The sequence below is a fragment of the Allgaiera indica genome (genome assembly GCF_900106675.1).
GTDB classification, from domain to species: Bacteria; Pseudomonadota; Alphaproteobacteria; order Rhodobacterales; family Rhodobacteraceae; genus Acidimangrovimonas; species Acidimangrovimonas indica.
This window is the reverse complement of record NZ_FNOB01000003.1, coordinates 57,312-114,982: the sequence shown is the minus strand read 5'-3', so window position 1 is coordinate 114,982 and position 57,671 is coordinate 57,312. Positions and strand designations below refer to the sequence as shown.

Annotated in this window: 49 protein-coding genes and 1 riboswitch (2 of these 50 cut by a window edge); of the genes, 24 read left to right on the top strand and 25 right to left on the bottom strand. The window is 67.2% G+C overall.

Annotated features, from left to right (window positions below; genetic code table 11):
- The 4 genes from BLV97_RS03760 to BLV97_RS03745 all read left to right on the top strand — a co-directional run.
- On the top strand, positions 1-184 hold the 3' portion of the coding sequence (locus tag BLV97_RS03760) for a DUF3572 domain-containing protein (RefSeq protein WP_035842089.1). 98 nt of this gene lie to the left of the window's left edge; only the last 184 of its 282 coding nucleotides appear in the window; its start codon lies beyond the left edge, outside the window; it ends in the stop codon at positions 182-184.
- A 90-nt stretch (positions 185-274) separates the two neighbouring features.
- Positions 275-1,276 carry a deoxyribose-phosphate aldolase gene (deoC, locus tag BLV97_RS03755; RefSeq protein ID WP_035842086.1) on the top strand — a complete coding sequence of 334 codons (1,002 nt, stop codon included), beginning with the start codon at positions 275-277 and terminating at the stop codon, positions 1,274-1,276.
- A complete protein-coding gene (locus BLV97_RS03750) occupies positions 1,277-1,510 on the top strand; it encodes a hypothetical protein (protein WP_244520960.1) in 234 nt (77 codons plus the stop codon).
- Positions 1,507-3,849 (top strand): aldehyde dehydrogenase family protein, encoded by a 2,343-nt coding sequence (locus BLV97_RS03745; RefSeq protein WP_035842083.1) that lies wholly within the window; start codon positions 1,507-1,509, stop codon positions 3,847-3,849. The genes BLV97_RS03750 and BLV97_RS03745 overlap by 4 nt, the downstream gene beginning before the upstream one ends.
- Before the next feature lie 171 nt (positions 3,850-4,020).
- On the opposite strand, the gene folE2 is transcribed toward BLV97_RS03745, so the two are convergent.
- The 4 genes from folE2 to BLV97_RS03725 form a co-directional block, all read right to left on the bottom strand.
- Positions 4,021-5,079 (bottom strand): GTP cyclohydrolase FolE2, encoded by a 1,059-nt coding sequence (gene folE2 / locus BLV97_RS03740; protein ID WP_035842081.1) that lies wholly within the window; start codon positions 5,077-5,079, stop codon positions 4,021-4,023.
- A 116-nt stretch (positions 5,080-5,195) separates the two neighbouring features.
- Positions 5,196-6,377 (bottom strand): O-succinylhomoserine sulfhydrylase, encoded by a 1,182-nt coding sequence (metZ, locus tag BLV97_RS03735; RefSeq protein ID WP_092163957.1) that lies wholly within the window; start codon positions 6,375-6,377, stop codon positions 5,196-5,198.
- A 53-nt stretch (positions 6,378-6,430) separates the two neighbouring features.
- A riboswitch (SAM riboswitch) is annotated at positions 6,431-6,509 on the bottom strand.
- 180 nt (positions 6,510-6,689) lie between these two features.
- A complete protein-coding gene (locus BLV97_RS03730; protein ID WP_035842063.1) occupies positions 6,690-7,112 on the bottom strand; it encodes a GlcG/HbpS family heme-binding protein in 423 nt (140 codons plus the stop codon).
- A gap of 13 nt (positions 7,113-7,125) precedes the next feature.
- Complete coding sequence (locus tag BLV97_RS03725; RefSeq protein ID WP_035842060.1) at positions 7,126-9,291, bottom strand: malate synthase G; 2,166 nt, start codon at positions 9,289-9,291, stop codon at positions 7,126-7,128.
- Positions 9,292-9,515: 224 nt separating this feature from the next.
- Here BLV97_RS03725 and pepN point away from each other — a divergent pair, with 224 nt between their 5' ends.
- The 3 genes from pepN (at position 9,516) to gatB (ending at position 14,499) form a co-directional block, all read left to right on the top strand.
- The gene (gene pepN, locus BLV97_RS03720) at positions 9,516-12,101 is read left to right on the top strand and encodes an aminopeptidase N (protein WP_035842057.1); all 2,586 of its coding nucleotides are present in this window, start codon (positions 9,516-9,518) and stop codon (positions 12,099-12,101) included.
- Positions 12,094-12,840, top strand: a complete 747-nt coding sequence (locus BLV97_RS03715; protein WP_035842053.1) for an SDR family oxidoreductase — start codon at positions 12,094-12,096, stop codon at positions 12,838-12,840. The genes pepN and BLV97_RS03715 overlap by 8 nt, the downstream gene beginning before the upstream one ends.
- A 147-nt stretch (positions 12,841-12,987) precedes the next feature.
- Complete coding sequence (gatB, locus tag BLV97_RS03710) at positions 12,988-14,499, top strand: Asp-tRNA(Asn)/Glu-tRNA(Gln) amidotransferase subunit GatB (protein ID WP_092163956.1); 1,512 nt, start codon at positions 12,988-12,990, stop codon at positions 14,497-14,499.
- Between the two features lie 24 nt (positions 14,500-14,523).
- Here gatB and BLV97_RS03705 read toward each other — a convergent pair whose 3' ends face one another.
- Positions 14,524-14,904, bottom strand: a complete 381-nt coding sequence (locus BLV97_RS03705) for a cupin domain-containing protein (protein ID WP_035842048.1) — start codon at positions 14,902-14,904, stop codon at positions 14,524-14,526.
- A gap of 197 nt (positions 14,905-15,101) precedes the next feature.
- Between BLV97_RS03705 and BLV97_RS03700 the strand changes: the two genes are divergently transcribed.
- Complete coding sequence (locus tag BLV97_RS03700) at positions 15,102-15,668, top strand: DUF302 domain-containing protein (RefSeq protein WP_035842045.1); 567 nt, start codon at positions 15,102-15,104, stop codon at positions 15,666-15,668.
- 119 nt (positions 15,669-15,787) lie between these two features.
- On the top strand, positions 15,788-16,210 hold the full coding sequence (locus BLV97_RS03695) for a DUF4177 domain-containing protein (RefSeq protein ID WP_035842069.1): 423 nt from the start codon (positions 15,788-15,790) through the stop codon (positions 16,208-16,210).
- Between the two features lie 415 nt (positions 16,211-16,625).
- On the opposite strand, the gene BLV97_RS03690 is transcribed toward BLV97_RS03695, so the two are convergent.
- Complete coding sequence (locus BLV97_RS03690) at positions 16,626-16,883, bottom strand: BolA family protein (protein ID WP_092163955.1); 258 nt, start codon at positions 16,881-16,883, stop codon at positions 16,626-16,628.
- A 74-nt stretch (positions 16,884-16,957) separates the two neighbouring features.
- Between BLV97_RS03690 and BLV97_RS03685 the strand changes: the two genes are divergently transcribed.
- From BLV97_RS03685 to BLV97_RS03675, 3 genes are all read left to right on the top strand, one after another.
- Positions 16,958-17,596: a J domain-containing protein gene (locus BLV97_RS03685; protein WP_035842028.1), complete on the top strand. Its 639-nt coding sequence runs from the start codon at positions 16,958-16,960 to the stop codon at positions 17,594-17,596.
- A 322-nt stretch (positions 17,597-17,918) separates the two neighbouring features.
- Positions 17,919-18,905: a cobaltochelatase subunit CobS gene (gene cobS / locus BLV97_RS03680; protein ID WP_035842025.1), complete on the top strand. Its 987-nt coding sequence runs from the start codon at positions 17,919-17,921 to the stop codon at positions 18,903-18,905.
- Positions 18,905-19,630 carry an aspartate/glutamate racemase family protein gene (locus BLV97_RS03675; protein WP_035842022.1) on the top strand — a complete coding sequence of 242 codons (726 nt, stop codon included), beginning with the start codon at positions 18,905-18,907 and terminating at the stop codon, positions 19,628-19,630. The genes cobS and BLV97_RS03675 overlap by 1 nt, the downstream gene beginning before the upstream one ends.
- A gap of 5 nt (positions 19,631-19,635) precedes the next feature.
- Here BLV97_RS03675 and BLV97_RS03670 read toward each other — a convergent pair whose 3' ends face one another.
- Positions 19,636-20,235, bottom strand: coding sequence for an NADPH-dependent FMN reductase (locus tag BLV97_RS03670; protein ID WP_035842019.1), 600 nt, complete (start codon positions 20,233-20,235; stop codon positions 19,636-19,638).
- 155 nt (positions 20,236-20,390) lie between these two features.
- Here BLV97_RS03670 and cobT point away from each other — a divergent pair, with 155 nt between their 5' ends.
- From cobT to BLV97_RS03655, 3 genes are all read left to right on the top strand, one after another.
- Positions 20,391-22,262, top strand: coding sequence for a cobaltochelatase subunit CobT (gene cobT, locus BLV97_RS03665; protein WP_035842016.1), 1,872 nt, complete (start codon positions 20,391-20,393; stop codon positions 22,260-22,262).
- On the top strand, positions 22,262-24,064 hold the full coding sequence (locus BLV97_RS03660; RefSeq protein WP_035842014.1) for an aminopeptidase P family protein: 1,803 nt from the start codon (positions 22,262-22,264) through the stop codon (positions 24,062-24,064). The genes cobT and BLV97_RS03660 overlap by 1 nt, the downstream gene beginning before the upstream one ends.
- Before the next feature lie 82 nt (positions 24,065-24,146).
- Positions 24,147-24,488 carry a DUF427 domain-containing protein gene (locus tag BLV97_RS03655; RefSeq protein WP_035842011.1) on the top strand — a complete coding sequence of 114 codons (342 nt, stop codon included), beginning with the start codon at positions 24,147-24,149 and terminating at the stop codon, positions 24,486-24,488.
- Positions 24,489-24,546: 58 nt separating this feature from the next.
- On the opposite strand, the gene BLV97_RS03650 is transcribed toward BLV97_RS03655, so the two are convergent.
- Positions 24,547-26,343: a chloride channel protein gene (locus BLV97_RS03650; protein WP_051646044.1), complete on the bottom strand. Its 1,797-nt coding sequence runs from the start codon at positions 26,341-26,343 to the stop codon at positions 24,547-24,549.
- A gap of 177 nt (positions 26,344-26,520) precedes the next feature.
- On the opposite strand from BLV97_RS03650, the gene BLV97_RS03645 reads away from it, so the two are divergent.
- From BLV97_RS03645 to BLV97_RS03635, 3 genes are read left to right on the top strand one after another with little or no spacing between them, the layout of a single operon-like run.
- Entirely contained in the window at positions 26,521-27,087 is a 567-nt protein-coding gene (locus tag BLV97_RS03645; RefSeq protein WP_035842008.1) for a hypothetical protein, read from the top strand.
- A 3-nt stretch (positions 27,088-27,090) separates the two neighbouring features.
- The gene (locus tag BLV97_RS03640) at positions 27,091-28,476 is read left to right on the top strand and encodes an FAD-binding oxidoreductase (protein ID WP_051646043.1); all 1,386 of its coding nucleotides are present in this window, start codon (positions 27,091-27,093) and stop codon (positions 28,474-28,476) included.
- Complete coding sequence (locus BLV97_RS03635) at positions 28,466-28,858, top strand: YybH family protein (RefSeq protein ID WP_035842006.1); 393 nt, start codon at positions 28,466-28,468, stop codon at positions 28,856-28,858. The genes BLV97_RS03640 and BLV97_RS03635 overlap by 11 nt, the downstream gene beginning before the upstream one ends.
- Positions 28,859-28,954: 96 nt before the next feature.
- Here BLV97_RS03635 and recN read toward each other — a convergent pair whose 3' ends face one another.
- The 10 genes from recN to BLV97_RS03585 form a co-directional block, all read right to left on the bottom strand.
- Complete coding sequence (gene recN, locus BLV97_RS03630; protein WP_035842003.1) at positions 28,955-30,604, bottom strand: DNA repair protein RecN; 1,650 nt, start codon at positions 30,602-30,604, stop codon at positions 28,955-28,957.
- A gap of 12 nt (positions 30,605-30,616) precedes the next feature.
- Positions 30,617-31,459: an outer membrane protein assembly factor BamD gene (locus tag BLV97_RS03625; RefSeq protein ID WP_035842000.1), complete on the bottom strand. Its 843-nt coding sequence runs from the start codon at positions 31,457-31,459 to the stop codon at positions 30,617-30,619.
- 119 nt (positions 31,460-31,578) lie between these two features.
- On the bottom strand, positions 31,579-32,499 hold the full coding sequence (gene lpxC, locus BLV97_RS03620; RefSeq protein ID WP_035842032.1) for a UDP-3-O-acyl-N-acetylglucosamine deacetylase: 921 nt from the start codon (positions 32,497-32,499) through the stop codon (positions 31,579-31,581).
- 449 nt (positions 32,500-32,948) lie between these two features.
- Positions 32,949-34,601 (bottom strand): cell division protein FtsZ, encoded by a 1,653-nt coding sequence (gene ftsZ / locus BLV97_RS03615; protein ID WP_092163954.1) that lies wholly within the window; start codon positions 34,599-34,601, stop codon positions 32,949-32,951.
- Between the two features lie 387 nt (positions 34,602-34,988).
- On the bottom strand, positions 34,989-36,323 hold the full coding sequence (gene ftsA, locus BLV97_RS03610) for a cell division protein FtsA (RefSeq protein WP_035841980.1): 1,335 nt from the start codon (positions 36,321-36,323) through the stop codon (positions 34,989-34,991).
- Positions 36,320-37,285 carry a cell division protein FtsQ/DivIB gene (locus tag BLV97_RS03605; protein ID WP_244520959.1) on the bottom strand — a complete coding sequence of 322 codons (966 nt, stop codon included), beginning with the start codon at positions 37,283-37,285 and terminating at the stop codon, positions 36,320-36,322. The genes ftsA and BLV97_RS03605 overlap by 4 nt, the downstream gene beginning before the upstream one ends.
- Positions 37,273-38,178 carry a D-alanine--D-alanine ligase gene (locus BLV97_RS03600; RefSeq protein WP_081825048.1) on the bottom strand — a complete coding sequence of 302 codons (906 nt, stop codon included), beginning with the start codon at positions 38,176-38,178 and terminating at the stop codon, positions 37,273-37,275. Before BLV97_RS03600 ends, BLV97_RS03605 begins: the two co-directional genes overlap by 13 nt.
- 153 nt (positions 38,179-38,331) lie before the next feature.
- Positions 38,332-39,267: a UDP-N-acetylmuramate dehydrogenase gene (gene murB, locus BLV97_RS03595; protein WP_035841976.1), complete on the bottom strand. Its 936-nt coding sequence runs from the start codon at positions 39,265-39,267 to the stop codon at positions 38,332-38,334.
- 132 nt (positions 39,268-39,399) lie between these two features.
- Positions 39,400-40,293 (bottom strand): RNA polymerase sigma factor RpoH, encoded by an 894-nt coding sequence (rpoH, locus tag BLV97_RS03590; protein WP_035841974.1) that lies wholly within the window; start codon positions 40,291-40,293, stop codon positions 39,400-39,402.
- Between the two features lie 163 nt (positions 40,294-40,456).
- Complete coding sequence (locus BLV97_RS03585) at positions 40,457-41,506, bottom strand: RluA family pseudouridine synthase (protein ID WP_092163953.1); 1,050 nt, start codon at positions 41,504-41,506, stop codon at positions 40,457-40,459.
- Here BLV97_RS03585 and BLV97_RS03580 point away from each other — a divergent pair.
- A complete protein-coding gene (locus BLV97_RS03580; protein ID WP_035841967.1) occupies positions 41,505-41,810 on the top strand; it encodes a DUF6476 family protein in 306 nt (101 codons plus the stop codon). The two genes, BLV97_RS03585 and BLV97_RS03580, sit on opposite strands and share 2 nt — an antisense overlap.
- A gap of 179 nt (positions 41,811-41,989) precedes the next feature.
- Here BLV97_RS03580 and BLV97_RS03575 read toward each other — a convergent pair whose 3' ends face one another.
- From BLV97_RS03575 to BLV97_RS03550, 6 genes are all read right to left on the bottom strand, one after another.
- Complete coding sequence (locus BLV97_RS03575; protein ID WP_035841936.1) at positions 41,990-42,319, bottom strand: Hpt domain-containing protein; 330 nt, start codon at positions 42,317-42,319, stop codon at positions 41,990-41,992.
- 12 nt (positions 42,320-42,331) lie between these two features.
- On the bottom strand, positions 42,332-43,324 hold the full coding sequence (locus BLV97_RS03570) for a response regulator (RefSeq protein ID WP_051646039.1): 993 nt from the start codon (positions 43,322-43,324) through the stop codon (positions 42,332-42,334).
- 247 nt (positions 43,325-43,571) lie between these two features.
- Positions 43,572-43,952, bottom strand: a complete 381-nt coding sequence (locus tag BLV97_RS03565) for a response regulator (RefSeq protein WP_035841934.1) — start codon at positions 43,950-43,952, stop codon at positions 43,572-43,574.
- 58 nt (positions 43,953-44,010) lie between these two features.
- Positions 44,011-45,585 (bottom strand): PAS domain-containing sensor histidine kinase, encoded by a 1,575-nt coding sequence (locus tag BLV97_RS03560; protein ID WP_035841932.1) that lies wholly within the window; start codon positions 45,583-45,585, stop codon positions 44,011-44,013.
- A gap of 142 nt (positions 45,586-45,727) precedes the next feature.
- Positions 45,728-49,288: an ATP-binding protein gene (locus BLV97_RS03555; protein ID WP_160169178.1), complete on the bottom strand. Its 3,561-nt coding sequence runs from the start codon at positions 49,286-49,288 to the stop codon at positions 45,728-45,730.
- A gap of 41 nt (positions 49,289-49,329) precedes the next feature.
- Positions 49,330-51,369 carry an ATP-binding protein gene (locus BLV97_RS03550; protein WP_160169177.1) on the bottom strand — a complete coding sequence of 680 codons (2,040 nt, stop codon included), beginning with the start codon at positions 51,367-51,369 and terminating at the stop codon, positions 49,330-49,332.
- Positions 51,370-51,851: 482 nt separating this feature from the next.
- On the opposite strand from BLV97_RS03550, the gene BLV97_RS03545 reads away from it, so the two are divergent.
- The 5 genes from BLV97_RS03545 (at position 51,852) to BLV97_RS03525 (ending at position 57,270) form a co-directional block, all read left to right on the top strand.
- Entirely contained in the window at positions 51,852-52,133 is a 282-nt protein-coding gene (locus tag BLV97_RS03545) for a FeoA family protein (RefSeq protein ID WP_051646037.1), read from the top strand.
- A 7-nt stretch (positions 52,134-52,140) separates the two neighbouring features.
- The gene (gene feoB / locus BLV97_RS03540; RefSeq protein WP_035841929.1) at positions 52,141-54,018 is read left to right on the top strand and encodes a ferrous iron transporter B; all 1,878 of its coding nucleotides are present in this window, start codon (positions 52,141-52,143) and stop codon (positions 54,016-54,018) included.
- Between the two features lie 64 nt (positions 54,019-54,082).
- Positions 54,083-54,511 (top strand): phosphate-starvation-inducible PsiE family protein, encoded by a 429-nt coding sequence (locus BLV97_RS03535; RefSeq protein WP_051646036.1) that lies wholly within the window; start codon positions 54,083-54,085, stop codon positions 54,509-54,511.
- A gap of 213 nt (positions 54,512-54,724) precedes the next feature.
- Entirely contained in the window at positions 54,725-55,828 is a 1,104-nt protein-coding gene (locus BLV97_RS03530) for a glycosyltransferase (RefSeq protein WP_244520958.1), read from the top strand.
- Positions 55,825-57,270: a glycosyltransferase family 39 protein gene (locus BLV97_RS03525; protein ID WP_160169176.1), complete on the top strand. Its 1,446-nt coding sequence runs from the start codon at positions 55,825-55,827 to the stop codon at positions 57,268-57,270. The genes BLV97_RS03530 and BLV97_RS03525 overlap by 4 nt, the downstream gene beginning before the upstream one ends.
- Positions 57,271-57,328: 58 nt before the next feature.
- Here BLV97_RS03525 and BLV97_RS03520 read toward each other — a convergent pair whose 3' ends face one another.
- Positions 57,329-57,671, bottom strand: the 3' portion of a protein-coding gene (locus BLV97_RS03520) for a DUF5333 domain-containing protein (protein WP_143037488.1). It continues 92 nt past the right edge of the window; only the last 343 of its 435 coding nucleotides appear in the window; its start codon lies off the right edge, out of view; its stop codon occupies positions 57,329-57,331.

Genomic DNA, 57,671 nt, shown 5'->3' with positions numbered 1-57,671 from the left:
AGCCGATGTGTCAGAGATCAGGGAATGCGCGGGGGATCCCTCATTTCTTGGCGCGGTGCTGGATTTCCTGCTGATGGACGATGCCTGGATCATGGCCTTTTGCGATGCCGAGGGGCTGGCCTACGACACCCCCCTCGCGGCCCGCCAGATCCTTCCGGGAGGGGCGCAGACCCATTGGACATAGGGGATGGCGGCGCCGGAACAGCACATGGCGCACCCAGCTTGCCAAGCCCGAGGGCGCATGTCAGTTTCGCCCCAGCCCGAGGGAGGAAATATGTCCATCAGCCCCGCGACCGCCCCGGCCACATGTGCCGCGCAGCTCCCGCAAGTCACCCATGCCCGCAATCCCGGCCACGCGCTCGATCTCGACTGGGTTTCCGCCGTCCAGGCCAATACCTCGGCGATCGAGCGCCGGGCCGCGACATTGCCGGGGCGCCGCTCTGTCAAGAAAGATTACCAGGCGGCGTGGCTGTGCAAGGCCGTCAGCCTGATCGACCTGACCACCCTGGCCGGTGACGACACCGAGGGCCGGGTACGCCGGCTCTGCGCGAAGGCGCGTCAGCCGGTGCGCCCCGACCTGCTGGCAGCGCTGGGGATGGAGGGCCTGACCACCGGCGCCGTCTGCGTCTATCACGAGATGGTGGAAACCGCGGTGCGGGCGCTGGAGGGCACGAACATCCCCGTCGCCGCGGTCTCCACCGGTTTTCCCGCCGGACTTTCGCCCTATCGGCTGCGCATCGCCGAGATCGGCGAAAGCGTGCGCGCCGGGGCGGCCGAAATCGACATCGTGATTTCGCGCCGCCATGTGCTGACGGGCAATTGGCAGGCGCTTTACGACGAGATGCGCGAGATGCGCGAGGCCGCCGGCGCGGCCCATGTGAAGGCGATTCTGGCGACCGGAGAGCTGGGCACGCTGCGCAATGTCGCCCGCGCGTCGCTGGTGTGCATGATGGGGGGCGCCGATTTCATCAAGACCTCGACCGGCAAGGAAGGCGTGAACGCCACCCTGCCCGTCAGCCTGACGATGATCCGCGCGATCCGCGACTATCAGGCCGCGACCGGCCACAAGGTGGGCTACAAGCCCGCCGGCGGGATTTCCAAGGCCAAGGACGCGCTGGTCTATCTGTCGCTGATGAAGGAGGAACTGGGCCATCCCTGGCTGCAGCCCGATCTTTTCCGCTTTGGGGCTTCCTCGCTTCTGGGCGACATCGAGCGCCAGCTGGAACACCATGTCACCGGCCGCTATTCGGCCGCCAACCGCCATGCGATGGGGTAAATGATGCCAAGCAAATCAGATCTGGAAGGCTGGGTGTTGGACGCGGTTCGCGAAAACGGTGGCGAAGCCTCGGTGCTTCAAGTTGCTCAGTCCATCTGGCGAACTCATGAACAGGATCTGAAGATGTCTGGCGACCTTTTCTATACGTGGCAGTATGACATGCGTTGGGCGGCCCAGAACCTGCGCGGTGCCGGAAAGTTGGTCCTCTCAGGACGGAACTGGGCGCTCAAATGACCGTCCGCGATATCTTCGACACCATGTCCTACGGCCCCGCCCCCGAAAGCGCCGCCGAGGCGCAGGCCTGGCTTGACCGCCACGACCGCCGCTTTGGCCATTTCATCGGCGGCGCCTTTTCCAAACCGGGCGAAACCTTTGCCACGAAGAACCCCGCCACCGGCGCGGCGCTGGCCGAGGTGACGCAAGGCAGCCGCGACGATATCGCGCGCGCCGTCGCCGCCGCCCGCAAGGCGCAGCCGAAATGGGCCGCACTTCCGGGCCATAGGCGCGCGCGGGTGCTTTATGCGCTTGCCCGGCTGGTGCAGAAGCACGCACGCCTCTTCGCGGTGCTCGAGACGCTCGACAACGGCAAGCCGATCCGCGAAAGCCGCGATATCGACATCCCCCTTGTCGCGCGGCATTTCTACTATCACGCGGGTCTGGCCCAGCTGATGGAAAGCGAGCGTCCGGGGATGGGACCGCTTGGCGTCTGCGGCCAGATCATCCCGTGGAACTTCCCGCTTCTGATGCTGGCCTGGAAGGTGGCACCTGCGCTGGCCGCGGGCAACACGGTGGTGCTGAAACCGGCCGAATACACGCCCCTCACCGCGCTTCTGTTCGCCGAGATCAGCCACGAGGCCGGGCTGCCGCCGGGGGTTCTGAACATCGTCACCGGCGACGGTGCGACCGGCGCGGCGCTGGTCGACGCCGAGGTGGACAAGATCGCCTTCACCGGCTCGACCGAGGTCGGTCGCCGCATCCGCGAGGCCACAGCCGGACGCGGCGTCGCGCTGACGCTGGAGCTGGGGGGCAAGTCGCCCTACATCGTCTTCGATGACGCCGATCTCGACAGCGCGGTCGAGGGGCTGGTGGATGCGATCTGGTTCAACGGCGGCCAGGTCTGTTGCGCGGGCTCTCGCCTGCTGGTGCAGGAGGGCGTGGCCGGGCGCTTCCACGAAAAGCTGCGCGCCCGGATGGACAAGCTGCGCCTCGGCGACCCATTGGACAAGTGCATCGACATGGGCGCGGTGGTCGATCCGGTGCAATTGCGCACGATCACCGAGATGGTCGCGGCCAATACCGAGGGCGAGACCTATCGCGCCGCCTGCGCGGTGCCCGAGGGCTGCTTCTACCCGCCGACGCTGATCAGCGGCCTTTCGCCCTCGGCCCGGCTGATGCAGGAAGAGATCTTCGGCCCGGTGCTTGTTTCCACCACCTTCCGCACGCCGGCCGAGGCGGTGGAATTGGCCAACAACAGCCGCTACGGGCTGGCCGCGTCGGTCTGGACCGAGAATGTGAACCTTGCCCTCGACATCGCGCCGAAGCTGGCGGCGGGGGTGGTCTGGGTGAATGGCACCAACATGTTCGACGCGGCGGCGGGCTTTGGCGGGCTGCGCGAAAGCGGTTTCGGACGCGAGGGCGGCTGGGAAGGGCTGATGGCCTATCTGCGCCCCGCGGGCAAGGCGCGGGCGCTGAAACCGACGATGCCGAACCCCGCCCCCGCCGAGCCGAAGATCGAGGGGATCGACCGCACGCCGAAATTCTACATCGGCGGCAAGCAGGCGCGCCCCGACAGCGGCTATTCCACCCCGGTCTGGGGCGCGAAGGGGCAGCTTCTGGGCGATGTGGGCCAGGGCAACCGCAAGGACATCCGCAACGCGGTGGAAGCCGCGCGCGCCGCGAAGGGCTGGGCGCGGGCCACGGCGCACAACCGCGCCCAGGTGCTTTACTACGTCGCCGAGAACCTCTCGGCCCGCGCGGGCGACATTGCCGCGCGTCTGAAGGCGATGACCGGCGCCCCGGCCGAGGCCGAGGTGGAGGCCGCGGCGGCGCGGCTGTTCAGCTATGGCGCCTGGGCGGACAAATACGAGGGCGCGGCAAAGCCGGTGCCGCTGCGCGGCGTGGCGCTGGCGATGCCTGCGCCGGTCGGCGTGATCGGCGCGCTTTGCCCTGACGAGGCGCCGCTGCTGGGGCTGGTGTCGGTGATGGCCCCGGCGATCGCGATGGGCAATGCCTGCGTGCTGGTGCCCTCGGCCGCGCATCCGCTGGCGGCGGCGGACCTCTACCAGGTTCTCGACACCTCTGACGTGCCGGGCGGGGTGGTGAACATCGTGCCGGGCGATCCCGTGGAGCTGGCGCGCACGCTGGCCGGCCACATGGATGTGGACGCGGTCTGGAGCTTCTCGTCCGCCGATGTCTCGGGGCTGATCGAGCGTGAATCGGCGTCCAATCTGAAGCGGACCTGGGTGAACCACGGCCGCGCGCGCGATTGGTCGGGCGCCGCGGGCGAGGGCCGCGAATACCTGGCCCAGGCGACCGAGGTGAAAACGATCTGGGTGCCCTACGGCGAGGGTTGACGCGGCCGATCGTCAGGCGCCGGGGGTTTCACACCCCCGGACCCCCGTGGAGTATTTGGACCAAGATGAAGGCCAGGACCGCGTTTCGCTTTCATCTTGGCGCTGATGGCGCGCGATTGTCGTGGCGGCGCATCCGTGCAGGCGGCGATGACACCGGGCGGAGTCCCGCCCCTAGAGCGCCGCGAAAAGCCGCGGGTCCAGCGTGTCGGCGGCGAAGGTCTTGCCTTCGCACAGCACGCTCACCGCGTCGTGGGAATGCAGGCTTTCCTTGTGGCTGGCCACCACCCGGAAATCGCCCACCCGCGGATCGGCCTGCAATTTCTCGGCGAAAAGCCGTACCGCATCCTCGACGAAGATCGGGTTGGCGGCGTTCAATTCGGCAAAGGCCTGCTCGTCCTCGCGCTTGACCATCACCTGGGTCTCGGTCGGCACTGCCGCGCGGCACAGGTCCACCAGATCCTCGACCGTCAGCGGCGCCTCGGTCAGCGCCACCGAGATCCGCGCGACCGAGCGCTGCGAATGCGGCGTGGCCAGGCGACCGCGGCTGGCACGGGCATGTTCGGACAATTCCAGCGAACAGGGGCAGGTGGAGCTGTAGACGTAGTCGAGATGCAGCACCGCGCTGCGCGCGCCGGCGGCCTCGGCCAGTTCCAGCGTGACGTCGTAGTACTGATAGCCCGACAGGCCCGAGCGCAGCGATTCCACCTGCATCGGGAAGGCGAAGCGAAGCGCGATGCGGGCGTCGAAACTGCCCAGGTCGCGCTTGTAGTCGTCCAGTGCCGCCGCGACCACGCCAAGGCCCATCTCCTTTTCGGCATGGGCGTAGAAGCTGCGCAGGATGCGGCTCATGTTGATGCCCTTCTGCTCGGCCTCCAGGCTGACGGTGCCGGTGACCGAGGTTTCCAGCAGCTGCGGCGCGCCGGCGCGCGTGGGGTGGCGCAGCGGCAGGCGGAAGTTCGAGATGCCGACATGCTGGATCGGGCGGTTCTGGCCACGGATCAGGCTGGCGGGGCCGTTCTGCAGATCGGGCAGTGACTCCCGATAGGCCGCGTCGACGGCGAATTCGCTGTCATAGTCGCGCGACAGCTCCGATCCGGTGAGGGCTGCGAGTTCGGCGGCGCGCGCGGCGCGCTCTGCCTCGGGGGCCGTTTCCAACCAGGTCTTTAGCGTTTTCAGGGCGGCGGCGGCATTCTTCGCCTCGTCCTGCGGCTCGTCTATCCGCATGTTCATAGCACGTCCTTCTGGTGCCCCCCGCTTATCGGGGTGAATAATGACAAATGGGGTGAGGCGGGGCTTTTTCCAGTCCCGCCGCCTTGGCGAAGGGATGCACTATCCCGTTCACCGCATCAGATCCGGGCCAGCGCCTGACGCAGATCGGCGATCAGGTCATCGGTATCCTCCAGCCCGATCGACAGCCGGATCAACCCCGGCGTGATGCCCTGTTCGACCTTCTGCGCATCGGGCAGGCGCTGGTGGGTCGTCGTCGCCGGATGGGTCGCGATCGAGCGCACATCGCCGAGGTTGTTGGAAATCGTGAAGATGGACAGTGCGTCGAGAAAGTGGAAGGCGGCATCCTTGCCGCCGGCGATGTCGATCGTCACCATGGTCCCGCCCGAGCCCATCTGCGCCATCGCCAGCGCGTGCTGCGGGTGACTGTCCAGCCCGGGATAGAGCACACGGCCCAGCGCGTCATGGCCCTCAAGCGCCCGCGCCACCGCTTCGGCCGAGGCCGCCATCGCGCGGCAACGCAGGTCGAGCGTCTGCATTCCGTTCAGCATCACCCAGGCGGTGAACGGGCTCATCGCGCCGCCGGAATGCTTCATGTAGGGCTCGACGGTCTTGCGGATCATCTCTTCGGTGCCGCAGATCACACCGCCCAGCGCGCGCCCCTGGCCATCGATATGCTTTGTCGTGGAATAGATGACGACATCGGCCCCCAGTTCCACGGCACGGCTGAAGATCGGCGTGGCAAAGACGTTGTCGACAACGACGGTGGCGCCGACCGCATGGGCAAGCTCGGCCACCGATTTCAGGTCGATCACCTCCAGCGTCGGGTTCGACACGCTTTCCAGGAACACCACCTTCGTGTCGGGCCGGATCGCATCGCGCCACTGGTCAAGGTCGGTGCCGTCGACGAAGGTGGTCTCGACCCCGAAGCGGCCCAGGACTTCCTGGAGGATATAGGTGTTGGAGCCGAACAATGCCCGGGACGAGACGACGTGATCGCCGGCGCGCAGCATTGCGGTCAGCGCGCCCGAGACGGCGGCCATCCCCGACGCGGTGGCGAAGGCGGCCTCGGTGGCCTCGACGGCGGCGATGCGGTCCTCGAACATGCGCACGGTGGGGTTGCCGTAGCGGGCGTAGATGAACTCGTCGGGGCCGGCGTTGACGAACCGTGCCTCGGCCTGTTCGGCGCTGGGATAGGCGAAGCCCTGGGTCAGGAAGATCGCCTCGGCCATCTCGCCCCAGCCGCTGCGCTTCGTGCCGCCATGGACCAGTTTCGTGCGTCGTTTCCAGTCGTCCTTCATCGCGCGCCTCCTTTGCGCATCAAAAAACCCCCACCGCGAAAGGCGTGGGGGTGTCGGTACGCTCCCTGCCCTCTTTAGCGGCTTGTTTAACGTGGCCCGCAATCCGGTGTACAAATCGCCACATCCCCGCGATACGCCCCGCGGCACGGCACGTCAAGGCAAGCTGGGCCGCGGTGGCCGCGTGGCAGGCGCATTTCGGGATGAGCGGGGAAAAGACGGGGGCGCGGGCGCGCAACCATGCTGCCCGGCGCGCCCCCGGGGGGGAACGCCGGGCGGCCGGGGGCGCAATCTCCTGCCTCAGGGCGGCGCCGATCAGGCCTCGGCGGTGAAGCCCGCGGCCTCGATCCCGGCGACGGCGGCGACCGCGTCGTTGTCCGAGGTGTCGCCGGTCACCCCGACCGCGCCCAGCACCCGGCCGCGGCCGTCGCGCACCAGCACGCCGCCGCGCACCGGCACGAAGCGGCCGCCGTAAAGGCCGTTCATCGCATCGGTGAAGGTCGGCTGCGCCTCGGCCCGCTTCTGGATCGCGTCGCCGCCAAGGCCCAGCATCAGGCAGCCATAGGCCTTGCCGCGGGCGATATCGAACCGCCCCGGGCTGGCGCCGTCGGACCGCTCGAAGGCGATCAGGTGGCCGCCGGCATCCAGCACCGCGACCGAGAGCGGGTTGAGCCCGGCTTCAGCGCCCTTGGACAGCGCCGCCTTGATGATCGAACGCGCCTTCTTAAGGGTGATCATTGTCGCGTCCTTCCTATTGCCCGGCCCGCGCGGCCTTCAGTTCCAGCCGCCGCGCGTGCAGCACCGGTTCGGTGTAGCCCGAGGGCTGGATGCGGCCCTTGAAGACCAGATCGCAGGCCGCCTGGAAAGCGATCCCGTCAAAGCCCGGCGCCATCGGCATATAGGCCGGATCGCCCGCGTTCTGGCGGTCGACCACGGCGGCCATCTTCTGCATCGCCGCCATCACCTGATCCTGGCTGACGACGCCGTGGTGCAGCCAGTTGGCCAGCGCCTGGGAAGAAATGCGGCAGGTCGCGCGGTCCTCCATCAGCGCCACGTCGTGGATATCGGGCACCTTGGAGCAGCCCACCCCCTGATCGACCCAGCGCACGACATAGCCCAGGATGCCCTGGGCGTTGTTCTCGATCTCCGATTGCACCTCATCGGCGTTCCAATTGGCGCCCTCGGCCAGCGGGATGGTCAGCAGATCTTCCAGCGTGCCGCGCGGGCCGTCCTTGGCGATCTGATCCTGCCGGGCCAACACATCGACCTTGTGGTAATGCGTGGCGTGCAGGGTGGCGGCAGTGGGCGACGGCACCCAGGCGCAGTTGGCGCCGGCCTTGGGGTGGCCGATCTTCTCGACCAGCATGGCTGACATCAGATCGGGCGCGGCCCACATGCCCTTGCCGATCTGGGCGCGGCCCGCCAGCCCGCAGGCCAGCCCGATATCGACGTTGCGGTCCTCGTAGGACTTGATCCAGGCGGAATTCTTCATCTCGCCCTTGCGGACCATCGGCCCGGCTTCCATCGAGGTGTGGATCTCATCCCCCGTGCGGTCCAGGAAGCCGGTGTTGATGAAGGCCACCCTGTGCCTGGCCGCGCGGATACATTCCTTGAGGTTGGCCGAGGTGCGGCGTTCCTCGTCCATGATGCCCAGCTTCACCGTATATTGCGGCAGCCCCAGCGCGGCCTCGACGGCCGAGAACAGCCGATCGGCAAAGGCCACCTCTTCGGGGCCGTGCATCTTGGGCTTGACCACATAGACCGAGCCGGTCGCGGAATTGCGCATCCCGCCCGACTTCTTCAGGTCGTGCATCGCGCAAAGCGTGGTGCAGAAGGCATCCAGAATACCCTCGAACACCTCGGCCCCGTCACGGTCCAGCACCGCGGGCGTGGTCATCAGATGGCCGACGTTGCGCACCAGCATCAGCGCCCGGGCCTTCAGTACCAGCGTGTCACCCTCGGGCGTGGTGAAGGTCAGATCGGGGTTCAACTCGCGCAGGATCTGGCGGCCATTCTTGACCAGGCTTTCGCGCAACTCGCCGGTCATCAGGCCCAGCCAGTTGGAATAGGCCAGCACCTTGTCCTCGCCATCTACGGCGGCGACCGAATCCTCGCAATCCATGATCGAGGACATCGCCGATTCCAGCCGGATGTCAGAGACATGGGCGCGGTCTCCCTGCCCGATCGCATGGGTCGCGTCGCGGTCGATGATGATGTGCAGCCCGTGGTTTCGCAACACGATCGACCGCGGATCACCAGCCGCGCCCGCATAGCCCGCGAATTGCGCGGGGTCCGAAAGGCCGGTTTCCTCGGAGGTCTGCACCAGCAGCGCGCCGTCCTCGATCTTCAGCGCCGTCACGTCGGCCCAGGACCCCGCGACCAGCGGCGCCACGTCATCCAGGAACTGCCGCCCCCAGGCGATCACCCGCGCGCCGCGCTCGGGGTCGTAGCCGCCGGCCTTGGGCAGATCGCCCAGCGCATCGGTGCCGTAGAGCGCGTCATAGAGCGACCCCCAGCGCGCATTCGCCGCGTTCAGCGCATAGCGCGCGTTCATCACCGGCACCACCAGCTGCGGGCCGGGAACATGGGCGATCTCGGGATCGGTCGCCGCGGTCTCGATGCTGAAATCCGGGCCTTCGGGCGCCAGATAGCCGATCTCCTTCAGGAAGGCGGTATAGGCGGCCGCGTCATGGGGCTGGCCGCGCCGCGCCACATGCCAGGCGTCGATCTTTTGCTGCATTTCTTCGCGCCGCTCCAGCAGGGCGCGGTTCTCGGCGCCCATCTCATGCACCGCCGTTGACAGCGCCGACCAGAAGGCGCCCGCCTCTACCCCGGTGCCCGGCAACGCCTGCGCTTCGATGAAAGCAGCAAGACCGCTATCAACCCGCAACCCCTCGCGTTCCACCCGTTCCGCCATCGTCAGCCTCCATGCGCGCAGCAATTTGGACCGTACCGATAGACGATCACCGCCGAAACGCAAGGATTGGTCTGTCAAAATTACCAATTTTAGTAGATTTTTCTGAGCCGACTCTAAAAAATTCTTCCAGACCGGTGCCCCTGCAGCCGCGTTTCGCGTGCCGGGCGACCTTGCGCCCGCGCGCCATTGCCCTACAGATGAACGCAAAACGCAAGGAGAGAGCGATGAAGGAAGCCGCCCCCCGGACCATACGCCTGGCCGAGTACACCCCGCCGAGCCATCTGGTCGAAGGGGTGGAACTGCAGTTCACACTGGCCCCGCGCACCACGCGGGTACGCTCGGCCATCCGCTTCCGGCCCAATCCCGCGCGCCCCGACGCCGTGGCGGGAACGGCCGATTTGCGGCTTGACGGCGAAGCGCTGACGCTGATCCGCGCCGCGATCGACGGCACCGTGCTGGCGGCCGCGCCGGATGCAACCGGTCTGACCATCCCCGCAGCCGCCCTGCCCGCCGGCCCGTTCCTGTTCGAGGCCGAGGTCGAGATCGCGCCCGAGACCAACACCGCGCTGGAGGGCCTGTACATGTCGAAGGGCATGTACTGCACCCAGTGCGAGGCCGAGGGTTTCCGCAAGATCACCTTCTACCCCGACCGGCCCGACGTGATGGCGCCGTTCAAGGTGCGCATCGAAAGCGATCTGCCGGTGCTATTGTCGAACGGCGACGCGGTGGGCCAGGGCCCCGGCTGGGCGGAATGGCACGACCCCTGGCCCAAGCCCGCCTATCTGTTCGCGCTGGTGGCGGGCGATCTGGTCGCCCATTCCGACCGTTTCACCACCCGCTCGGGCCGCGAGGTGGCGCTGAACATCTGGGTGCGCCGCGGCGACGAGGACCGTTGCGCCTATGCGATGGATGCGCTCAAGCGGTCGATGAAATGGGATGAGGACACCTACGGGCGCGAATATGACCTGGACGTCTTCAACATCGTCGCCGTCGACGATTTCAACATGGGCGCGATGGAGAACAAGGGGCTGAACATCTTCAACTCCAAATACGTCCTGGCCTCGCCCGAGACCGCGACCGATGACGATTTCGCGCGCATCGAGGCGATCATCGCGCATGAATATTTCCACAACTGGACGGGCAACCGCATCACCTGCCGGGACTGGTTCCAGCTGTGCCTGAAAGAAGGGCTGACGGTGTTCCGGGATCAAAGCTTCTCGGGCGACATGCGCAGCCACGCGGTTAAGCGCATCGAGGACGTGCTGACCCTGCGCGCCCGCCAGTTCCGCGAGGATGCGGGGCCGCTGGCGCATCCGGTACGGCCCGCCTCCTACCAAGAGATCAACAACTTCTACACCGCGACCGTCTACGAGAAGGGCGCCGAGGTGATCGGCATGCTCAAGCGCCTGGTGGGCGACGAGGCCTATCGCCGCGCGCTCGATCTGTATTTCGAACGCCACGACGGCGAGGCCGCGACGATCGAGGACTGGCTGAAGGTGTTCGAGGACGCGACCGGCCGCGACCTGACCCAGTTCAAGCGCTGGTACACCGATGCCGGCACCCCCCACCTGCGGGTAACCGACGACTACCGCGACGGCACCTATGTGCTGCATCTGGAACAGCAGACCCTGCCCACACCGGGCCAGCCGGAAAAACCGCCGCGGGTGATACCGGTGGCTGTGGGCCTCTTGAACCCCAACGGCGACGAGGTGCTGCCGACCCGGGTGCTGGAGATGACCGAGGCGCGGCAAAGCTTTTCCTTCGAGGGCCTCTCGGCGCGGCCCGTGCCCTCGATCCTGCGCGGCTTCTCGGCGCCGGTGATCGTCGAGCGCGAGACCAGCGCCGAGGAACGCGCCTTCCTGCTGGCCCATGACACCGACCCGTTCAGCCGGTGGGAGGCCGGGCGCGGCCTGGCCAAGGAGGTGCTGGTTCGGATGGTGACCGAGGGCGCCGATCCCGCGCCGGGCTTTCTGGAGGGCCTGGGCGCGATCTTGCGAGACGACAGCCTAGATCCGGCGTTCCGCGCGCTGACCCTGCGCCTTCCGTCCGAGGACGACATGGCCCAGACCCTGCACGCCGCGGGCCATGTGCCCGACCCCACGCGCATCCATGTCCGGCGCGAGGCGCTGATCGAGGCGATCGCGCGGCATCTGGCCGGGGCGCTGGGGGCCACCTATTCCGCGATGTCGGTGCCCGGCCCCTACACGCCGGATGCCGGCGCGGCGGGCAAACGCGCCCTGCGCGGCGCGGCGCTGGCGTATCTGACGCGGATCGACGGCGGCGCGGCGGCCAAGGTGCAATACGGCGTGGCCGACAACATGACCGAGGCGCTGCAGGCGCTGTCGGCGCTTCTGGACATCGGCCAGGGCGCGGCGGAACTTGCGTCGTTCGAGGCGCGCTGGCGCGACGATGCGCTGGTGATGGACAAGTGGTTCACCCTGCAAGTGCTGCACGCCGCGCCCGATGACTGCGCCGCCAACGCCCGCGCCCTGACCGAACGGTCCGATTTCGACTGGAAGAACCCCAACCGGTTTCGTTCCGTCATCGGCGCAATCGCGGCCAATGCGGCGGGATTCCATCACCCGTCGGGCGACAGCTACCGGTTCCTGGCGGATTGGCTGATCCGCCTCGACCCGCTGAACCCGCAGACGGCGGCGCGGCTTTCGGCCGCCTTCGACAGCTGGGCGCGCTACGATGCCGACCGCCAGGGGCTGATCCGCGACCAGCTGGCCCGGATCGCCGCCACGCCGGGGCTGAGCCGCGATCTTTCGGAAATGATCAGCCGCATGAGAGGAGAGGAAGATGCGTAAGGTCGTACTCGTCACCGGGGCCAGTGCGGGCATCGGCACCGCCTGCGCGGTCGGTGCCGCAAAAGCGGGCTATGACGTGGCCGTGGCCTACGGCCGCGACAGCGACGGCGCCGAGGCGACGGCGCGGGCCGTGCGCGAAGCCGGCGGCAGGGCCGAGATCGTGCAGGCCGACATGGCCACGCCCGAGGGGCCGGATGTGCTGTTCCAGGGGTTCGATGCTGCCTTCGACCGGCTCGATGCGCTGATCAACAACGCCGGAATCGTCGATGTCGCCGCCCGGGTCGAGGACATGAGCCAGGAACGCCTGAGCCGGATGTTCCAGATCAACGTGGTGGCGCCGATGCGGGTGGCGGGGCTTGCGGTCAAGCGCATGTCCACCAAACACGGCGGCGCGGGCGGGGTGATCGTCAACCTGTCCTCGGTCGCCGCGCGCCTGGGCTCGGCCAACCAGTTCGTCGACTATGCCGCCTCGAAGGGCGCGATCGACAGCTTCAACAAGGGTCTGGCCGACGAGGTCGCGGGCGAAGGCATTCGCGTCGCCGCCGTCCGCCCCGGCCTGATCGACACCGCGATCCATGCCAAGGGCGGCGATCCGGACCGCGCCCAGCGGCTGGCGCACATGATCCCGATGGGCCGCACCGGCAGCGCCGCGGAAGTGGCCGCCACGGTCCTGTGGCTGATGTCGGACGCGGCCTCGTACGTTACCGGCACGACGCTTGACGTCTCCGGCGGGCGCTAGGCCCCGCCGCCCTTTCCGCCTCTGCTTTCCGGCGGAAATATCCCGAGGGGGCGAGCCGCGGGGCAACGGCGGCGGCGCCCCCTCCCTCGGCTTGCCCCGCCCGCGGCTTCGGCCTAGAAGACCCCGAAGACGCAAAGGATCCCGCTCATGCTCGACCTCACATTCGACGCCCCCAAGCCCAAACGCATCACCGGCGCCAAGCACGATTGGGAACTGGTGATCGGGATGGAGATCCACGCGCAGGTCTCTTCCAACGCCAAGCTGTTTTCCGGCGCCTCGACCCGCTTCGGGGCGGAACCCAATTCGAACGTGTCCTTCGTCGACGCGGCGATGCCCGGCATGCTGCCGGTGATCAACGAATTCTGCATCGAACAGGCGGTGCGCACGGGCCTTGGCCTGAAGGCGCAGATCAACCTGTTCTCGGCCTTCGACCGCAAGAACTACTTCTACCCCGACAACCCGCAGGGCTATCAGATCAGCCAACTCTACCACCCGATCGTGGGCGAAGGCGAAGTGATCGTCGAGATGGGTCCCGGGGTGGCGCGGGTGGTCCGGATCGAGCGCATCCATCTGGAGCAGGACGCGGGCAAGTCGATCCACGACATGGATCCGAACATGTCCTTCATGGATTTCAACCGCACTGGCGTCCCGCTGATGGAGATCGTCAGCCGCCCCGACATCCGCGGCCCCGAGGAAGCCGCCGCCTATGTCGGCAAGCTGCGCCAGATCCTGCGCTATCTGGGCACCTGCGACGGCAACATGCAAAACGGCAACCTGCGCGCCGACGTGAACGTCTCGGTCTGTCTGCCCGGCGCCTACGAGCGCTACCAGGAGACCCAGGATTTCGGCCATCTGGGCACCCGGTGCGAGATCAAGAACATGAACTCGATGCGCTTCATCCAGCAGGCGATCGACTACGAGGCAAGGCGCCAGATCGCGATCCTGGAAGACGGCGGACGCGTCGATCAGGAAACCCGCCTGTATGATCCCGACCGGGGCGAGACGCGCAGCATGCGCTCAAAAGAAGAGGCGCATGATTACCGCTACTTCCCCTGCCCCGACCTGCTGCCGCTGGAGATCGAGCAGGCGTGGGTCGACGACATCGCCACGAAGATGCCGGAACTGCCGGACGCCAAGAAGGCCCGCTTCATGGCCGATTTCGGCCTGACCGATTACGACGCCTCGGTGCTGACGGCGGAACTCGATTCGGCGCGCTTCTTCGAGGGTGTGGCCGAGGGCCGCGACGGCAAGCTGGCCGCGAACTGGGTGATCAACGAATTGTTCGGCCGGCTGAAGAAGGAAGGCCACGAGATTTCTGACAGCCCGGTCTCGGCCGAGCAACTGGGCGCGATCGTCGACCTGATCGCCAAGGGCGACATCTCGGGCAAGATCGCCAAGGACCTGTTCGAGATCGTCTATACCGAGGGCGGCGATCCGGCCCGGATCGTGGAACAGCGCGGCATGAAGCAGGTCTCCGACACGGGCGCGATCGAGGCGGCGGTGGACGAGGTGATCGCCGCCAACCCCGCGCAGGTGGAAAAGGCCAAGCAGACCCCCAAACTTGCCGGCTGGTTCACGGGCCAGGTGCTGAAGGCCACCGGCGGCAAGGCCAACCCCAAGGTGGTGACCGAACTGGTGACCAAGAAGCTGGGGCTCTGACTCCGGCCGCCCGGCCGGCCGCGGCTACAGGTCGGTCTGGATCCAGCGCGGGGAATGATGGATGTCGACCGTCTGCAGCCGCCCGGGGCCCAGGTTCTCGAACCTGTGCGGCACGCCCTTGGGGCCCATGACCACCTCTCCCGCGCCGGCGTCGATCACCGCGCGGCCCACGAAGAACCGCGCGCGCCCCTCGATCACCACGAAGGTCTCGTCATAGGGATGGACATGCAGGGGGGGCCCCTCTCCCGGGGTTTCGTTGCCATAGGTCAGTATCGTCACGGGCCCGCCCAGGCTTTCCCCGTTCACGAAGCCGCGCCAGGGCGCCGCGCCTTCGAACAGCCGCTCCTTCGCGGGCGGGCGGCCATCGGGCGGTGCCGTGGCCGGATCGAAATCATGTCGCGCCATTCTTTCTGCTCCTCGCGCGGGGCTCTGCCGTCACCTTGCGGCGCGACAGGGCCGCGCGCAAGAACGTGCCATTTCATGGCTGCGTTGCAAAGTCGCATAGTAGATAGACGCATTCTGATGTGATGGGTTGACAACTCCCCCCCTGACAGGGCCCTGTGGTGCGCACGCAAAGAAACGTGAAAGCGGGGAGGGTTTTCATGACGTTGTTGCGAAATCTGCTGGCATTGGTCGGGCTGGTCGCCGTCATCGCGCTGCTGTGGGTCCTGTGGACCTTTCGCGGCTTCGATCCTCAGGCGCCGCGGGTCTATTGGAACATGGCGCGGGATCTGGCCGCCACCGGCGATGCCGCCGCGGCCACGGTGTGGAAGGCCAAGGTGGCGCCGGGGCTGACCTTTGCGGATGTGGATCAGTCGATCCAATCCACCGCCCAGGCCGACAACATCAAGGACGTGGGCCAGCTGCCGTTGGGCGATCAGGTCGCGGCGATGATGGGCAAGCCCTGGCGCAAGCTGAAGATCTACCTCTATTGCAACCCGCTGACCGCGGCGAAGATGGTGGATTATTCGGATGCCTACAGCGCCTATCTGCCTTGCCGCCTCGCGCTGTTGCAGGACAAGTCTGGCCAGCTTTGGCTTTATTCGCTGAACATGGACATGATGATCCATGGGGGCAAGCCGCTGCCCCCCGATCTGCGCAAGGAGGCCGTGCATGTGCGCAAGGTCATCCTAGACATCATGCACAAGAGCGCGAGCGGGGATTTCTGATCGGAACCTTTGGGGCCTGCCGGCGGTTTCCAGCCTTGTGACCATCGGCTGCCCCGATCCAGCTTGGCCTTGCCGATGCAGTCGGTTAACCTTTTGAGCACCGCCACCGGAGAGCCATGATGTCCGCACCCAGCCGCTTTGAATACAAGGTCGTCCCCGCGCCCAAACGCGCCGAGAAGGTCCGCGGCGCCAAGTATACCGAGGACCGCTTTGCCCATGCGCTTGCGGGGCTGATCAACAAGTTAAGCCGCGAAGGCTGGGAATATGTGCGCGCCGAGACCCTGCCTTGCGAAGAGCGTTCCGGCCTGCGCGGCCGCACGACCACCTTTCAAAACATGCTGATCTTTCGCCGCCAGACCGAAGCCGAAACCGAAGCCGAGATCCCGGCTGTCGCCGCCGCGGCGCCGGCCGAACCGGCGCTGCACCGCGATCCGGTTCGCGCCCAGCGCAATGAAGGTCCGCGTCTGGTCACGTTGCGCGGCGACGAGGGCGGCATGGCCCCGGCCGTCGGCTCGGCCAAGGGCGAACAGCCGGCGAAGTGACGGCCCGCGCCCCCCGGCGCAGGAGGGGCGCGATGGCTGATCCGGCCTTCCAAGCGGTATCGGCGGAAACACGCAATGGTCTGGCCTCATGCCGGGAGATGGCGGTCAGCGGTAGGGCGACGCGGCCTTTGCCTGGCGCCGGCGTGGCGAGGCTCTGGCCGGGCCGCCGCGCGGGGCCGTCCTTGTAAGCCGCCCCACCAGATCGGTCGCAGGCCTTCCGATCCGAAACGGTCGCGGATTCCGACAGGCGCGGGTTCCGGCAGGCAGCCAGGAAAGGCGGCCGTCGCGAGAAACGGCCCGGCCCACAGCCAGCCTTCTCTGCCTCGCTCGACCGCCGCGCCCAGATCTTTCGCCTTTGCTGCCGCCCGAAGACTTGCGGCGGGCGGCACGTTTCTTTCGGGCCTGACCGCCTCGCCTAGGCGCCCACCTCCAGCGCGAGCGCGTGGATGCGCCCGACCAGATCGGGCCCCAGCGCCTCATGGATGGCGCGGTGGCGGGCGATCCGGCTCATCTCGGCGAAGGCCGGGGCCTTGATCGTCACCCGGAAATGGCTTTCGCCGCCCTCTTGGTACCCGGCATGGCCCCGGTGGCGCTCGCTCTCGTCGATCACCCGCAGTTCATCCGGCGCGAAAGCCTGTGTCAGACGTGTCTGGATCTCTTGAGTTACGTTCATTTTCTTCCTGTCAACCCCTTCAAGTATACGCGAAAAACCCTAAACTGATGCGCCCGAGTCGGAAAGGCAACGAGATGAGCAAAGGGTCCCCGTTCGAATTCGACATCCGCGTTTCTTCGGACAAGAAGCGCCGCACCCGTGGACGGCGGGGGATGTCCGGTGCCTTCGAGACCTCGACCCGGGTCTGCGAACACCCCGGTTGCAAGGAGGCCGGCCAGTACCGCGCGCCGCGCTCGCCCGATCATCTGGACGAATACCGCTGGTTCTGCCGCGACCATGTGCGCGAATACAATCTGAAATGGAACTTCTTCTCGGGCCAGACCGAAGAGGAATTCGAGCAGATGCTCGACAATGATCGGGTCTGGGGCCGCGCCACCAAGCCCTTCGGTGACGGCAAGGAGGCCCGCGCCTGGCACCGGCTGGGTGTGGAGGACCCGATGGAGATCCTGGGCGAGAACGCCACCCGCAACCCGGGCAAGAACGCCAATGTCGGCGGCGCCACCCGCAAGCTGCCCCCCACCGAGCGCAAGGCACTGGAGATCCTCGAGGCGCGCGACACCTGGACGCGGATCGAGATCCGCAAGCAGTACAAGAGCTTGGTAAAGGATCTTCACCCCGACATGAATGGCGGCAAGCGCGAAGACGAAGAGCGCCTGCAAGAGGTCGTCTGGGCCTGGGACCAGATCAAGGAAAGCCGCAATTTCCGCGACTGACGTGGCGCTCCGGCGCGCCCTGGCCACGGCCCGGGGCAAAGCGCCGCCGCATCGGTGACCGGACAAGGCATTTCCGCACGGCGGCGGGGCGGAGGAACCTGCGCGACCGCCTTCCTGTCCGCGACCATATCCCGGGCCCTGCGTGGCGGCGCCTCCGGCCCCGGCTTGGCGCCTGGCGCGCCCCCACACGGTGCAGCCCGGCGCCGTCGCGCGGGAAACCCCCTGCCGCTGCCTCGTCCTCTTGCACCGCTTCGGCAAATGCTCCATCAAGCGAGGGTTGGTTGTTCCGGGCCTTCGCGCCCGGTCGAAGAGGCACTAGGACATGGCGGACGGCACGATGGATATGAACACGAAACCCACCGAGGATGTCTCGGTCCGCGAGGTTTTCGGCATCGACACCGATATGAAGGTAAAGGCCTTCGCCGATCGCACCGACCGCGTGCCCGAAATCGACCCTACGTACAAGTTCGACCCCGATACCACGCTCGCCATCCTGGCGGGGTTCGCCTACAACCGCCGAGTGATGATCCAGGGCTATCACGGCACCGGGAAATCGACCCATATCGAACAGGTCGCGGCGCATCTGAATTGGCCCTGCGTGCGCGTCAACCTTGACAGCCACATCAGCCGGATCGACCTGATCGGCAAGGATGCGATCAAGCTCAAGGACGGCAAGCAGGTGACCGAGTTCCAGGAAGGCATCCTGCCCTGGGCGCTGCGCCACCCGACGGCGATCGTGTTTGACGAATACGATGCCGGCCGCGCCGATGTGATGTTCGTGATCCAGCGGGTGCTGGAACATGACGGAAAGCTGACGCTTCTGGACCAGAACGAGGTGATCACGCCGAACCCGTGGTTCCGCCTCTTCGCCACCTCGAACACCGTGGGCCTGGGCGACACCACCGGTCTTTATCACGGCGTGCAGCAGATCAACCAGGCGCAGATGGACCGCTGGTCGCTGGTGGCGACGCTGAACTACCTGTCCCATGACGCCGAAACCGCGATCGTGCTGGCCAAGAATCCGCATTACAACACCGACAAGGGCCGTCGTCAGATCGGCCAGATGGTGACCGTGGCCGATATGACCCGCACCGCCTTCATGAACGGCGATCTGTCCACGGTGATGAGCCCGCGCACGGTGATCAACTGGGCCCAGAACGCCGAGATCTTCCGCTCGCTCGGCTATGCGTTCCGGCTGACTTTCCTGAACAAATGCGACGAGTTGGAGCGCCAGACGGTGGCCGAGTTCTACCAGCGCTGCTTTGACGAGGAACTGCCGGAAAGCGCCGTCTCGACCGCGATGAAGTGATGGATGCGCCGTTGTCCGCGCCCGGCCTTCACATCGGTCTGATCGGCGGCATCGGCCCCGCCGCCACGCTGGTCTATTACCAGCGCCTCTGCGCCGAGATGGCCCGGCGCGGGGCGCGTCTGGAACTGACCGTCGTCCAGGCCGACATTCACGAGCTGATCGAGAACAACCTCGCCGACCGGCGCGCCGCACAGGCCGAAATCTACCGCCGCCTGATCGACCGGCTGGCAGCCGCGGGGGCCGATTGCGCCGCGATCACCTCGCTTGGCGGGCATTGCTGCTTTGAGGAGACGGCGGCGGTGTCGTCGCTGCCGCTGGTCTCGGCGGTGGCGCCGCTGGACGCCCATTTTTCCGCGCAGGGCATCGGCTGCGTCGGGCTTCTGGGTACCCGGGTGGTGATGCGCACCGGGCTATACGGCCAACTCGTCCAGACCCGTGCCGTGGCGCCCGAAGCCGAAGGCCGCGACGAGATCGAGCGGCTGGGCGCGCTCTACCAGAAGATCGCGGTTGCCGGGCACTGCAGCCCCGAACAGCGCGCGGATCTGATCGAGGCCGGGCGGCGCATGGTCTCCGAACAGGGCGCCGAGGCGATCGTGCTGGCCGGGACCGATCTGGGCCTGGCCTTCGACGGCCAGGACCCGGGCTACAGGGTGATCGACGCGCTCGACGTGCATGTGGCCTTGCTGGCCGATCTGGCAAGCGGGCACGCATCGCTGCCCGCCTGAGCCGCCTATTCGGCGGCCGGCGCCTGCGCCCGCACCGCCGTGCGGCGCTTGTCACGGCTGGCGGCGGCCCACCAGGCGACCTCGTCCAGAAGGCCCCGGGCTGACGGTTCCAGATGCGCGGGCAACTCGCCGCCCTTGGCCGCGGCCATGAAATCGCCGCCGCCGATGTGAACCGCGCCGCCCACCGGCACCATGCGCAGGTTGATCGCCACCAGGCGCAGATGCTCCAGCGCGCGCGACCCGCCCGATCCGCCATAGGCCACCGCGCCCACCGGCTTGTGCTTCCAGCCCTCGAAGCCGTAGTCCAGTGCGTTCTTCAGCACCGCCGGCAACGAGTGGTTGTATTCCGCCAGCACCACGACGAAACCGTCGTAGCCCTTCAGCTTCGCATCCCATTCCAGAGCGGCGGCATTCTCGGCCGGCTTGGCCGAAAGCGGCGCGGTTTCGTCGAAGAACGGCAGCGGATGGTCGCGCAGATCGACGATCTCGGCCTGCATGTCTGGGCGCGCATCCATCATGTCCCTGATCCAGGCCATCGGCTTGTCGGCGAACCGGCCGGGGCGGGTGGTAGAGGGGATGATCGCGATTTTCAGTGTGTCGCTCATTGGACGAATCCTTGTGGTCTGCCTGCATTGCCAACCCCATCTAGGCCGGTCCGCCCCTGCCCGGCCAGACGCCCGCGCGCAAAGCCGCTGTGCATTCCCGCGCAGCCCAAGCTTTGCCCTTGCGGGACCCGCGGGGCGGTGCTTTATCTTTTGCCATGACGAAGCCCAGCGACAACCCAGCCGATCCCTTCAAGAAGGCCCTGGCCGAGGCCACCCGCACCATGGCGGACGATCCCGAGCTGGGCGTCAGCTATTCGGTGGACCCGCCGGGGCTGACCCGCGACGCGATGCGCCTGCCCCAGGTCAGCCGCCGGATGACCGCCGACGAGGTATTGCTGGCGCGCGGCACCGCCGATGCCTTCGCGCTGCGCCACCGCTATCACGATGCCAAGACCCATGCGCGCTACGAGCCCTCGGGCCAGATGGCGCGCGATCTTTACGAGGCGATGGAAACCGCGCGCTGCGAAGCGGTCGGCGCCCATACCATGCCCGGCACCGCCGGCAATATCGACGCCAGGATCGGCGCCGAGGCACGGCGCAAGGGCTACGAGCAGATCGTGCGCGCCGAGGACGCCCCCCTGGCCACCGCGGCGGGCTATCTGGTGCGCCACCTGGCCACCGGCCGCGACCTGCCCAAGGGCGCCGGCAACGTGATGGAGCTGTGGCGCGGCTTCATCGAGGAACAGGCCGGCGGCACGCTGGAGGGGCTGGGCGACACGCTGATGGATCAGGCGGCCTTCGCCCGGTTGTCGCGCAAGGTCATCGCCGATCTGGGCTATGGCGACCAGCTGGGCGAAGACCCCGATTTCGAGGACGAGGACGATAACCAGGACGAGGCCGAAGAGGATCAGGACGATCCCGAAAGCCAGGGCCAGGAAGAGGATCAGGAGGATTCGGAAGCCTCGCCCGAGCAATCGCAGGAAGAACAGCAAGACGACGCGCAGGCGCAGGTCTCGATGGACGAGGACGCCGAAAGCGAGATGTCGGACGACAGCGAGATGCCCGATTCCGACGCCCCGCTAGAGCCTCCGCCACCCGCGCCGCATTCCGAGGCCGACCCGAACTATACCGTCTACAGCACATTGTTCGATGAGGAGATCAAGGCCGAGGAACTGGCCGAGCCGGCCGAGCTTGAGCGCCTGCGCGCCTATCTCGACCAGCAGCTTGATCCCCTGAAAGGCGCGGTGGGACGGCTGGCGAACAAGCTGCAGCGCCGGTTGCAGGCGCAGCAAAACCGCTCTTGGCTGTTCGATCTGGAGGAAGGCATCCTGGACGCGGGGCGTCTGGCGCGGGTGGTGGCGAACCCCACGACGCCGCTCAGCTTCAAGCAAGAGAAGGATACCGAATTCCGCGACACGGTGGTGACGCTGCTGCTGGACAACTCCGGCTCGATGCGCGGCCGGCCGATTTCCATTGCCGCGATCTGCGCCGATGTGCTGGCCCGCACGCTGGAGCGCTGCGATGTGAAGGTCGAGATCCTGGGCTTCACCACCCGCGCCTGGAAGGGCGGCCAAAGCCGCGAGCGCTGGCTGGCGGCGGGCCGGCCCCAGGCGCCCGGGCGGCTGAACGATCTGCGCCATATCGTCTACAAATCCGCCGACGCCCCCTGGCGCCGGGCGCGGCCCAATCTGGGCCTGATGATGAAGGAAGGGCTGCTGAAGGAGAACATCGACGGCGAGGCGCTGGAATGGGCGCATCGCCGGATGCTGGTGCGGCCCGAGGCGCGCAAGATCCTGATGGTGATCTCGGACGGCGCGCCGGTCGATGATTCGACCCTGTCGGTGAACGCCGCGAATTACCTGGAAAAGCACCTGCGCGACGTGATCGCCTTGGTCGAGCGCCGCCGCGCGGTGGAACTGATCGCGATCGGCATCGGCCACGACGTGACGCGCTACTACCAGCACGCCGTCACCATCACCGATGTCGAACAGCTGGCCGGCGCGATGACCGAACAACTCGCCGCGCTGTTCGATCAGGATCCGCGCGCGCGGGCCCGGATCATGGGCGTCGCCAAGGCCGCGCGCTGATGTTCCAAAGCTTCACCGTCACCGCCCGCCCCGAACAGGGCCCGCCGCGCCTTGCCGCGCTGCGCGCCCGGCTGGCGGACGAGGGGCTTGCGGGTTTCATCGTGCCCCGCGCCGACGCGCATCAGGGCGAATATGTCGCCCCCCATGACGAGCGCCTGGCCTGGCTGACCGGTTTCACCGGCTCGGCCGGGTTTTGCATCGTGCTGCCCGATATCGCCGGCGTCTTCATCGACGGCCGCTACCGCACCCAGGTGAAGGCGCAGGTGGATCTGCGGGCCTTTACCCCTGTACCCTGGCCCGACACGCTGCCCGGGCCGTGGCTGCGCGAACATCTGAACGGCGGCCGGGTCGGGTTCGATCCCTGGCTGCATACCGCCGACGAGATCGCGAAGATCGACGAGGCGCTGAAGGGCAGCGGCATCACGCTGGTTCCGGTCGCGAACCCGGTCGATGCGATCTGGGACGATCAGCCCGCCCCGCCCTGCGGTCGGGTCTTTGCCCAGCCGCTGGAATTCGCAGGCCGCTCGGGGGCCGAGAAACGCGCCGAACTGGCCGCGCGGCTGGCACAGGACGGCCAGCGGGCTGCGGTGCTGACGCTGCCGGATTCGATCGCCTGGCTGTGCAACATCCGCGGCAGTGACGTGGCCCGCAACCCGGTGGTCCATGCCTTCGCGGTGCTGCATGCCGATGCCCGGCTGACGCTGTTCATCACGCCCGGGAAGCTGGACGACGCGTTCGGCGCGCATCTGGGCGAGGGCGTCAGCCTGCGCCCGCCCGAGGCCTTCATGCCCGCGCTGCGCACCCTGGACGGCCCGGTGCGCGTCGACCGCGCCACCGCCCCGCTCGCCGTCAGCCGCGCACTGGAAGATGCGGGGGTCGAGGTCGCCTGGGGCCAGGATCCCTGCCTTCTGCCCAAGGCGCGCAAGAACCCGGCCGAGATCCAGGGCGCGCGCGACGCGCATCTGCGCGACGGGGCGGCGATGGTCGAATTTCTCGCCTGGCTCGACGCCACCGCACCCGGGGATCTGACCGAGATCGACGTGGTCACCCAGTTGGAAAGCTGCCGCAGCGCCACCAACGCGCTGAGGGAAATCAGCTTTGAGACCATCTGCGGCTCGGGGCCCAATGGCGCGATCATGCATTACCGCGTGACCGAAGAGACCAACCGCAAGCTCCGCGAGGACGAGCTGATGGTCATCGATTCCGGCGGCCAGTATGTCGACGGCACCACCGACATCACCCGCACCGTTGTGCTCGGCACCCCGCCGGAAGGCGCGGCCGAGGCCTTCACCCGCGTGCTGCAGGGGATGATCGCGATATCCCGCGCGCGTTGGCCCAAGGGGCTGGCGGGGCGCGATCTGGACCCTCTGGCGCGCTATCACCTCTGGCTGGCGGGGCAGGATTTCAACCATGGCACCGGCCATGGCGTGGGGTCCTACCTGTCGGTGCACGAGGGGCCGCAGCGGCTGTCGCGGATTTCCGAAGTGCCGCTGGAGCCGGGGATGATCCTGTCGAACGAGCCCGGCTATTACCGCGAGGGCGCCTTCGGCATCCGCATCGAAAACCTGGTCGTGGTCGACGAGGCCCCTGCCCTGCCCGGTGGCGACCCCGAGCGCAGCATGCTGTGTTTCGAGACGATGACCTTTGCACCGATCGACCGCCGACTGATCGTGACGGCGATGCTTTCACCCGGCGAACGCGCGTGGCTGAACGGCTATCACGCGGATGTGTATGCGAAAATCGGCCCCAAGGTGACAGAGTTCGCGCGGGATTGGCTACAGCGGGCGACGGCGCCGGTCTGACCGCTTTTCCTGTCACAAAACTGCACTAGACTCCTCACGACCCATATCGCGCGACCCGACCGCGCCCTGGAAAGGAATGGCCATGTCCGACCATATCACCATCGTCAAGGTCCCCGGCACCTGGGTTGTCCTCGCCGGCGGCGCGATCCTGGGCGAAACGAAAGCCGCAATGGAACTGACCGAAGGCGACTATCCGCCGGTGATCTACTTCCCGCGCGAAGATGTCGCGATGGCCTTCCTCGATCAATCGGACACCAGATCGACCTGCCCATGGAAAGGCGAGGCACGCTATTTCTCGATCGTGACCAAATCCACGACGCTGAAAGACGCGGCCTGGAGCTACGAATCCCCCGTCAAGGAGGCCGAGCGGATCAAGGGCCATATCGCCTTCTACCCCGAAAAGGCGACGGTCGAGCGGATCTGACAGCCGGCCGCGCGCCAAGGCATCTGCCCGCGGTTGCGGCCGCGCGCAGCCAGCCTGCCTAGCGGCGGTAGTCGTTCATCACCACCCTCGCGACCGCGTCGCGCGTCAGGACGCCGACCACGTTCTCGGCCCGCGGCACCCGCTTGTCTGGCACCACCAGCACCGCCAGGTGTTTGCGATCGGCCATGTGGGTCATCACCGACTGCATGAACGAGCTTTCGCGCGCGATGCCGACCGGCTCGATCAAGGGCCCCAGGGCGCGGGTCTTGTCCTCGGGATCCACCTGGATGACACCCAGGATATGGCGGCCCTCGGTGACAACGGCGTAGCTGGGGCTGTCCGAAGCGTGGGGCAGCCGGCGGGCGCCGTGCAGATCGCCGGTGTCGACCACGCCGATCACCTTGTCCATCACGTCTCGTGCCTTGCGGATCGCGAACATATGGGTGCGCAGGCCGCGCGGGATATGGTGGCCCCGGCGCGCCAGCTTGGTGGTGTAGATGTCCTCGGGCGACAGGCCGGTGCGCACGCCCACCGCGCAGGCCACCGCGATGATCGCGGCGACGGTGATCGAATAATCGCCGGTCATCTCGAAGATCATCACGATCGAGGTGATCGAGGCCCCCGTGGCCCCGCCCACGATCGCCGCCATGCCGACCAGCGCGAAGGCGATGGGCGAGAAGGCCAGATAGGGGAAGGCCGCGTTCAACAGCGCCCCGAAGGCCGCCCCCAGCGAAGCGCCGAGGAACAGCGAGGGCGAGAACACCCCGCCCGACGCGCCTCCGCCCAGGCTGACCGAGGTGGCGAAGAGCTTCAGCACGAACAGTAGCAGCAGGAATTCCGGCGTCGCGATCTGGCCGGCCAGGATCATCTGGATCGTGGCATAGCCCACGCCCTGGGTGTGATACATGCCGGTGGTCAGCATCAGCACATAGAACAGCACGCCAAGCATGGTCATCGCGATGATGTTCTTGAAGTAATCGTTGATCGGCAGTTCGTCGAACTTGTCCTCGGTCCAGTACAGGCCCTTGACGAAGATCGTGGCGGCGATGCCGGCGATCACCCCGAACAGGACATAAAGCGGCAGCATGTCGGCCGACAACGGCACGAAGATGTCGGGCCGCTCATAGGCGGCGACGGAAAAGGCGGGCTCCATCCCGAAGGCGAGGCGGCCCACATAGGTCGCGGTGCCGGTGGCCAGGACCAGCGGCAACAGCGTGCGCGCCGTGACTTCGGGCAGCATCAGTTCCACCGCGAACAACACGCCCCCCAGCGGCGTGTTGAAGGTGGCGGCGATGCCCGCGCCCGCGCCCGCGCCCACCAGCGTGATGATCTGCCAGCTGCGCAGGTGAAATATCTGCCCCAGAACCGACCCCATGGCCGATCCGATCTGAATGATCGGCCCCTCGCGCCCGACCGAGGCGCCGGTACCGATCGACAGCGCCGAGGCCACCGCCTTGATCACCACCACCACCGGCCGCATCAGCCCGCGCTGGTAGTAGATCGCGTCCAGCACCTCGGGGACGCCATGGCCCTTGGCTTCGGGGGCGAAGGTCTTGACCAGCCAGACGACGATCAGACCGCCGACCACCGGCACCAGGATCACCCACGCACCGAGCGGGCTGGGCGGCGTCGGGATGTTGGCGTTGTAATCACCCGACAGCGTTCCCAGGAAGGTCAGGTTGTGAAACACCGAGATCAGCCAGCGCAGTGCCACCGCCCCAAGCCCGGCGACTACCCCGATCACCACGGCCATCAGCGCAAGTGCGACCGCCGATGCCTGACGGGTGTCTGTCTGGATCGGCGCGGGGCGGGTTTCGTCCGCTCGGCCGGCGATGGGCTGAGAGCTTTCTGGCATGGGGCCAACCAATCTCCTGTTCACCCGCGCGTCAAGCCCCGGGCCGAAAATCAACCGAATTCGCGATACTTATAATCCGCTGTTGCGCTTGGTGCAGCCTTTTTGTCAAGGTGGGGCAGCTTCCCGGCCCGCGCCCGCGCGCCGCGCCGGGCCCCGCAATTGCCCCAGGAGGCCGCCATGCCCTCGCTGCCCGAGCGGCGCCGTCTGACCCTACGGCGCGAGACGCTGAATGTCCTGATTGGCGTCGCCATCTTCGGTGCGCTCTACATCGGCTATCTCGCCTATCAGAACCACCGCGCCGAGGCCTATTACGCCAACCTGCGCAAGACCGACCCGCTGCGCTATCTCGACGATCTGCGCAAATCAGAAGGCTTCGCCGCCTATCTGGACAAATACCGTCTGCTAGAGGGCTATACCTCCGATCGCCCCCAGGTGCCGCCGTTCATCCTGGGCCGCTGGACCATGCGCGTAGTGCCCCAGCGCGTGGCACCGGGGACGGTTTTCTCGGATTGCCTGAACCCCGTCAGCTTCCAGCATGGCCTGTTTCGCCTGCACGAAGGGCCGAAAGCCGTGGCCTACAAGGTCGAATACCGCATCACCGGCCAGGATCTGATCCTGACGGGCGACCGCATCGGGCGGCTGGCCGTGGCGATGGTCAGCTACGGCAGCGCCATCGACCATCTCGAACTGCACCCACCGGGCGAGGCCGACCAGACCTACTACGCCTATCGCTGCGGAAGCTAGGCCATGCCAGGCCTGCCGCAAACGGTTACCGACGCGTTGGCCGCGCTGCTTGGGCGGCGGTTCAGTCAGGCGCCATCGGATCTGGATATCCATGGCCGGAATGAGACCCACTTTGCCCCGGCGCCCCCCGATGCGGTGGCCTATCCGCGCACGACGGAAGAGGTCGCGGCGATCCTGCGCATCTGCGCGCCGGCCGGCGTGCCGGTCACGGCCTGGGGCGCGGGGACGTCCCTGGAAGGCCATGCGCTGGCGATCCGCGGCGGGGTCTGCGTCGATTTTTCGCAGATGGACAAGGTGCTGGAGATCTTCCCGCAGGACATGCTGGTCCGGATCCAGCCCGGGCTGACGCGCGAGGCGCTGAACACCGAATTGCGCACGACCGGGCTGATGTTCCCGGTCGACCCCGGCGCCAACGCCTCGCTTGGCGGCATGGCCGCGACGCGCGCCTCGGGAACCACCGCGGTGCGCTACGGCACGATGCGCGACAACGTTCTGGGGCTGGAGGTAGTGCTGGCCGACGGCCGCGTCATCCGCACCGGCACGATGGCGCGGAAATCCTCCGCCGGCTACGATCTGACCGGGCTATTCGTCGGCGCCGAGGGCACGCTGGGGCTGATCACCGAACTGACCCTGCGCCTGCACGGCCAGCCCGAGGCGATCTCGGCCGCGGTCTGCGCCTTCCCGGCGATGGGCCCGGCCGTTGAGGCGGTGATCGCCACGATCCAGTCCGGCATCCCGATGGCGCGGATCGAATTCGTCGACACGGCGACGGTCGCGGCCTTCAACGCCGAGGCCCGGGCCGCAATGCCTCAACGGCCCCACCTGCTGGTCGAATTCCACGGCTCCGAGGCCGGCGTCGCCGAGCAGGCCGCCCGTTTCGGCGAAATCGCGCGGGACTTCGGCGCCGGCGCGTTTCAGTGGGCCGCCCGCCCCGAGGACCGCTCTCGTCTGTGGAAAATGCGGCACGAGGCCTATTGGTCGATCCTGCGCCTTCGCCCGGGCGCGACGGCCTGGGTCACGGATGTCTGCGTGCCGATCTCACGCCTGGCCGAGGCGGTCGAGGAAACCGCGGCCGAGATCGCCGCCAGCCCGATCCCGGGGCCGATCCTGGGCCATGTAGGCGACGGCAATTTCCATGCCGTCCTGCTGGTCGCGCCTGAAGACGGCGCCGAGGTGGCGGCGGCCAAGCGGCTTGCCGCCAACATGGCCGAAAGGGCGCTGCGACTGGGTGGCACTGTCACCGGCGAGCATGGTATCGGCATGGGCAAGCTGGACTATATGGAGCGCGAGCATGGCGCAGGCTGGGACGTGATGGGGCAGATCAAGCGGGCGCTGGACCCGGCGAACCTTCTGAACCCCGGCAAGATGGTGCGCCCCGATGGGGCTTGAGGGTCCCGACGCCTTCGCCCGGGCGTTTTCCGGCGCCTGGCTGGCACGCGACGTGGCAGGCCTGACGGGGCTGTTCACGGAAGACGCCGATTTCCTGACCCTGACCGGCGAATGGGCCGAGGGACGCCAGGCGATCGCGCGCACCGTGACCGGCGAGATGAAGGGCGCCTTCGCGCGCGCCCGGCTGGTGACCGGCCGGGCCAAGCTGCGGCCTCTGGGCAAGGACATGGCGGTGGTGCATCAGCGCTTTGTCCTGTCGGGCGTGCTGAATCCCGACGGCACAGACGCCGGCCGCATCGCAACGATCCTGATGGCCGTGCTGCTGCGCGACCGCACCGGCTGGCAGGCCGTCTCGGCACAATTCACCGTCGAGGAAGGCTGAAGCGCAGCTACGGACGGGGAAGGCGGCGGGGGCGCTGCCCCCTGCACCCCTGGAGTATTTCCGCCAAGAGGAAGGGACAAGGGTTTCGCGCCGTGGTCAGGCGTCGAGCAACGCCCTGGCGGCGTCGCGCGCGGCATCGGTGATCGTGTCGCCGGCCAGCATTCGCGCGATCTCATCCACGCGGTCGTCGGGGTCAAGCGGCGTGACGGACGAGGTCGTCATGCCGGCGCTAACCGCCTTGGCCACGCGCCAGTGATGGGCACCGCGCGCGGCAACCTGCGGTGAATGGGTGACGACAAGCACCTGGGCATCCTCGGCCAGCCGCGCCAGGCGCCGCCCCACCGCATCGGCTGTGGCGCCGCCCACGCCGCGATCGATCTCGTCGAAGATCATCGTGAGCGCCGTGTCGCCGCGCGTCAGGCAGACCTTCAGCGCCAGAAGGAAGCGCGACAATTCCCCGCCCGAGGCGATCTTGTTCAACGGCCCCGCCGGCGCGCCGGGGTTGGTCGCGACGGTGAAGGCCACCTGATCAGCGCCTTCGGGGCCCGGCTCGGCCGGGGTGATCTGGGTGGAGAACAGGGCGCGCTCCATCTTCAGGGGTGCCAGTTCCCCCGCCATCGCCGCATCCAGCTTTGCCGCCGCGTCGGCACGCCGCGCGCTAAGCTGGGCGCAGGCCTCCAGATGGGTGACCCGGGCTGCCTCCATCGCGGCACGCAAATCCACGATCTGCGCCGCGCCGCCGTCCAGCGCCTCGAGCCGGGTGCGCAAGTCCTGGGCCAGAACGCCCAATTCGTCCGGCGCCACCGAATGCTTGCGCGCCAGCGCCCGGATCGCGAACAGCCGTTCTTCGCAACGCTCCAGCGCGGCGGGATCCACATCCAGCGCCTCCAGCGTATCGGCGGTGCCCTGCTCGGCCTCGCCCAGTTCGATCAGGGCGCGGTTCAGCGCCTCGATCGGCGCGTCGAGCCGGCCCTCGGCGCTGTCCGCCACCCCTTCCAGCCAGCGCAGCGCGTCGCGCATCGGCCCCTCGGCCCCGTCCAACCCCAGCGCCTGATGGGCGCGCAGGATATCCTCGCGGATCCGGTTCGCCGCCTGCATCGCGCGGCGCTCGGAATCCAGCACGCCCTCTTCGCCCGGCTGCGGGTCGAGCTTGTCAAGCTCGGCCACCGCATGGCGCAAGAACTCTTCCTCGGCCTGAACGGCGGCCAGCGCGCCCTCGGCCTGCGCCAGGCGCTTGCGCGCGGCGCCGAAGGCCGACCAGGCGGCGCCGACCTCGGCCAAGATCCCCTGGACCTGGGCGAAATCATCCAGCAGCGCACGGTGGCCACGCGGGTTCAGAAGGCCGCGGTCGTCCTGCTGGCCGTGCAGTTCCACCAGTGTGTCGGAAAGCGCGCGCAGCACCTCGCCCGAGGCGCGACGATCGTTCACCCAGGCGGTCTTGCGCCCGTCGGAGCTGTTCACCCGGCGCAGGATCAGTTCATTCCCGGCCGGCAGACCAGCCTCTTGCAGCACCGCGCGGCCGGCGTGGCCCGCGGGCAGATCGAAGACGGCGACCACCTCTCCCTGCTCGGCGCCGGCGCGCACCAGTTCGGCCCGGCCGCGCCACCCCAGCACGAAGCCCAGCGCGTCAAGCAAGATCGATTTGCCGGCCCCGGTTTCCCCGGTCAGCACGTTCAGCCCCGGCCGGAACGTCAGCTCCAGCCGGTCGATGATGAGAAGGTCGTGGATGTCGAGGCTGCGCAGCATCTGCGGCCTGGCCTAGAGCCATTTCCCCTGGATCATCTGACGATAGACCTCGCGCAGCCAGCCACGGCCCTTCGGCTTCGGCGACAGGCCCTTTTCCTTCAGAAGCTTGTAGGCCGAGTCGTAATAGGGGCTGGAGCGGAAATTGTAGCCCAGGATCGCGCCCGCGGTCTGCGCCTGGTCCGTCAGGCCAAGTGCGGTATAGGCCTCGACCAGACGTTCCAGCGCCTCGGGCACCTGGTCGGTCGTCTGGTAGTTCTGCACCACATTGCGGAAGCGGTTGATCGCCGCGGCATAATTCTGGCGCTTGAGGTAATAGCGCCCGATCTCCATCTCCTTCGCCGCGAGATGGTCGAAGGCCAGATCAAATTTCAGCACCGAAGACCGCGCATAGGAGGTATCGGGATATTTCTCGATCACGTCCCGCAGCGCCTGAAGCGCCTGGAATGTCACGCCCTGATCGCGTCCGACCTTATCGATCTGGTCGTAATAGCTAAGCGCCACGAGGTATTGCGCATAGGCCGCGTCATCATCGGCGGGATAGAATTCCAGATAGCGCCGGGCGGCGGCACGCGACTTATCGTATTGGCGCGACTCGTGGTAGGCGTAGGCCTCCATGATCAGCGCGCGCTTGGCCCAGGGCGAATACGGATAAAGGCGTTCGGTCTCCGAGAAGAAATGCGCCGCGTCCTTGGGCTTCTTGCGCGTGTTCAACTCATACTCGCCGCGCTGGTAGATCTGCTTGGCGGTATATGTGCCCAGCGGGATTTCCTTGGCCGACTTTCCGCCGCAGGCCGCAAGAAGCGCGACCAACGCAGTCGCCCCGATAAGCCGCGCGTAAGACCTGACGCCTGCCATTTCCGCCTGCCCCTTCACCGATTTCGGAGGCGATCGCGTCGCCGCGCGGCCTCTCTTCGTCCGTCTGTTAGCACAGAAAAATCCGGGGCGCAAAATGCCTTTGGCGGGTTTCGCGCTACTCAGGCGTGGACCGGAACGTCGTGGCGCGACAGCCCGACGCCGGGCAGCTTGCAGCCAGTGTTCACCCCCACCTCGACCAGCCGATAGGCACCTGGCTGCGCGAACAGCTGCCGCAGCAGGCGGTTCGTCAGCGCATGGCCCGAGCGGTTGCCAGTGTAGCGCCCCAGGATCGGCGCGCCGGCCAGCGCCAGATCGCCCAGCGCATCCAGCATCTTGTGGCGCACCGGTTCATCGGCATGGCGCAGCCCACCGGGGCTGAGAATACGATCGCCATCGACAACCACGGCGTTCTCGACGGTGCCGCCCAGCGCAAGGCCGTTGCGGCGCATCGCATCCACGTCGGATTGGCGGCAGAAGGTACGACTGTCGCACAATTCGCGCACAAAGGCGCCGTTGGCCATGTTCAGCGTCTTGCGCTGCTGGCCGATCGCCGCATCGGTGAAATCGATCGAGAAATCGATCTCGAGCATCTCCGACGGGTCGAGCCGGGCCCAGGAAAGGCCATCGCTGACCTCGACACGCTCGAGAATACGAAAGGCGCGCACGGGCACGTCCAGCATCCGGGTGCCCCGCGCCAGGATGGCCTCGACGAAGGGCATGGCCGAGCCATCGAGAATCGGGACCTCGGGGCCGTCGATCTCGATCAGGGCGTTCTGGATGCCGCAGCCGGCCAGCGCCGCCATGACATGTTCGATCGTCGATACCTGCACACCGGCGGCGTTCTCGACCACGGTGCACAGTTTCGACGGGTGAACCTGATCCCAGCGCGCGGCGATCATCGCGTCGCGACCATGCAGGTCGGTGCGCTTGAACCAAATGCCGTAATCGGCCGAAGCCGGCTGCACGCGCATCCGCGCGGGCTGGCCGCTATGCAGGCCGACGCCGGCAAAGGTCACCGCTGATTTTAGCGTCTGTTGCACCAAATCCTCAATCCTTGCACGAACCACCCCATGGATCGTCATCGCCCTATGGTCCGCAGCTTGGACCTAATCACATGCCATTCGCATCACAATTCACTCTTTGCAACGCGATGTAACAAAGCCTTCACACTTTGGCAAATTCGCGCCGATCCCGCAAAAACACCGCATAACGCATTGTAATACATGATAAATAGCAGATCATATGTACACGCCCGTTCGGTGATATTTGAATGCCTCCGGCCCGGGGTCGCGCCGTCCGGCCCCGCCCCGGGCGATGGCCGGCACGCGCCATCACGCCTGACACGGGGTACAGGATGCAAGGACGGCACCCGCGCCAGCGTCGCAGCCCCCGGGGGATCCATGACGCGCGCGGCCTGACCCCGAGGCACCAACGACAAGGGCCGGGTTCCCCCGGCCCTGTCGTCGCTGCGAGTGGTGGTCGTCTGGTTCTAGTTCGCCTGACGGCGCAGGAAGGCCGGGATCTCGATGCGCTCCTGCTCGGGATCGGCCTCGTGCTCTTCCTCATAGGCGGTGACCGGAGGCTGCTGGCGCTGCGCGGCCTGAGCTCGGTCGGGTCCGGCCTCGTGCCCGTGGCCCGTCATACGGTTGATCAACGAGTTGATGCCAAAGCGCGGGCGCTCTGCCCCGGCCTGCGGGCGCGGCGCCTGAGCGGCCTCGCGCGGCTGCTGTGCGGATTGCGCGGCCTGGCGCGGCAGCGGCGCACGGCCGGCGGGTTGCTTATTCACAGCGGCCGCGAGGCGGGCCAAGGCCTCGGGTGAGGGCGTGCCGGCGGCCCGGCCGCGCGGGGCGACGAAGGCCGCGGCATCGTCCTCGATCGCGGGGTGCGGCGCCTGGGCAGCGGGTCGCTGCTGCACCGGCTGCGGCTGCGGCCGGTAGGCGGGCGGCGGCAGATCGTCGGCCTGCTGTTGCGGCTGGGTCCGGGCCGCCGGCGGGAAGCTTTCGAACAGCGAAGGCTCCTCGGCGGGTTCCTCAAGGCGCGCGGCTGCGGGCTCGGGCGTCGCGACGGGCGCGGGGGCCGGGCTTGCCTGCGCATCGTTGGGATGGGCGCCGGTCTGATGGGCGGGCAGCGGTTCCGCCAGGCGGCGGCGCGGCACCGGGGTTTCGGCCGCCGCTGGCGCCGCGTCGATGCCGGTGGCGACGACAGAGACGCGGATCGTGCCTTCCATCGTGGTATCCAGCGTCGAGCCGACGATGATGTTGGCGTCCGGGTCGACCTTTTCGCGGATGATGTTCGCGGCCTCGTCCAGTTCGAACAGGGTCATGTCGTAGCCGCCGGTGATGTTGATCAGCACGCCCTTGGCGCCGTTCAGGCTGATCTCGTCCAGCAGCGGGTTGGCAATCGCCTTCTCGGCGGCATCGACGGCGCGGTTCTCGCCTTCGGCCTCGCCGGTGCCCATCATCGCCTTGCCCATCTCGTCCATCACGGCGCGGACATCGGCGAAGTCGAGGTTGATCAGGCCCGGGCGCACCATCAGGTCGGTCACGCCCTTGACGCCCTGATAGAGCACGTCGTCGGCCAAAGCGAAGGCTTCGGTGAAGGTGGTCTTCTCGTTGGCCAGCCGGAACAGGTTCTGGTTCGGGATGATGATCAGCGTGTCGACGACCTTTTGCAGCGCCTCGACGCCCTCTTCGGCCTGGCGCATACGCTTGGCGCCCTCGAACTGGAACGGCTTGGTCACCACGCCCACGGTCAGCACGCCCAGCTCGCGCGCCGCCTGGCCGATGATCGGCGCGGCGCCGGTGCCGGTGCCGCCGCCCATGCCGGCGGTGATGAAACACATATGCGCGCCGGCCAGATGGTCGACGATCTCCTCGATGGTTTCCTCGGCCGCGGCGGCGCCGACATTCGGCCGGGCGCCAGCCCCCAGGCCCTCGGTCGCGCGCACGCCCATCTGGATGCGGTTCTGCGCCTTCGATTGCTGCAGCGCCTGCGCATCGGTGTTGGCGACGACGAACTCGACCCCCTCGAGCTGCTTCTCGATCATGTTGTTGACGGCGTTGCCGCCCGCACCACCAACCCCGAAGACAGTGATCCGCGGCTTCAGTTCCTGATCGTCATTGATGGTGAGGTTCAGTGTCATCGCTTTCCGCCTGCCTTTGCTGTACGGGCCGTTCGCGGCCGCTTATCCCCGCGCTGCCGTTAAGTATATATCTGCAGCGTGCCACGGTCATGTGAAAAACGCAATATCAACACAAAATATCGGGGGTTTAGCGCCGATCAACGCGGGATTTCGCCTATTGCCCGATACTTGGTGGAAACAGTTAACACATCTACCATACGGCGCGCCGCGCGGCGTGCCGAGGATCTGCCGTACCACTGCACGGCCCAGGCGGGCCGCCACCGTCCATCGCGATTCGAAAAGCACTGCCCGTGCCTTCCCAAGGCCGTTGGCCGGCCTCTTATCCCCGATTATTCCACAAACCTATCCACAGGTCGAGCCACAGTTCGACAGCGAGACCGGCCCTCCCTACCAATTGTCCTTGAACCACTTCAGCGCCCGCTTGAGCGACCGCGCGGGGTAGCGATCCAGCGGCATCTCGAAATCCCACCATTCGTCCTGCGGATGGGCCGCGAACAGGCACAGCCCCACGGCAGAGCTGAACGCCGGCCCGGTGGCGGCCTGCGGCAGCCCCTGGACGCGCAGCGGCCGGCCCAGGCGCACGCGCTGGCCCAGGATCCGGCTGGCCAGCCCGTCAAGGCCGGGGATCTGGCTGCCGCCGCCGGTCAGCACGATCTGCTGGCTTGGCAGATGCTCGAACCCGGCCGCGTCCAGCCGCGCGCGCACCTCTTCGAGGATCTCCTCGACCCGCGGGCGCATGATGCCGATCAGTTCGGCGCGGCTGGCGGTGCGACGGTCCTTTTCCCAATCGCCGCTGTCGCCGCCGATCTCGATCATCTCGCGGTCGTCCATGCCGGTGGCGATCACGCCGCCATGGCGGGTCTTGATCCGCTCGGCCACCGCCAGCGGCACCTGCAGCCCCTTCGAGATATCCGAGGTCACATGATCGCCGCCCAGCCGCACGCTGTCGGCGTAGATCATGTGCTTCTTGATGAAGACCGAGATGCCGGTTGCGCCGCCGCCCATGTCGATGCAGGCCGCGCCCAGTTCCTGTTCATCCTCGACCAGACTGGAAATCCCCGAGACATAGGCCGACGAGGCCAGCCCCGCGACCTCCAGGTCGCAGCGCTTGATGGCGGCCAGCACGTTCTGGATCGCGGCACCATCGACCGACAGAAGGTGCATGTCGCAGGCCAGCCGGTTGCCCACCTGCCCCCGCGGGTCGCCCAGGCCCGAACGGTGGTCGAGCGCGAAATTCACCGGCTGGGCGTGCAGAACCTCGCGTCCCTGGCCGATATCGGGCACCTCGCAGGCCGCCAGCACGCGCGCCACGTCCTGTTCCGACACCGCGCCCTCTTCCAGCGCCCATTCGCCCGCCAACCCGTAGCTGCGCGGCCGCGCCCCCGAGAAACAGGCGATGACGTGATCCACGCGCACATTCGCCATCTTCTGCGCCGCCTGCACCGCGGTGCGGATCGCGCGCTCGGTCTCCTGCATGGCGTCGATCTCGCCGAAGCGCACCCCGCGCGAACGGGTCGTGGCGGCGCCGATCACCCGGAAAGAGCTTTGCCCCGCCATCGGGCCGATGCCCTCGGCCTCGCGGAAATGATCGGGGCCGTCGAAGCGCAGGATCAGGCAGCCTATCTTCGAGGTGCCCACGTCGAGGATCGCGATCACGCCGCGCTGCATTGCAGCCTTGCGCATGTTCCGCATCATCCGCTGGCCTTGGTATAGGTCGGTCATAATGTCTTTGCTCCTGCCTCGCTTTGGCGCATTTTTCTAAGCTCCTCCATCGCCTCGGGGGTCAGGCGGACGGTGGGGCGCGCCTCGTTGCGCATGTCGACGACGGTGATGCCGCGTTCCAAAAGCTTCTGGGCGTTATCAAGTGCCAGCACCCGCTCCAGCGCCTCGATCGGGTGGGTTTCGGGCAGCTCGATCACCTGATCGCGGTCGAGCACCACGTTCCAGCGCCGCTCGCCCACCCGTACCAGGCCACGGATGCGCGGCCTCAGCGGCCCCGCGGCCTTGAGCAGCGCCAGCGCCTGCGGCACCGCCGCATCCGCCCCCTGCCCCGCGATCAGCGGAAGATCGGCGCGCGCGTCGCGGTCGACCAGCCCGGCGACGCGATGGCCGGTGGGGTCCAGCATTTCCAGCCCCGCGCCACTGCGCCACACGACCGCTCCCTTGCGCTGCACGATGGTCACGTGCAGCGCGCCGCCGGTGCCGACCTCCAGATCCGCATTGGCGACGGCATCCAGCGCCTCGACCTTGTGACGCAGGGCGACCAGGTCCAGATCGAAGGAGCTGACCGGAAGCTTCAGGCCCAGCGACTGGCGGATCGCCTGGGCCAGCGGCGGGCTTGCGCCATCGATCGAGACCATGTTGACCATGAATTCGGGACGGGTTTCGATCTCGCGCTGGATCTGGTGATAGCGCGCCACCACCTCGGCACGGCGCTCGGGGTTGCCGAAATAGGCGCCAAGCGCGCCGACGACCACGGCCATCGGTAGCCCAACGCGCAAGAGCCGCCGGTACGACGGCGTCAGCCACAGCCGGTGCAGGCGGTAGGCGATGCGGCTGGGCGCCGGGTCGCGGCGCGGCGGCCGATGGCCGGGTGGGCGGGGCGTACGGGGCGCATGGTGCGCGCCGCCGTCACGCGGGTCGGCATCGGACTGATCGGCGCGGCGCAGGATCAGCGGTTGCACGAGGCGTCCTCCACGATCCAGCGGCAGAGTTCGGGGAAGGAGTACCCGCAACGTTGCGCCTGCTCGGGCACCAGCGAGGTGGGCGTCATCCCCGGCTGGGTGTTGGTCTCCAGCAGCACCAGACCCGCCAGGCCGCGGCTTTCGTCCCAGCGGAAATCGGTGCGGCTGACACCCCGGCAGCCCAGCGCGCGATGGGCGCGCCGCGCATAATCGAGGCAGGCGTCGAAGATCTCTTGCGGGATCTCGGCGGGCAGCACATGGCGCGATCCGCCGGGCTTGTACTTGGAATCGTAGTCGTACCAGCCGTCCGTCAGGATGTCGGTCACGGTCAGCGCACCGGGATCGCCCTCTTCCCCGCCCATCACCGTGGTGGTCAGCTCGCGCCCCGGGGCGAAGGCCTCGACCATCACCACCTCTGGCATGTCGGGCGACAGCTGCGGCGGCCCGTTGGCGGCGTCATGCACCAGATAGACACCGACCGACGAACCCTCGTTGTTGGGTTTCACCACATAGGGCGGCGCCATCACGTGCCGGGTGCGCACCTCTGCGGCCGGGGCCAGAAGGCCGGGCATCGCCGGCAGGCCGGCGGCACGGTAGATATCCTTGGTGCGGGTCTTGTCGAGCGTCAGCGCCGAGGCCAGCACCCCCGAATGGGTATAGGGGATCTGCAGCCATTCAAGCAGCCCCTGCACGCAGCCGTCCTCGCCCCAGCGGCCATGCAGCGCGTTGAAGGCCACGTCGGGCGCCAGCGCCTTCAGCCGCTCGGCCAGATCGGGGCCGGCGTCGATCTCGGCCACGTCGAAACCCGCCTGGCGCAGTGCCAAGGCGCATTCCCGCCCGGTCGAGAGCGACACTTCGCGCTCGGCCGACCGGCCGCCCATCACTACCGCCACCCTGGAGGCTGCCCTGCGCGACACCTCTGCACCTGTCCTGACGGGGGCCTTGTGCCCCTCGTTTCTGCCTCAAGGGCCCGGGGGCCCGCTTCCGACCGGCTGACCCGCAGCATTCCGCAGGATCCGGCCAGTTGTTTTCTCTCGGGACGGTGCTCAGCCGTTCCCGGGGGCCAGTTCACCGACCCGTTTGATTTCCCACTCTAGCAACAGACCCGATTGATGGAAAACCTTTTTTCGAACATCCTCAGCCAATTCCTCCAACTCCGCGGCGGTCGCGCCACCGGTGTTGAGCAGGAAGTTGGGATGCTTTTCGGACATCTGCGCGCCCCCCTTCCGCGCGCCGCGCAGACCGGCGGCGTCGATCAGCCGCCAGGCCTTCATGTCATGCACGTCGTCGTCCCGCCCGGTCGAGGAAAATCCCGCCGGATTGCGGAAGGTCGAGCCGGCGCTGCGTTCCTTGGTGGGCTGGCTCGCATCGCGTCGCGCGATCTGGTCGGCCATCGCCGCCTCCAGCGCCTGCGGCGCGGCGCGCGGCCCGGTCAGCGTGGCGGCGACGATCACCCAACCTTCGGGCAGGTCCGACTGGCGGTAGGCAAAGGCCATCTCTTCGGGGCCGCGCTCGACCAGATCGCCCTGACGGGTGACGCAGGTGACGGATCGGCAGATATCCGCCAGATAGCGGCCATAGCAGCCCGCATTCATCCGCACCGCGCCGCCGATGCTGCCCGGAATGGTGCGCAGGAAGGTCAGGTCGATGCCTTCCGCAGCCGCGCGCCGCGCGACATGGGCGTCAAGCGCGGCGGCCCCGGCGCGCAGCGTGTCGCCGGCGATCTGAATTTCATTGAAGCCCCGCCCCAGGCGGATCACCACCGCCCGCAGCCCGCCGTCGCGCACGATCAGGTTGGATCCGACCCCCATGGGAAAGACCTCCACCCCGGCCGGCAGAGCCGCGAGAAAGCCGCGCAGGTCATCGAGATCGGCGGGCTGGAACAGCCAGTCTGCCGGGCCGCCGACCCGCAGCCAGGTCAGATCCGCCAGCGACCGGTTCGGTGTCAGCGTGCCACGGACGGGAGGAAGATGTTTCGCCATGCGCCCCGGTTAGCCGCCCCGCGCGCTGCTCGCAAGAGGCTCGGTGTCGGCGGCGGATTGCGATCGGCCGGCACGGCGCCAAATTCCTTGGAAAGGAATTTGCAAAGCTCTTTTCAAGAGTTTTGTGCGGCCTCAGCTTTCGGCCAGCATGCCCTTCCCGGCGGCCAGTTCGCGCATCCGCTTCTGCAGCTTCTCGAAGGCGCGCACCTCGATCTGACGGATTCGCTCGCGGCTTACGTCATATTGCGAGGACAGGTCCTCCAGCGTCACGGGCTGATCCTTCAGCCGGCGCTGCATCAGGATGTCCTTCTCGCGATCGTTCAGCACATCCATGGCCTTCGCCAGCAATTCTCGCCGTGCCTCCAGCTCGTCGCGCTCGGCATAGGCGCTGGCCTGGTCGGCATCCTCGTCCTCCAACCAGTCCTGCCACTGGGCCGAGCCGTCCTCGCTGCCCACCGTGGCGTTGAGCGACGCGTCGCCACCCGACAGGCGGCGGTTCATCGCCACCACCTCGTCTTCGGTGACGTTCAGATCGGTCGCGATCCGCTTGACGTTCTCGGGGCGCAGATCGCCATCTTCCAGCGCGCCGATCCGTGCCTTGGCCTTGCGAAGGTTGAAAAACAGCTTCTTCTGCGCGCTCGTCGTGCCCAGCTTCACCAATGACCAGGAGCGCAGGATATATTCCTGGATCGAGGCCCGGATCCACCACATCGCATAGGTGGCCAGGCGAAAACCCTTTTCCGGATCGAAGCGCTTCACCGCCTGCATCAGGCCCACGTTGGCCTCGGAAATGACCTCGGCCTGGGGCAGGCCATAGCCGCGGTAGCCCATGGCGATCTTCGCGGCCAGCCGCAGATGCGAGGTGACAAGCTGGTGCGCGGCCTCGGTATCCTTGTCCTCGGTCCAACGCTTGGCCAGCATGTATTCCTGCTCGGGCTCCAGCATCGGGAACTTGCGGATTTCCTGCAGATAGCGGTTCAGCCCCTGTTCGGGGGACGGCGCCGGAAGGTTGGTGTAGCTTGCCATTCACATCTCCCTTGTGCCGCCACGCGGCGAAATCAATCCGACCTAGGGCCGTCTTGGCGCGGTTTCAACCCAACTTTGCGCGGTTTCAACCCAAGAACGCCCGAAGCCGCGGTTCGGATCCGATGACAGCTTATACGAAAACGCGAGGCGTTTCCGTCGCCGTTCATTCCGATTTTAGCCGAAATGTTTCGATCAGCCCCGCCATATCGGCGGGCAGCGGCGCCTCGAAGGACAGCAGCGCCCCGCTGACGGGGTGGGTAAACCCCAGCGTCGCGGCGTGCAGCGCCTGGCGCGGGAAGGCCTGGGCGGCGGCCAGCGCGGCCGCGCCGCCCGGCCCCAGCGCCCGAGCGGACAACCGCCGTCGGCCGCCATAGACCGGATCGCCGATCAGCCCATGGCCGGCATGGGCCATGTGGACGCGGATCTGATGGGTGCGCCCGGTCTCGAGCCAGCAATCCAAGAGCGCCGCCTGTCCGGGCGTGCCGAAGCTTTCCACCACCCGCGCCCGGGTCACCGCATGGCGCCCGCCCGAGGCCAGCACCGCCTGGCGCTGGCGGTCGGTGCGGTGACGGCCAAGCTGGGTGGCGATCTTCAGGATGTTGCCGGCTTCGAAGCTGACGCCGGACAGGCCGCGCAGCCTGGGATCGGCGGCGTCCGGCACGCCGTGGACCAGCGCCAGGTAATGGCGCATGGCGCTGTGGGCCTCGAATTGCGCCGCCAGCCCGTGATGCGCGCGGTCGGATTTCGCCGCGACCAGAAGACCCGAGGTGTCCTTGTCGATGCGGTGCACGATGCCGGGGCGCTTTTCGCCGCCGATACCGGACAGGCTGTCGCCGCAATGGTGGAGCAGCGCGTTGACCAGCGTGCCGTCGGGGCTGCCGGGCGCGGGATGCACGACCATGCCGGCGGGCTTGTTCACCACGATCAGATCGTCGTCCTCCCACACGACATCCAGCGCGATCGGCTGCGCCGCCGCCGCCGCCTCGACCGCCTCGCCAACGCGGATCTCGATGGTGTCGCCCTCGGCGATCCGCGCCTTGGCGCCGCGTGCCACCGCGCCGTTCACCCGCACCGCGCCCTCGTCGATCAGCCGCGCCAAACGCGAACGCGACAGCGCCGCTTCCTCTGGCACATCGCGCGCCAGCGCCTTATCAAGACGTTCCGGGGGCCTCGGCCCGATCTGGAACCGCACCACGCGAGAGGATGGCGACATGAACGACGCTCCGGCACCGGGCGAAGGGCTTCCGCCCTCGCTGCGGCTGTTGAAAGGGCTGGTGATCGTGCTGATGATCACCATGATTGCGGGCCTCATAGCGATCGTGGCGCTGCTTGTCATCCGTGTGCCGAAATCCGGGGGCGATCTGGTGGTGCCCGCGGCGCTGAAACTGCCGGCGGGCGCGCGGGCGGAAGCGATCACCCAAGGCAGGGGCTGGATCGCCGTGGTGACCACCGCCGGCAAGATCCTGGTGTTCGACGGCACCACCGGAAAACTGCGCCACAGCTATGACGTGAACTGACCGCCGCGCCCGGCGAGGGACTTCGCGCTACCGGACGGGTTCGGCAACGCACGCAAGGCCGGCGATCGCGACGCCAAATCCCGCCGCCGGCACGGCAGCAGTCAGCAAAGGGAAAGAGACGCCCGAAGGCGCCCTCCCCTTTTGACTGACCGAGGGATCGATCAGTCGTATCCTGTCCATCATTCGCTTGCGATCAGGGCCATCTCGCCCAGCAGGTCGTCAAGCCGATCCAGCGCGTCGGGAGCTTTACCAGCCAGGGCGATTTCGGCCGCGCGCGCCAGATCGCCCAGTTCCGGCGCCCCGAACATGCCCGCCACACCCGCCAGCTTGTGGGCGCCATAGACCAGCTCTTCGCGCACTTCGTCATCCTCTGGCAGCGCGCAATAGACCTCGCGCAGATCCTCGAGCCGGGCCAGACGATCGGTCACCTGCGCGACGAACTTCGGCCGCATCGCGCGAAGCTTCTCCTCGATCCGCTGTTGAGCCAAATCCATCGTCATCATGTTCATCGCCCCGCTCCCCTAGCTGACCAGTATCTTCAGCCAGGGCGCCTTGCCATGTTGCGGCTTTCGCACTTCTTTGTCGCGCAGGCTGTCCTCGATCCGCTCAATCGCGACGTAAAGCGCCTCGACGGCGGCCGACCCGGACCGCAGCATTCCCACCCGGACGGGTTCTCCGAAATGCAGGCGCAGGTCCAGCCGGCGGCCCTTGGAATCGGAAAGATCCATCTCATAGAGGGCGACGTTGGCGACATCCTCGAAATATTCGCGGCTCTCGATCTCGCGGCCGTGGACCGCCGCGACAAAGACCCCGCCGCCGGCATAGGAGATGAAGAATTCGCGCGTCGAGACCGCGCTCGCGATCGCCTCGGCGGCATCGGCCAGCGCATAACGGAAATCCGAAGGCGTGGTGCGGGCGTAAAGGCTTTCGGCCTCGGCCAGCTTGACCGCGAAGATATTGGTCGAGAAAAGCCCGCCGCGCGACAGCTGCAGCAGATAGTTTTCTAGGTTCACCAGCCCGATCGCGCCGTCGACGCCCTCGATGATGAGCGGTTCGGCAAAGGCGACGCGGCGCTGGCCCTCCAGCTCGGCCCGCATCTCGGCGACCTGCTCGCTGCTGGAGCGCGCGCGCGACTGCTCCAGCACCAGCCGCTCGGCCATGCCCACGCGCGCCCCCAGTTCCAGCGCGTCGAAGGGCTTGGTCACATAATCGGTGGCCCCCGCGGCGAAAGCCGCATTGATATACTGGCGCTCGGACATCGCGGTAACCATGATGATCGGGGTCAGCGCATGTTGCGGCATCCGGCGGATCGCGCGGCACAGCTCGATCCCCGTGACTTCGGGCATCTGAATATCCAGCAAGAAGCATTCGAACGGTTCGGCCGCATTGTCGATCATGCGGCAGGCCGCTTCGGCCGAACTTGCCGTCACGACCCCCTCATGCCCGTTCGCGGCCATCGCCTCGGTCAGGACCTCGAGGATCAAGTCATCGTCGTCGACAGCCAGAATGCGCATATCCCACCACACCTCGGTTGCGGCGCCCTTCGGTCCCGCCCTTCGCGGGGAACGCCTGTCAAAGATAGGGATTAGTTGTCGAAAACGGCAAGATTTGGGCGATTACAGGGATTTGGTAAGTTCTTGTTAACCAGTCGTTAACTCAATTCGTGTCCGAAGATCAGCTTTTCCTGCGACATCGCTCAAGACGAGGTGGATCATCGCCCGTCTGGCCGGAACCCGGCGGTGTCGGTCTTTCCAGGCGCCGTCAGCGCTCTTGCCAGATCGAAATGATCTGATCGGCCAGGGTCATCGGATCGAACGGCTTGGTGATCACGTCCAGCGCGCCAAGCTCCTTGAGGCGGTCGACCTCGGAATGTTGCGCCTTCGCGGTCATGAAGATCGCGGGGGTTTCGGAGAATTGCGGAACCTTGCGCAGCGCGGTCAGGGTTTCGTCGCCGCTCATACCCGGCATCATGACATCCAGCAGCAGCAGATCGGGCGCAATGCCGGGCGCCCGTTCCAAAGCCTCGGCGCCCGAGGCGCATTGCACGACGTCGAGCCCGCCGACCACTTCCAGAGCCATAAGCGCGATCTCGCGGATGTCCGGGTCGTCCTCAACATGCAGTATCTTCGGCAAATCCGACATGAACTCCCTCATCTACGGATGCGTTCGCGCGTGCCATGGCACAGTTTCGCGCGCAATGCTATGCTGCGCGGCTCATCTCATCCGAAGCTTTAGGCAAATCTATCACAAAGGTGGTACCTTCGCCGGGGATGCTGAAGAAATCGACACGTCCGCCATGACGTTCGACAATCGATTTCACGATCGACAGGCCCAGCCCGGTGCCCTTGCGCTTCTTGTGTTCGGCGGTCTCGGCCTGGACGAAACGCTCGAACAGGCGCGACTGCGCCTCTTCGGGGATGCCGATGCCGTGGTCGGTGACGGTGATGCGCGCCTCATCCCCGCGATCTTCCAACCCGACCTCGACCACGCCGCCGACTTCCGAGAATTTGGCGGCATTGGACATCAGATTGGTCAGGACCTGCATCAGACGATCGCGGTCACCGACGATCTGCAGCGTGGACGGCATCGCCGGTAGCGCGGTGAAGGTGACCCCATATTCCTGCGCATAGCCCATGTTATGGGCGATCGCATCGTCGATCAGTTCCGCCAGGTTGACCGGATCACGGCGGATTTCCGTTTGGGCGTTGTCGAGCTTTTCGAGATCCAGCAGGTCGTTGATCAGCAAAAGCAGGCGGTCGACATTGCGCAACGCCAAGTCGATCATCTGCGCAGGCTTGTCCGGGATCGGCCCGGTCGCGCCAGAGGCCACCAGCTTCATCGCCCCCTTGATAGAGGTCATCGGCGCGCGCAATTCATGCGTGACCGTCGCGACGAAGGCCGCCCGGGCCTGTTCGACCTGCTTGCGCTGCGAGATGTCGCGCACGACCGCCACGAAGCGCGGCTCACCCACCACGCTTTCGTCAAGCTGCAGGTTGATCTCCACCGGACGCCCGCTGAGGCTTGATTCGTAGATCACGGCCTCGACCTCTCCGGCCAGAAGCGGTGCGACACGTTCACGAAACCGGGCTTCGTCGAAAGTGCTGGTCGTCTCCGAAAGGAAATGGCTGCGGTAGTTGAGGCGCTCCCATCCCAGGCTGGCCCGTGCGCGCTTGTTCAGGTAGTGCAGCCGCAGATCGTCGACCGAAAAGATGTACACCTCGTCCTGGAGACGGTCGAACATCGCGCGCAAGGGCCCTTCCTGCTGGCGTAACTTTGCGTCGGTGATATCGGTGTAGACCGTGATCACCTTATCCAGCGTGCCGTTCCGGCCCATTTTCGGAATTGCGGTGGTCTTGACCCAGATCGCCGTGCCATGGCGGCGGCGCAGCTTGTTGTCGCCGGTCCAGGCATCGCCACGGCGCAGCGTCTCCCACATCTCGGCGGCAATGCGCGGATCCTCGTCGAGGAACACATCGCTTGCGTAGCGGCCGCGCAATTCCTCGACCGAATAGCCGATGGTCTGGATCAGATTGTCATTGGCATAAAGAATGCGCCCATCGACCCCGGTGATCTTGACCATGGCGTGCATGTCGACGGCCTTGCGCTGCAACGCCAGGTCGTCCTCCTGCTCGCGGATCTTTCGCAACTGGCGGCGATGGCCCAGGGCGGAACGAGCCAGCAGCCCAATCATCAGCAATATCGCAAGCGATACCACGGCCCCCGCCGTCGCGGGCCCCAGAAGGCTGACAAGATAGCTTTCGCTGCCTTGAGACATCACTTGGCTCCTTCGCCGGTTAGCTCCCTCACACCGACACGGGGGCGGCGCGCATAACCGGACGGGCGCAGCTTTGACAGTTCCGATGGCAACAATAGGGCCTTAAGCGGAAATATTTCCGAAAAATTCACCATGCGGCGCCTCAAGCTCCTCCCTGACCGACCGGCCCCCTGTCGCCGCCCGTACCAACCGTGCCCGCGACAGCCGGAAGCTGTGACAGACACAGGGACACAATCTCTTCAAAACGTGTACGCGTCTTGATGATGGTAAGCGCAACCCGCGGGTCGCTGCCAGCCTTGTCAGAGGCTGTTAGCGCAACCACCGGCACGCCGGGCTGCAACCGGGCCACGGCATCCATCAAAACCGCGTCTGCGCCCTCTGCCTGGGCCGATTCCAGCAAGATCAGATCGAAGCGCCGCCCCGATCGCAGGGCCTCAAGGCAGAACTGGCGGTTCGAATGCACGAACTCGGCCCGATCCCCGAAGGATGCCGCCACGATTTCGGCAAAATCCGCATCGTCCTCGACATGCAGAATCATCGGCCGCGCGGGCAGCGCCTCTGCACGCCCGAACCTGACCGCCGCGCCGGATGCGCGGGGCCGACCCGCCGCGCTCGTCTCTTCGGGCGCGGTCGTCTCCGCGACCCCCATCCCCGCTGCGCCGGCCAGCGGGATGGTGAACCAGAAACAGGTTTCGCGCCCGGGGTCCGAACGGAAGCCGATCGTGCCGCCCATGCGCTCGACGATCTGCTTGGAGATGTTCAGGCCCAGCCCGGTGCCCTCCTTGTCGCGGGTCGAGGAACTGTCGGCCTGCGAAAACGGCTGGAAAATACGGTCGTGGAAGGATTCGGGGATGCCGCGCCCGCGGTCGATGACAGACACGCGCAGCACCCCCTTGTGACGGCTCAGGCGCAGGTCGACAGTACCGCCCCGTTCCGAGAACTTCGCGGCGTTCGACAGCAGGTTCGCCATCACCTGAAGGAAACGGTTCGTATCGACACGGCCCTTCACCTCCTGCTCGTCGGAAATCAGCGAGAAGGTGACGCCGAACTGGCGCGCATAGGGTTGGTTGTCGGCTACCGCCCGGTGCAGCAGCGCCACGATATCTTCATCCGCGACTTCAAACCGGCTCTGCCCTGAGGATACCTTCTCGAGATCCAGGATGTCATTGACCAGCGGGATCAGCCGGTCGCAATTCTTCTGGGCGATCTGCAGCAGGCGCAGCACCCGGTCGGGGATCGAGCCTGGCGCGGAGGTGTTCAGCGCCAGACTGAGCGAGCCGTTGATCGAGGTCAGCGGCGTGCGCAGCTCATGGCTGACGGTCGAGACGAATTCGCTTTTCGCCTGATCCAGCACACGTTGCTCGGTGATGTCCATCTGCACCCCGATCAGGCGCAGCGCCTGGCCCTCGGCGCCGCGTTCCGCCACCACCGCATGCGAGCGCATCCAGCGCCAGGCGCCGTCCACCACGCGCACCCGATATTCGCTGATCGAGGCCTCGGCCTCACCCTTGAGACAGGCCAGATCGGCGGTCTCCACGGCGGCCCGATCGTCGGGATGGATACGCGACGACCATTCCGCCTGGGTGTTGATCTGGGCCTCGGGGTCGAAGCCCAGCAGCGCGCGCCAGGTATCCGACACGATCGACTCGCCGGTGGTCAGATCCACGTCGAACACGCCGATCTGGGCGCCCTGCAACGCGATGTCCAGCCGATGCTGGGTGTCGCGCAGCTGCGCCTCGACGCGCAGCCGATCCGACACGTTGCGCATCACCACCGTATAGCGCCGGGCCCGGTCGGCGGTAAGCCAGGGCTTGATCTGAACGTCCATAGCCAGCTTTTCGCCGGTACGTGCGGCCACATGCACCAGGCCGCGGAAGCCGGTGGTGTCGTTCGGATCCTCGCTGCGTCCGAAATATTCCTCGGTCGCGCCGGACATCAGATTGTCCAGCATCATCCCCTGCAACTGGTCACCGTGGTAGCCAAAGGTGCGCCCGACGGCGTCATTGGCCACCAGAATCCGGCCATCCTCATCCAGCAGCGCGATGTTGACCAGCGCGGTGTCGAGGATCGAGCGGGTTTCGGTCTCGCGCTGGCCGATCTCGCGGGTCTTGCGATCCACGGTCTCCTGGATCAGTTCCTCGCGCTGGGCATCTGACAGCAAAAACACCGCCAGCAGGACGGTAAAGGCCAGGCCCGCGACCAGCACCAGGCCCGGGCTCAGCCGATGCAGGCCGCGTTCATAGGCTTCCGTCGAGGTCCAGATCAGGCGCCAGGGCTGGCCGAAAAGCCATACCGACTGCTCTGCGTGAAAGGCCGGCCGCACCAGCGGGTCGTGCGATCCTGTCACCTGAATCCGGGTACCGTTCGGCGCGCCGGGCCGTCCGGGCAATTCAAGGGCCAGGTGCAGATCGCGACCCAGCGCGCCGTAAAGCTCGGACGTCAACTGCTGGGCAGAGAAGACTGCGAAGGTCCAGCCCATCAGGGCCGCGCGGCGCTCAGTTTCGGTCCGCAGCGGAAGACCCGGGGCGAAGACCGGATCCAGCAGCATGAACGACGGCCCCAGGGCGCGCCCGGCGGGGCTGTCCGGATCCAGTCGCGGCGTCAGCAGAAGCTCGGCATCGTCACAGGCGGACATGGCCACGCTGCGCACCTGGGGGTCTTCTCCCAGTTCCAGGCCAAGCAGCCTGGGCTTCAGCGCGCTCGGAGCGATATGACGCACGATCAGACGCGGCCACTCTGTCGGCGCGGGCAAAGTCGGATAGGGATGGACGGTGAAATTCGGCTCGCCGCTGGCGCGGGCCCGCGCCACGAAGTTGGGCAACTGCGCTCGCGCGACCCGGCCCATGTAGCCGAACGCCTCGACCCCGGGAAGATGGGCGCCCAGACCCAGCCCGTCGACAAAGTGCCGCCAATCGTTCTCGGTCACGCGGTCACTTGCACGCAAAAGCGCGCCCGCCGCGTCCAGACCAAAGCCATAGGCCTCGATCCTGGCCTGCAAGGCAGCGGCGCCATCACGCGCCAGGGAAGTGAACTGCTGCCGGTTGTGATTCGCCAGCACCCCCTTGGCCCCGCCCCAAAGCGCGCCGGTCAGCGCCAGCGACACCAGCACCGCCGCCAGGGAACGCTTGTTCAGCCGCGGAAGCGCCCGGCCTTTCCATATCAGCATGCTGCGCTCGCGCCAGGGATGCAGCAGGGCCAGGGGCACGACAATGAAGGTGCTGGCGATGGCCGCAACCCAGCCGATCAACGCGCCGGCGAAGTAGTTGGGGCCCAGGCGCGTCTGCTCAGCCACTCCGGCGAGGGAGGATGCCAGCAGCACCAGCATGCCGCTCAGCGGCCCCACGATCAGCGCAAGCGCCAGGACGGCCCCCTTGCCGTTCAACCGCAGCGGCACCCCGAAGATCCCGCGCACCAGCCGCCCGCCCAGCACCGCCTGCACCGCGGCCGCGGCAGCCACGATCAGGTCGCATTGCACCAGGATCATCTGCATGGAGGCCGGCACCTTCGCAGTGCCATGAATCAGCGCCTGGGCGAACAGCGCGCCGAAAAACACCGCAATCCAGGCGCCCCCCCGCGCCAGAAGCACCGCCGCCAGCGCCGGGCCAACCCCCAGGAAGACCGCCCAGGACACGGGCGCCGGGGGCGCCCCGGCCGGGCGCAGCCAGACCTGCGCCGCGGCCGCAACCACATAAAACGCGAGCAAGAGCACCCAGCGAGGGCCAGAGCCTTTTAGAAGCCATCGCTTCATGCAGCCGACCGTGACGCGCCGGCTTGGGAACGGACAGGAATGGTGAAGGTGAAGGTGCTGCCCTTGCCCGGGAAGGATTGCAACGACACCTCGCCACCGTGCAGCTCGACGATACGGCGCACGATCGCCAGACCCAACCCGGCCCCGCCCGCACGACGGGTCGACGAATTATCGGCCTGCTGGAATTCCCGAAACACCCGTTCGGTCATTTCCGCCGGGATGCCACAGCCCGTGTCCTCGACCGAAACCGCGACCCGGTCCCCCTGCCGCCGCGCCCGGACCGTGATGGCACCTTCGTCGGTGAACTTGATCGCGTTGCCGACGAGATTCAGCAGCACCTGCCGCAGGCGGATCGGATCGGCGAAGACCTGTTCGTCCCCGACCTCGGACGTCAGCACCAGCCCCTTTTCCTGGGCCTGGGCGCTGAATTGGTCGACCACGTCGACGACCAGTTCCGACAGCGGCAGCATCTCGCGCGACATCTGCAACTTCCCGGCCTCGATCTTGGAGAAATCCAGTAGATCGTTGATCAGCATCAGCAGGTGATTGCCAGAGGTTTCGATCTTGCCCGCGCGCGCGCCGACCTCTTCGATGTAACGATCGAATGCCTCCGGCAGCGCAGCGGCCTCGGCACCGTCGGCCGCGTCCAGCTTGCGCAGCACGGCCGAGCTTTTGCGATCGGACAGGAAGCGCGCGAAGCCCAGGATCACCGTCAGGGGCGTGCGCAATTCATGGCTCAGCACGCTCAGGAAATCCGCCTTGGCGCGATTCGCCTCTTCCGCGGCATCCTTGGCGAGCTTCAGCTCGGTCACGTCGACGCGGAAGCCCACGATCGAGCCGTCGGCCATGCGGCGCTCGGAGATCCGCAGCCAGCGGCCATCCTCGAGCTGTTGCTCGACCATGGCATCGGCGCCTCGGTGGGCGGCCATGCGTTCGGCGATCCATTCCTCCTCGCGGCCCTCGGCGGCGGGGTATTGGCCACGGCTCACGCCTTCGCGCACCAGGTCCTCGAAAAGAACGCCTGGCCGGATCAGATCGGCCGACACGCTATAGAAGCTGCGATAGCGATCGTTGCACATCACCAGACGGTCTTCGGCATCGAAAAGCGCGAAACCGTCGTCGATCGCGCCGATCGCCTTCAGCAATTGCGCGCGGGCGTCTCGGTGGCGGCGCATCAAAAACAGCACCAGCCCCGCCGACCCCAGCACGAACAGCCCGACCACCAGCATCGCCAGCCGCACCCAGAACGCGTGCGGCGCCGACGTGGGCCAGCCGCCCGCGGGCACCGCGCCAAGCTGCCAGCTGCCGTAGGGCAAGGTGATGTCCTGGACCATGGGTTGCTGATCGAAGACCTTCGGATCGCCCCAGAAGACCGGCCCCGCCGCCCCGGTCCCGCCGGGGCCGCGCATCGCATAGGACACCGATTGCTGCCGCCCGACCAGCCCGGCACGCAGGTAGAAGGTCGGGGCGTCGATCACCAGCGACAGCACCCCCCAGAACTCGCCGCGCGTGCCGTTGTCGGCATGCAGGAACACCGGCATGCGTATGATGTAGCCCTCGCGCCCATCCTGCAGCAGGCGCAGCGGCCCAGCCAGAATCGTATGCCCGGTTTTGCGGGCGGCCTCGACCGAATGCAGTTGCACCGGGTCGGTATGGTAATCGAACCCGAGCACCGCGGCGTTCGGCTCTTGGGGATAGACGTATTTCACCACCAACCCGGGCGCGGCCGCGATATTCAGGATCTCGGGATTGTCACGGGTCATGAACCGCGCCAGCGCCGCATAGCGCTTCTGTGACAGCCCGGGATCGGCCTCGATCGCCGCCTCCAATCCGCGCAACATCAGGGACAGGCCCGTGACGCGTCCCTCGATTCGCGCGCGCTGCGCATCCATGCGATCGGCCAGATCGGCACGGACCTCGGCCATGTAGGCGCGGGTTCGCGTGGCATCGAAATAGACGCCCGCGACAACCATCAGCGCCACCAGCGGCACCAGCGCAAGCGCATAGGCGCGCGCCGCGCTCAGCCACCCGGGCAACCTGCCGTTGCCTTTGCCCCCGTCCTTGTTGGGGTCTTGCCTGGCACTTCCTTCGCCTGCCACTTTGCCCGTGCCCGACACCATTTGGCGCCCTTGTTGCGGACGGCAAATCGCCGTTCCGGATTTCTGCTGCCTCGCACCACCACGAACCATTCGGGCCCGAAACGGCCGCGAATATCAACTTCAACGAGAACTCGCAAGGATCCGGGCCGTCAAGACTCCCGAAGGACCAACATACGGATTCTTGCATATCACCTTTGTGCGAGAGAGGGAATCATGCAAACCACAAGTGGACACAACGTCCGTCCCCCGTTGCCCGACGATCACGTTTTTCAGCTTTGCCCGGCCGCCTTCGGCGTCCCAGCCGGCGCCCCGGGGTAAACTTGACAAGAAAAGTGGGTTTTCTGTTGCAAAGCCAGCCCACGAGTGTTGTAAACGCCTATCTCCAGGCGCGAGTCGCGCGGCAATGACGGAGTATGCGCATGGAATTCGACGACACGCCGCTGACGGCAGGTTCCTTTCCACTTGGCCAGGCATCGAAGGGTTATTGCGGCTGCATCGACCGGATCGCCCCGTGCGAGGATTGCCCCGGCCTTCCCGCCCAGGAGATCGAACGCCGCCTGATCGAGCTGGGATTCGTAGAAGGCGCCGAGGTCACCATCCTGCATGAAGGCCTGTTCGGCCGCGACCCGATCGCCGTTCGCCTGAACGGGGCGACCGTGGCGCTGCGGCGCCGCGAGGCGATGGCCATCCTGACCCGCTGACCCCGAGATGCCCGACGGAATACCACACAGGCTGCGCCGGCTGGCGCTGGTAGGCGTGCCAAATTGCGGCAAGACCGCGCTGTTCAACGCGCTGACGGGATCACGGCAGAAGGTCGGCAACTACGCCGGCGTTACCGTCGAGCGCAAGGTCGGCACGCTGCGCACGCCCGCAGGCCACAGCCTGGAGGTGGTCGACCTGCCCGGCACCTATTCCCTGCGCGCCCGTAGCCCCGACGAGGAAGTCACCCGCGACATGGTGCTGGGCCGGCGCGCCGGCGAGGCCGCGCCCGATCTGCTGCTGGCGGTGGCCGATGCGACCAACATGCGCTCGGCGCTGCGGCTGGTGCTGGAACTTGGGCGCACCGGGCGGCCGCTGATCCTGGTGCTGAACATGTACGACATCGCCCGCCACCGCGGGATAGAGATCGACATCGCGGCGCTCGAGGCGGGGCTTGGCATTCCGGTGATCCCCGCCACGGCGGTGCGCAAGGCCGGAATGCAGGCGCTTTGGGACAAGCTTGACTCGCTGGCGGCCCGGGGCCTGCCGCCGGCGGCCGAAAACAGCTGGGCGCCCCCGGGCGCGCTGGAATTGCGCGCAGCCCAGCGCACCGCGGACCGGCTGATCAAGCAAGCCGTGCGCCCGCCGGCGAAACCCCATACGCTGACCAACCGGATCGACAATGTGCTGCTGCACCCGGTGGCGGGGCTGGCGATCCTGCTGGTGATCCTGTTCGTGATGTTTCAGGCGGTGTTCACCTGGGCCGCGCCGCTGATGGACCTGATCGCGGGAGGCTTCGACGCGTTGGGGGCGCGGGTCGGCACTACCCTGCCGCCGGGGCTGATCCAGTCGTTCCTGCAAGACGGGGTGATCGCCGGGGTCGGTTCGGTCCTGGTGTTCCTGCCGCAGATCCTGATCCTGTTCATGTTCATCCTGCTGCTCGAAGACCTTGGATACATGGCGCGCGCGGCCTTCCTGATGGATCGCATCATGGGTGGCGCGGGGCTGCACGGCCGCGCCTTCATCCCGCTGCTGTCCTCCTTCGCCTGCGCGATTCCCGGCATCATGGCCGCGCGCGTGATCGACAACCGCCGCGACCGGCTGACGACGATGCTGGTGGCGCCGCTGATGACCTGCTCGGCGCGGATCCCGGTCTATACGCTTCTCATCTCGGCCTTCATCCCGCATCGCGCGATCCTGGGCGTGCTTAGCCTGCAGGGTCTGGTGATGTTCGGCCTCTATGCCGCCGGGATCGTCTCGGCGCTGGCGGTCTCTCTGGCGGCGAAACTGCTGTTCTGGCGGCATGCGCCGTCCCCGCCTTTCATGCTGGAGTTGCCCGACTACAAGATGCCCCGGCTGAAAAGCGTGACGATCGGCCTTTACACACGCGGCCGGATCTTCGTGAAGCGCGCCGGTACCACGATCTTCCTGGCGACCGTGGTGATCTGGGCGCTGGCCACCTTCCCCGCGCCGCCCCCCGGCGCCACCGAACCCGCGATCACCTACAGCTTCGCCGCGATGATCGGCAATCTGATCCATCCGCTGCTGGCCCCGGTGGGCTTCAACTGGCAGATCTCGGTCGCACTGGTGCCGGGAATGGCGGCGCGCGAGGTCGCGGTGGCAGGGCTGGGCACGGTCTATGCGATCTCGGGCGGGGGCGAAGCGCAGATCGGCCATGTGCTTGCCCAGCAATGGAGCCTGGCCACGGCCCTGGCGCTGCTGGCGTGGTATATCTTCGCGCCGCAATGCATCTCGACCCTGGCGGTGATCCGGCGCGAGGCCGGCGGCGCGAAATGGATGTGGCTGGCCTTCGGCTACATGCTGGCGCTGGCCTATGTCGCGGCCTTCGTCACCTATCAGGGCGCGGTGCTGCTGGGCTGGGGCTAGCATGCGCCGGCTTGCGCGGCCCACGGGCCGGGAATAGGGTTCGCGGCACCTTGGGGAGGCCGCGATGCACAAGGTTCTGAAAATCTACGTAAACATCGTGAATGCCATCGTCATCGGGCTGATTCTGGTGATGCTGGCCACCCTGGTGTTCGCCTTCGCCGATATCCTGACCACGCTGTTCAACCTGATCCCGAACCTCAAGAACGTCACCCTCAACGACGTGCAGTTTCGCGATCTGGTGACCGGCATCCTCGATGTCTTCATCATCATCGAGCTGTTCGGATCGATCATCGACTATATCCACCTGCGCCGGATCCGCCTGTCGGCGCTGATCGACGTGGTCGCCGTCTTCGTGCTGCGCCACATGATCGAGCGGATCTATGCCGAGACCGCGCAGGCCGAGGCGCTGCTGGAGTTGGCATTGCTGCTGCTGGTGCTGGTCGTGGCGCGCTCGATCACCGGCCGCTTCCCGCCCAATACGGGCCGCGACTGACCGCCGGCCCCACAACCCTTGGCCACAACCCTTGCCGGGGCGGCCCGCTCCGTGTACCCCCCGGCACGCCCCCTGACTGCGGGCAAGCCGCCGGGGCCGGCCTTCCCGCCCTGTGAGGGCACCGTTAAGGTTGGCGTCAGATTCGCCCGATATAGGGCCGAGCGGATTGGGAGAACGATGGATGCGGCAGGAAGCAGGCGGGAAGACGGGACGATGATCGAGCCGTGCTGGCCCGCGTTGACCGTGGTCATCCCGACCTTCAACGAACGCGCCAATGTCCGCCCGCTGGTCGCCCGGCTGCAAGCCGCGCTGGACGGCATCGACTGGGAGGCGGTCTTCGTCGACGACGACAGCCCCGACGGCACCGCCGCCGAGGTCACGGCGGTCGCCGCCGAAAACCACCGCATCCAGCTGCTTCACCGCAAGGGCCAGCGCGGGCTGGCCGGGGCCTGCATCCAGGGCATCCTGGGCTCGACCGCGCCGGTGGTGGCGGTGATCGACGCCGATCTGCAGCATGACGAGACCCGGCTGCGCGCCATGTACGAGGTGCTCGGCTCCGACCCGGAGCTGGATCTGGTGATCGGGTCGCGCAACGTGGCGGGGGGATCTTCGGCGGGCGGGCTGTCGCGGGTGCGGCAATGGGGATCGGAACGTGCGACGGCGCTGACGCTGAAGCTGTTGCGCATCCGCGCAAGCGATCCGATGTCGGGCTTCTTCATGGTCCGCCGGCCGGCCTTCAACGAGGTCGCGACCGGGCTGCAGGGCCAGGGCTTCAAGCTGCTGGCCGACATGCTGGCGGCCGCCCGCGGACGCTGGAAGGTGGCCGAAGTGCCCTATGATTTCCGCCCGCGGGTGGCGGGCGAATCCAAGATGGACGGAACCGTAGCATTGGAATTTCTCGGATTGCTGATTACCCGCCTGACCTCGGGCCTGTTGCCGATCAGGCTGGTGCTGTTCGGCTTCGTCGGCTTCACCGGCATCTTCGTGCAACTGGCCGTGGTGCGCCTGGCCATGGCCTTCCCGGGGCTAGGCTTCGAGCCGGCCCAGGCGTTGGGCGTGCTGGCCGCGATGACCTCGAACTTCGCGCTCAACAACGCCATCACGTGGCGCGAGCGGCGGCTGCGCGGACGGGCCTTCTTTCGCGGGTTGCTGTCGTTCTATGCCGTCTGCTCGGTGGGCGCGCTGATCAACCTGGGCGTCGCCAGCGCGGTGTTCCGCGCAGTGCCGGAATGGGCGCTGGCCAGCGTCGTCGGCGCGATCGCGGGGGCGATCTGGAACTTCTGGGCAAGCCTTCTGGTCACCTGGAGGGCGCCTTGAGCCGGCGCGCGGGCGCGTCTTTCGGCTCTTCGCGCCCAGAGATGGCGCCCCCGCCGGTCTGGGTGACCACCCTGATCTTCGCCGCGCTGCACCTGGTGCTGGCCGCGCGGCTTTGGCTGGTTCAGGACGAGGCCTATTACGCGCTCTGGTCCACCCACCTGCAACCCGCCTATTACGACCATCCGCCGATGATCGCGCTGTGGATCCGCATCGGCGAGGCGCTGCTGGGCCACGGAACGCTGGCCGTGCGGCTGGTGCCGGTGCTGGGCTTTGCCCTGGTCACGCCGATCACCGCGGCGATCACCCGCGCGGCCGGTGGCGACGGGGCGGCTGCCCGATGGGCCGCGCTGATGTTCAACTGCATGGCGGTCCCATTCGCCTTGGGTTTCACCGCCACGCCGGATGCGCCCTCTACCCTGTTTTGGGCGCTGGCGACGCTGGCGGTGCTGCGCGCGCCCGAAGCGCCCGCGCGGCACTGGCCGCTGGCGGGCCTTTGGATGGCGCTGGGCGTGCTGTCGAAACTGACCAACCTGTTCCTGGGGGTCGCGGTCACGCTGTGGCTGCTGGCCTCGCCCGTCGGTCGGGCGCAGCTGCGCCACCCTGTGACCTGGGCCGCGATGGCGCTGACCGCCGCGCTGCTGGCCCCCTTCCTGTGGTGGAGCGCGACACATGGCTGGCTGGGGCTGGCGCGGCAGTTCGGGCGGCTGGATCAGCCCGGGCCCACCCATAACGCCACCTTGCCGTTCATCGCCATGGCGGTGCTGACGGTGACGCCCCTGTTGCTGTGGCGCGCGCTGGCCGCCGCGTGGCGCGAAGGCGCGGCGGCGCAGAGACTTATGTGGTTCTCGGCGCCGCTGTGGCTTTACCTGCTGGTCCATTCGATGGGCCATGCGATTCAGGCGAACTGGATCGTGCCGCTGTTTCCGGGACTTGCGGCGCTGGCCGCACTGGGGCGCGCTGACCTGCGCCCCGGCCGCGCGCTGGCCACCGCAAGCGCGCTGGGACTGTCGGCGTTGGCACTGACGCTGGCGCTTTGGCCCGGCAAGCCGGTGTTTCGCGGCGACAACCCCCCGAACCAGACCAAGGGCTGGCCGGCACTGACCCGGCAGATCGACGCGCTGATGGCTCAGGATGGGGCGATCTGGGTCGCCACCGTCGATTACGGCACCACCGGCGCCTTGGCCTTCGCGCTGCCGGGCGTGCCCGTCCGGGCCCTGACCGAACCCGAACGCTGGGGCTTTCGCGGCGGCTTCCCGCGCGATCTGTGCGACCGGCCCGCGCTGCTGATCCAGGCCCGACCCGCAGCGCTTGCGCCGCAGATCCTGTTCAACCAGGTCGGCCCCACCCGCGTGCTGGAACGCAAAAGCGGTGGCATCACTCTGAAAAGCTATTCCGCGACGGAGGTACGCGGCCTCCGGCACGGGCCGTGCGCCGGGAATTGAACTGGGGCTTGCGCCGGGGATCGAGCCGCGCCCCTGCCGGGCCACCAGACCGGCGGCGTCAACGCGCGTAAAGCAGGGACCCCGCCAGCGAGCCCGACGCGATTTCCGCCTTGCCCGCCTTGCAGTAGCTTTGCGCGTCACCAGCTTTTGCCCCCAACTTCGCCAGTCGCGCGTCGGCCCGGCTCTCGACCAGCTTGCGCGCCTTGGGGTCCTTCAGAAAGGCACGGATCTGGTCGGCCGAATAGCCATGGTTCAGTGCATAGGCCTTCAACTCCTCGGCCTTGAAGAACGCCTTGATCAGCCGCCCCGAGATCGTCGGACACTGGTGGCGGATCACATCGGCGGTACGCGCCGCGACCAGTTGGTCCATGACGTGGGCATTGCGGACCAGCGGCACCGCC

Bases quoted from the DNA above. Each gene is read 5' to 3' on its own strand.
- deoC (WP_035842086.1), top strand. From the start codon at position 275: ATGTCCATCAGCCCCGCGACCGCCCCGGCCACATGTGCCGCGCAGCTC.
- BLV97_RS03750 (WP_244520960.1), top strand. From the start codon at position 1,277: ATGATGCCAAGCAAATCAGATCTGGAAGGCTGGGTGTTGGACGCGGTT.
- BLV97_RS03745 (WP_035842083.1), top strand. From the start codon at position 1,507: ATGACCGTCCGCGATATCTTCGACACCATGTCCTACGGCCCCGCCCCC.
- folE2 (WP_035842081.1), bottom strand. From the start codon at position 5,079: ATGAACATGCGGATAGACGAGCCGCAGGACGAGGCGAAGAATGCCGCC.
- metZ (WP_092163957.1), bottom strand. From the start codon at position 6,377: ATGAAGGACGACTGGAAACGACGCACGAAACTGGTCCATGGCGGCACG.
- BLV97_RS03730 (WP_035842063.1), bottom strand. From the start codon at position 7,112: ATGATCACCCTTAAGAAGGCGCGTTCGATCATCAAGGCGGCGCTGTCC.
- BLV97_RS03725 (WP_035842060.1), bottom strand. From the start codon at position 9,291: ATGGCGGAACGGGTGGAACGCGAGGGGTTGCGGGTTGATAGCGGTCTT.
- pepN (WP_035842057.1), top strand. From the start codon at position 9,516: ATGAAGGAAGCCGCCCCCCGGACCATACGCCTGGCCGAGTACACCCCG.
- BLV97_RS03715 (WP_035842053.1), top strand. From the start codon at position 12,094: ATGCGTAAGGTCGTACTCGTCACCGGGGCCAGTGCGGGCATCGGCACC.
- gatB (WP_092163956.1), top strand. From the start codon at position 12,988: ATGCTCGACCTCACATTCGACGCCCCCAAGCCCAAACGCATCACCGGC.
- BLV97_RS03705 (WP_035842048.1), bottom strand. From the start codon at position 14,904: ATGGCGCGACATGATTTCGATCCGGCCACGGCACCGCCCGATGGCCGC.
- BLV97_RS03700 (WP_035842045.1), top strand. From the start codon at position 15,102: ATGACGTTGTTGCGAAATCTGCTGGCATTGGTCGGGCTGGTCGCCGTC.
- BLV97_RS03695 (WP_035842069.1), top strand. From the start codon at position 15,788: ATGTCCGCACCCAGCCGCTTTGAATACAAGGTCGTCCCCGCGCCCAAA.
- BLV97_RS03690 (WP_092163955.1), bottom strand. From the start codon at position 16,883: ATGAACGTAACTCAAGAGATCCAGACACGTCTGACACAGGCTTTCGCG.
- BLV97_RS03685 (WP_035842028.1), top strand. From the start codon at position 16,958: ATGAGCAAAGGGTCCCCGTTCGAATTCGACATCCGCGTTTCTTCGGAC.
- cobS (WP_035842025.1), top strand. From the start codon at position 17,919: ATGGCGGACGGCACGATGGATATGAACACGAAACCCACCGAGGATGTC.
- BLV97_RS03675 (WP_035842022.1), top strand. From the start codon at position 18,905: ATGGATGCGCCGTTGTCCGCGCCCGGCCTTCACATCGGTCTGATCGGC.
- BLV97_RS03670 (WP_035842019.1), bottom strand. From the start codon at position 20,235: ATGAGCGACACACTGAAAATCGCGATCATCCCCTCTACCACCCGCCCC.
- cobT (WP_035842016.1), top strand. From the start codon at position 20,391: ATGACGAAGCCCAGCGACAACCCAGCCGATCCCTTCAAGAAGGCCCTG.
- BLV97_RS03660 (WP_035842014.1), top strand. From the start codon at position 22,262: ATGTTCCAAAGCTTCACCGTCACCGCCCGCCCCGAACAGGGCCCGCCG.
- BLV97_RS03655 (WP_035842011.1), top strand. From the start codon at position 24,147: ATGTCCGACCATATCACCATCGTCAAGGTCCCCGGCACCTGGGTTGTC.
- BLV97_RS03650 (WP_051646044.1), bottom strand. From the start codon at position 26,343: ATGCCAGAAAGCTCTCAGCCCATCGCCGGCCGAGCGGACGAAACCCGC.
- BLV97_RS03645 (WP_035842008.1), top strand. From the start codon at position 26,521: ATGCCCTCGCTGCCCGAGCGGCGCCGTCTGACCCTACGGCGCGAGACG.
- BLV97_RS03640 (WP_051646043.1), top strand. From the start codon at position 27,091: ATGCCAGGCCTGCCGCAAACGGTTACCGACGCGTTGGCCGCGCTGCTT.
- BLV97_RS03635 (WP_035842006.1), top strand. From the start codon at position 28,466: ATGGGGCTTGAGGGTCCCGACGCCTTCGCCCGGGCGTTTTCCGGCGCC.
- recN (WP_035842003.1), bottom strand. From the start codon at position 30,604: ATGCTGCGCAGCCTCGACATCCACGACCTTCTCATCATCGACCGGCTG.
- BLV97_RS03625 (WP_035842000.1), bottom strand. From the start codon at position 31,459: ATGGCAGGCGTCAGGTCTTACGCGCGGCTTATCGGGGCGACTGCGTTG.
- ftsZ (WP_092163954.1), bottom strand. From the start codon at position 34,601: ATGACACTGAACCTCACCATCAATGACGATCAGGAACTGAAGCCGCGG.
- ftsA (WP_035841980.1), bottom strand. From the start codon at position 36,323: ATGACCGACCTATACCAAGGCCAGCGGATGATGCGGAACATGCGCAAG.
- murB (WP_035841976.1), bottom strand. From the start codon at position 39,267: ATGGCGAAACATCTTCCTCCCGTCCGTGGCACGCTGACACCGAACCGG.
- rpoH (WP_035841974.1), bottom strand. From the start codon at position 40,293: ATGGCAAGCTACACCAACCTTCCGGCGCCGTCCCCCGAACAGGGGCTG.
- BLV97_RS03580 (WP_035841967.1), top strand. From the start codon at position 41,505: ATGAACGACGCTCCGGCACCGGGCGAAGGGCTTCCGCCCTCGCTGCGG.
- BLV97_RS03585 (WP_092163953.1), bottom strand. From the start codon at position 41,506: ATGTCGCCATCCTCTCGCGTGGTGCGGTTCCAGATCGGGCCGAGGCCC.
- BLV97_RS03575 (WP_035841936.1), bottom strand. From the start codon at position 42,319: ATGAACATGATGACGATGGATTTGGCTCAACAGCGGATCGAGGAGAAG.
- BLV97_RS03570 (WP_051646039.1), bottom strand. From the start codon at position 43,324: ATGCGCATTCTGGCTGTCGACGACGATGACTTGATCCTCGAGGTCCTG.
- BLV97_RS03565 (WP_035841934.1), bottom strand. From the start codon at position 43,952: ATGTCGGATTTGCCGAAGATACTGCATGTTGAGGACGACCCGGACATC.
- BLV97_RS03560 (WP_035841932.1), bottom strand. From the start codon at position 45,585: ATGTCTCAAGGCAGCGAAAGCTATCTTGTCAGCCTTCTGGGGCCCGCG.
- BLV97_RS03545 (WP_051646037.1), top strand. From the start codon at position 51,852: ATGGAATTCGACGACACGCCGCTGACGGCAGGTTCCTTTCCACTTGGC.
- feoB (WP_035841929.1), top strand. From the start codon at position 52,141: ATGCCCGACGGAATACCACACAGGCTGCGCCGGCTGGCGCTGGTAGGC.
- BLV97_RS03535 (WP_051646036.1), top strand. From the start codon at position 54,083: ATGCACAAGGTTCTGAAAATCTACGTAAACATCGTGAATGCCATCGTC.
- BLV97_RS03530 (WP_244520958.1), top strand. From the start codon at position 54,725: ATGATCGAGCCGTGCTGGCCCGCGTTGACCGTGGTCATCCCGACCTTC.